The 57,671-nt window shown below is 63.7% G+C and carries 46 protein-coding genes (1 of these 46 cut by a window edge); 16 read left to right on the top strand and 30 right to left on the bottom strand.

Translation table 11 applies throughout. The annotated features are described in order from the left end of the window. Positions 1-1,908, bottom strand: the 5' portion of a protein-coding gene (gene ppsA / locus OH764_RS05960) for a phosphoenolpyruvate synthase (RefSeq protein WP_498848363.1). The gene continues 498 nt to the left of window position 1, outside the view; only the first 1,908 of its 2,406 coding nucleotides appear in the window; its start codon is at positions 1,906-1,908; the stop codon falls past the left edge of the window. Positions 1,909-2,501: 593 nt separating this feature from the next. Between ppsA and ppsR the strand changes: the two genes are divergently transcribed. Beyond that, positions 2,502-3,317: a posphoenolpyruvate synthetase regulatory kinase/phosphorylase PpsR gene (gene ppsR / locus OH764_RS05955; protein ID WP_013338896.1), complete on the top strand. Its 816-nt coding sequence runs from the start codon at positions 2,502-2,504 to the stop codon at positions 3,315-3,317. Here the strand turns inward: ppsR and OH764_RS05950 are convergent. From OH764_RS05950 to rpsB, 16 genes are all read right to left on the bottom strand, one after another. Continuing rightward, the gene (locus OH764_RS05950) at positions 3,311-4,138 is read right to left on the bottom strand and encodes a TrmH family RNA methyltransferase (RefSeq protein WP_498848362.1); all 828 of its coding nucleotides are present in this window, start codon (positions 4,136-4,138) and stop codon (positions 3,311-3,313) included. The two genes, ppsR and OH764_RS05950, sit on opposite strands and share 7 nt — an antisense overlap. Before the next feature lie 111 nt (positions 4,139-4,249). Beyond that, positions 4,250-5,059: a ribonuclease HII gene (gene rnhB, locus OH764_RS05945; RefSeq protein WP_498848361.1), complete on the bottom strand. Its 810-nt coding sequence runs from the start codon at positions 5,057-5,059 to the stop codon at positions 4,250-4,252. Continuing rightward, on the bottom strand, positions 5,056-6,225 hold the full coding sequence (gene lpxB, locus OH764_RS05940) for a lipid-A-disaccharide synthase (protein WP_027775319.1): 1,170 nt from the start codon (positions 6,223-6,225) through the stop codon (positions 5,056-5,058). The genes rnhB and lpxB overlap by 4 nt, the downstream gene beginning before the upstream one ends. Before the next feature lie 3 nt (positions 6,226-6,228). After that, a complete protein-coding gene (gene lpxA, locus OH764_RS05935; protein WP_498848360.1) occupies positions 6,229-7,017 on the bottom strand; it encodes an acyl-ACP--UDP-N-acetylglucosamine O-acyltransferase in 789 nt (262 codons plus the stop codon). Positions 7,018-7,105: 88 nt separating this feature from the next. Next, positions 7,106-7,570 (bottom strand): 3-hydroxyacyl-ACP dehydratase FabZ, encoded by a 465-nt coding sequence (gene fabZ, locus OH764_RS05930; protein WP_020065638.1) that lies wholly within the window; start codon positions 7,568-7,570, stop codon positions 7,106-7,108. A gap of 183 nt (positions 7,571-7,753) precedes the next feature. Beyond that, a complete protein-coding gene (gene lpxD / locus OH764_RS05925; RefSeq protein WP_498848359.1) occupies positions 7,754-8,890 on the bottom strand; it encodes a UDP-3-O-(3-hydroxymyristoyl)glucosamine N-acyltransferase in 1,137 nt (378 codons plus the stop codon). Positions 8,891-9,110: 220 nt separating this feature from the next. Beyond that, a complete protein-coding gene (locus tag OH764_RS05920) occupies positions 9,111-9,632 on the bottom strand; it encodes an OmpH/Skp family outer membrane protein (RefSeq protein ID WP_027799514.1) in 522 nt (173 codons plus the stop codon). 47 nt (positions 9,633-9,679) lie between these two features. After that, complete coding sequence (bamA, locus tag OH764_RS05915; RefSeq protein ID WP_498848358.1) at positions 9,680-11,992, bottom strand: outer membrane protein assembly factor BamA; 2,313 nt, start codon at positions 11,990-11,992, stop codon at positions 9,680-9,682. 67 nt (positions 11,993-12,059) lie between these two features. Continuing rightward, positions 12,060-13,487, bottom strand: coding sequence for an RIP metalloprotease RseP (gene rseP, locus OH764_RS05910; protein WP_498848357.1), 1,428 nt, complete (start codon positions 13,485-13,487; stop codon positions 12,060-12,062). Positions 13,488-13,494: 7 nt separating this feature from the next. Then, on the bottom strand, positions 13,495-14,700 hold the full coding sequence (locus OH764_RS05905) for a 1-deoxy-D-xylulose-5-phosphate reductoisomerase (RefSeq protein ID WP_498848356.1): 1,206 nt from the start codon (positions 14,698-14,700) through the stop codon (positions 13,495-13,497). Positions 14,701-14,710: 10 nt separating this feature from the next. Further along, positions 14,711-15,532 (bottom strand): phosphatidate cytidylyltransferase, encoded by an 822-nt coding sequence (locus tag OH764_RS05900; protein ID WP_498848355.1) that lies wholly within the window; start codon positions 15,530-15,532, stop codon positions 14,711-14,713. Further along, positions 15,526-16,308, bottom strand: a complete 783-nt coding sequence (uppS, locus tag OH764_RS05895) for an undecaprenyl diphosphate synthase family protein (RefSeq protein ID WP_498848354.1) — start codon at positions 16,306-16,308, stop codon at positions 15,526-15,528. The genes OH764_RS05900 and uppS overlap by 7 nt, the downstream gene beginning before the upstream one ends. A gap of 153 nt (positions 16,309-16,461) precedes the next feature. Further along, the gene (gene frr / locus OH764_RS05890) at positions 16,462-17,022 is read right to left on the bottom strand and encodes a ribosome recycling factor (protein WP_027775328.1); all 561 of its coding nucleotides are present in this window, start codon (positions 17,020-17,022) and stop codon (positions 16,462-16,464) included. A gap of 100 nt (positions 17,023-17,122) precedes the next feature. Then, positions 17,123-17,836: a UMP kinase gene (gene pyrH, locus OH764_RS05885; protein WP_006048674.1), complete on the bottom strand. Its 714-nt coding sequence runs from the start codon at positions 17,834-17,836 to the stop codon at positions 17,123-17,125. A 221-nt stretch (positions 17,837-18,057) separates the two neighbouring features. Continuing rightward, a complete protein-coding gene (gene tsf / locus OH764_RS05880; RefSeq protein WP_498848766.1) occupies positions 18,058-18,939 on the bottom strand; it encodes a translation elongation factor Ts in 882 nt (293 codons plus the stop codon). Between the two features lie 202 nt (positions 18,940-19,141). Next, positions 19,142-19,894 carry a 30S ribosomal protein S2 gene (gene rpsB, locus OH764_RS05875; protein WP_006048672.1) on the bottom strand — a complete coding sequence of 251 codons (753 nt, stop codon included), beginning with the start codon at positions 19,892-19,894 and terminating at the stop codon, positions 19,142-19,144. Positions 19,895-20,362: 468 nt separating this feature from the next. On the opposite strand from rpsB, the gene map reads away from it, so the two are divergent. The 3 genes from map (at position 20,363) to OH764_RS05860 (ending at position 25,972) form a co-directional block, all read left to right on the top strand. Further along, positions 20,363-21,172, top strand: coding sequence for a methionyl aminopeptidase (gene map, locus OH764_RS05870; protein ID WP_498848353.1), 810 nt, complete (start codon positions 20,363-20,365; stop codon positions 21,170-21,172). A 30-nt stretch (positions 21,173-21,202) separates the two neighbouring features. Continuing rightward, on the top strand, positions 21,203-23,782 hold the full coding sequence (locus OH764_RS05865; RefSeq protein ID WP_498848352.1) for a bifunctional uridylyltransferase/uridylyl-removing protein GlnD: 2,580 nt from the start codon (positions 21,203-21,205) through the stop codon (positions 23,780-23,782). A gap of 123 nt (positions 23,783-23,905) precedes the next feature. Continuing rightward, positions 23,906-25,972 (top strand): pseudouridine synthase, encoded by a 2,067-nt coding sequence (locus tag OH764_RS05860; RefSeq protein WP_498848351.1) that lies wholly within the window; start codon positions 23,906-23,908, stop codon positions 25,970-25,972. A 144-nt stretch (positions 25,973-26,116) separates the two neighbouring features. Here OH764_RS05860 and def read toward each other — a convergent pair whose 3' ends face one another. The 5 genes from def to OH764_RS05835 form a co-directional block, all read right to left on the bottom strand. Then, a complete protein-coding gene (gene def / locus OH764_RS05855; RefSeq protein ID WP_020065624.1) occupies positions 26,117-26,650 on the bottom strand; it encodes a peptide deformylase in 534 nt (177 codons plus the stop codon). Beyond that, positions 26,647-28,713 carry an NAD-dependent DNA ligase LigA gene (gene ligA, locus OH764_RS05850; RefSeq protein ID WP_498848350.1) on the bottom strand — a complete coding sequence of 689 codons (2,067 nt, stop codon included), beginning with the start codon at positions 28,711-28,713 and terminating at the stop codon, positions 26,647-26,649. The genes def and ligA overlap by 4 nt, the downstream gene beginning before the upstream one ends. Before the next feature lie 183 nt (positions 28,714-28,896). After that, a complete protein-coding gene (locus tag OH764_RS05845) occupies positions 28,897-30,249 on the bottom strand; it encodes a cell division protein ZipA C-terminal FtsZ-binding domain-containing protein (protein ID WP_498848349.1) in 1,353 nt (450 codons plus the stop codon). A 116-nt stretch (positions 30,250-30,365) separates the two neighbouring features. Next, entirely contained in the window at positions 30,366-33,884 is a 3,519-nt protein-coding gene (gene smc, locus OH764_RS05840) for a chromosome segregation protein SMC (RefSeq protein WP_498848765.1), read from the bottom strand. A gap of 158 nt (positions 33,885-34,042) precedes the next feature. Next, positions 34,043-35,080, bottom strand: a complete 1,038-nt coding sequence (locus tag OH764_RS05835; protein ID WP_498848348.1) for a DMT family transporter — start codon at positions 35,078-35,080, stop codon at positions 34,043-34,045. Positions 35,081-35,503: 423 nt separating this feature from the next. Here OH764_RS05835 and dapC point away from each other — a divergent pair, with 423 nt between their 5' ends. The 6 genes from dapC to cls all read left to right on the top strand — a co-directional run bounded on the left by dapC (position 35,504) and on the right by cls (position 42,099). Then, the gene (gene dapC, locus OH764_RS05830; protein WP_498848347.1) at positions 35,504-36,721 is read left to right on the top strand and encodes a pyridoxal phosphate-dependent aminotransferase; all 1,218 of its coding nucleotides are present in this window, start codon (positions 35,504-35,506) and stop codon (positions 36,719-36,721) included. A 137-nt stretch (positions 36,722-36,858) separates the two neighbouring features. Then, entirely contained in the window at positions 36,859-37,686 is an 828-nt protein-coding gene (dapD, locus tag OH764_RS05825; RefSeq protein ID WP_027775340.1) for a 2,3,4,5-tetrahydropyridine-2,6-dicarboxylate N-succinyltransferase, read from the top strand. Further along, complete coding sequence (locus tag OH764_RS05820; RefSeq protein ID WP_027775341.1) at positions 37,686-38,051, top strand: ArsC family reductase; 366 nt, start codon at positions 37,686-37,688, stop codon at positions 38,049-38,051. The genes dapD and OH764_RS05820 overlap by 1 nt, the downstream gene beginning before the upstream one ends. Positions 38,052-38,208: 157 nt before the next feature. Then, positions 38,209-39,348 carry a succinyl-diaminopimelate desuccinylase gene (dapE, locus tag OH764_RS05815; RefSeq protein WP_498848346.1) on the top strand — a complete coding sequence of 380 codons (1,140 nt, stop codon included), beginning with the start codon at positions 38,209-38,211 and terminating at the stop codon, positions 39,346-39,348. Positions 39,349-39,374: 26 nt separating this feature from the next. After that, positions 39,375-40,259, top strand: coding sequence for a 50S ribosomal protein L3 N(5)-glutamine methyltransferase (prmB, locus tag OH764_RS05810; protein ID WP_027775343.1), 885 nt, complete (start codon positions 39,375-39,377; stop codon positions 40,257-40,259). 352 nt (positions 40,260-40,611) lie between these two features. Next, a complete protein-coding gene (cls, locus tag OH764_RS05805) occupies positions 40,612-42,099 on the top strand; it encodes a cardiolipin synthase (RefSeq protein WP_498848345.1) in 1,488 nt (495 codons plus the stop codon). 24 nt (positions 42,100-42,123) lie between these two features. Here the strand turns inward: cls and OH764_RS05800 are convergent, their stop codons facing one another. Further along, positions 42,124-42,603, bottom strand: coding sequence for a glutathione peroxidase (locus OH764_RS05800; protein ID WP_020065613.1), 480 nt, complete (start codon positions 42,601-42,603; stop codon positions 42,124-42,126). Positions 42,604-42,738: 135 nt separating this feature from the next. Here OH764_RS05800 and OH764_RS05795 point away from each other — a divergent pair, with 135 nt between their 5' ends. Both OH764_RS05795 and OH764_RS05790 read left to right on the top strand, forming a co-directional pair. Then, a complete protein-coding gene (locus OH764_RS05795; protein WP_498848344.1) occupies positions 42,739-44,688 on the top strand; it encodes an ATP-binding cassette domain-containing protein in 1,950 nt (649 codons plus the stop codon). Positions 44,689-44,830: 142 nt separating this feature from the next. Further along, a complete protein-coding gene (locus tag OH764_RS05790; RefSeq protein WP_498848343.1) occupies positions 44,831-45,985 on the top strand; it encodes a CaiB/BaiF CoA transferase family protein in 1,155 nt (384 codons plus the stop codon). A 105-nt stretch (positions 45,986-46,090) separates the two neighbouring features. Here the strand turns inward: OH764_RS05790 and OH764_RS05785 are convergent, their stop codons facing one another. The 3 genes from OH764_RS05785 to alr form a co-directional block, all read right to left on the bottom strand. Then, positions 46,091-46,369, bottom strand: coding sequence for a DUF2866 domain-containing protein (locus OH764_RS05785; RefSeq protein ID WP_020065610.1), 279 nt, complete (start codon positions 46,367-46,369; stop codon positions 46,091-46,093). Between the two features lie 145 nt (positions 46,370-46,514). Continuing rightward, entirely contained in the window at positions 46,515-47,891 is a 1,377-nt protein-coding gene (gene radA / locus OH764_RS05780) for a DNA repair protein RadA (RefSeq protein WP_088174711.1), read from the bottom strand. 105 nt (positions 47,892-47,996) lie between these two features. Then, positions 47,997-49,067: an alanine racemase gene (gene alr / locus OH764_RS05775; protein ID WP_498848342.1), complete on the bottom strand. Its 1,071-nt coding sequence runs from the start codon at positions 49,065-49,067 to the stop codon at positions 47,997-47,999. A 218-nt stretch (positions 49,068-49,285) separates the two neighbouring features. Between alr and lplT the strand changes: the two genes are divergently transcribed. Next, positions 49,286-50,593: a lysophospholipid transporter LplT gene (gene lplT / locus OH764_RS05770; protein WP_027775349.1), complete on the top strand. Its 1,308-nt coding sequence runs from the start codon at positions 49,286-49,288 to the stop codon at positions 50,591-50,593. Positions 50,594-50,654: 61 nt separating this feature from the next. Beyond that, the gene (gene thiD, locus OH764_RS05765; protein WP_498848341.1) at positions 50,655-51,464 is read left to right on the top strand and encodes a hydroxymethylpyrimidine/phosphomethylpyrimidine kinase; all 810 of its coding nucleotides are present in this window, start codon (positions 50,655-50,657) and stop codon (positions 51,462-51,464) included. A gap of 10 nt (positions 51,465-51,474) precedes the next feature. Here the strand turns inward: thiD and OH764_RS05760 are convergent, their stop codons facing one another. The 4 genes from OH764_RS05760 to tsaB are packed head-to-tail and all read right to left on the bottom strand — an operon-like array spanning position 51,475 to position 55,082. Then, positions 51,475-52,614, bottom strand: coding sequence for a DUF1853 family protein (locus OH764_RS05760; RefSeq protein ID WP_498848764.1), 1,140 nt, complete (start codon positions 52,612-52,614; stop codon positions 51,475-51,477). After that, positions 52,569-53,801 (bottom strand): uracil-DNA glycosylase, encoded by a 1,233-nt coding sequence (locus OH764_RS05755; RefSeq protein WP_498848340.1) that lies wholly within the window; start codon positions 53,799-53,801, stop codon positions 52,569-52,571. Before OH764_RS05755 ends, OH764_RS05760 begins: the two co-directional genes overlap by 46 nt. Then, positions 53,788-54,282 (bottom strand): ribosomal protein S18-alanine N-acetyltransferase, encoded by a 495-nt coding sequence (rimI, locus tag OH764_RS05750; protein ID WP_020065603.1) that lies wholly within the window; start codon positions 54,280-54,282, stop codon positions 53,788-53,790. Before rimI ends, OH764_RS05755 begins: the two co-directional genes overlap by 14 nt. Then, positions 54,279-55,082 carry a tRNA threonylcarbamoyladenosine biosynthesis protein TsaB gene (tsaB, locus tag OH764_RS05745; protein ID WP_498848339.1) on the bottom strand — a complete coding sequence of 268 codons (804 nt, stop codon included), beginning with the start codon at positions 55,080-55,082 and terminating at the stop codon, positions 54,279-54,281. The genes rimI and tsaB overlap by 4 nt, the downstream gene beginning before the upstream one ends. 220 nt (positions 55,083-55,302) lie before the next feature. Here tsaB and OH764_RS05740 point away from each other — a divergent pair, with 220 nt between their 5' ends. Beyond that, a complete protein-coding gene (locus tag OH764_RS05740; protein ID WP_498848338.1) occupies positions 55,303-55,572 on the top strand; it encodes an acyl-CoA-binding protein in 270 nt (89 codons plus the stop codon). Between the two features lie 430 nt (positions 55,573-56,002). Further along, the gene (locus OH764_RS05735; protein ID WP_498848337.1) at positions 56,003-57,625 is read left to right on the top strand and encodes a DEAD/DEAH box helicase; all 1,623 of its coding nucleotides are present in this window, start codon (positions 56,003-56,005) and stop codon (positions 57,623-57,625) included. The last annotated feature ends 46 nt before the right edge of the window (positions 57,626-57,671 follow it).

Genomic DNA, 57,671 nt, shown 5'->3' with positions numbered 1-57,671 from the left:
CTTCAGCGCGATGCATTCCATCTGGAACGCTTCGGCGAAGTCTTCAGCGATGTAGCGCGACGCGCCGCGGAAGCCCAGCATCGGATTTTCTTCGTCCGGCTCGTAACGCGAACCGCCGATCAGCTTCTTGTACTCGTTCGACTTGAAGTCCGACAGACGCACGATCACGGGCTTCGGATAGAACGCTGCAGCGATCGTCGCGATACCCTCGGTCAGCTTGTCGACGTAGAACGCGCGCGGCGACGCATGACCGCGAGCAACGCTTTCCACGGCCTTCTTCAGGTCCTGATCGATGTTCGGGTACTCGAGAATCGCCTTCGGATGAACGCCGATGTTGTTGTTGATGATGAACTCGAGCCGCGCGAGACCGACACCGGCATTCGGCAGTTGCGAGAAGTCGAAAGCCAGTTGCGGGTTGCCGACGTTCATCATGATCTTCACCGGAATCGGCGGCAGGTCGCCGCGCTGCACTTCGGTGATTTCGGTTTCGAGCAGACCGTCGTAGATCTTGCCTTCGTCGCCTTCAGCACACGAGACGGTGACGAGCGAGCCCTCCTTCAGCACGTCGGTCGCGTCGCCGCAGCCCACCACGGCCGGCACGCCCAGTTCGCGCGCGATAATCGCCGCGTGGCAGGTGCGCCCGCCCCGGTTCGTAACGATCGCGGATGCGCGCTTCATCACCGGCTCCCAGTTCGGGTCGGTCATGTCGGCGACCAGCACGTCGCCCGGCTGCACACGGTCCATTTCCGACGGATCGTGAATCACGCGCACCGGACCCGCGCCGATCTTCTGGCCGATCGCCCGGCCGGTGGCCAGCACGTTCGATTGTCCCTTCAGCTTGAAGCGCTGCTCCGCCTTGCCGGTCGCCTGGCTCTTCACCGTTTCGGGACGTGCCTGCAGGATGAAGATCTTGCCGTCGCGGCCGTCTTTGCCCCACTCGATGTCCATTGGACGCTCGTAGTGCTTTTCGATGATGACCGCGTACTTGGCGAGCTCGATCACGTCTTCGTCAGTAATCGAGAAGCGGTTGCGCTGTTCGTGCGGCACGTCGACAGTCTTCACGCGGCCTTCTTCGCCGGCCTTCGTGAATTCCATCTTGATCAGCTTCGAGCCGATGGAACGGCGGATGATCGGATATTTGCCTTGCGCGAGCGTGGTCTTGTAGACGTAGAACTCGTCCGGATTCACCGCACCTTGCACGACGGTTTCGCCCAGACCATAGCTCGACGTGATGAAGACCGCGTCTTTGAAGCCGGACTCGGTATCGAGCGTGAACATCACGCCGGCCGCGCCGACGTCCGAGCGCACCATACGCTGGACACCAGCCGACAACGCGACTTCAGCGTGCGTGAAGCCCTTGTGTACGCGATAGGAAATAGCGCGGTCGTTGTACAGCGACGCGAACACGTGCTTCATGCGATCGAGCACTTCTTCGATGCCGACCACGTTGAGGTAGCTTTCCTGCTGACCCGCGAACGACGCGTCCGGCAAGTCTTCCGCCGTTGCCGACGAACGCACGGCAAAGGAAAGCTCTTCAGGCGAGCTGTTTTGCAAGGTCTCGAAACCTGCGCGGATGTCAGCCTCGAGTTGCGGCTGCAACGGCGCTTCGACGATCCATTGACGGATCTCCTTGCCCGCTTCGGCGAGCGCCTTCACGTCGTCGACGTCGAGCGTCTCGAGACGTTTGGCGATGCGTTCGGTCAGGTTGTTGTGATGCAGGAAGTCGCGGAAAGCCAGCGCCGTCGTGGCGAAACCGGTCGGCACGCGCACGCCTGCTTCAGCGAGCTGACTGATCATCTCGCCTAGCGACGCGTTCTTGCCGCCGACAATCTCCACATCGGTCATCCGCAACTGCTCGAACGGAACTACATATGCCCTATCCTTTGCGACGGTAACTGCGTTAGTCATACAAGCCCCTAAGTGTGAAAGAAATTCACGGCTGTGCAAGTGGGCTCGAACGCGAGACGCCCATTGGAAGCGTGACCTCGCGTCTTGCACAACCTGTTGGAGAAGCAATCGTTCACGGAGCTTGCGGCGCTTGCGCACGGCGCCGATGCAACGCGCTTGTGCACTGCATCGCGCCGGCAACGAAGCCAGCGAAGCCAACCAGGGCGACGAAGAGCGCGAATGCCCGGATTTAGCGATCGATGCGCCGCGTTCCGTGACGTTTGACGTCCGATAGCGGAGCGTTGAACGACCGTTCGCGGCGAGTTAGGCGCCAATCGCCTGCAATTGCTTATCCAACAGGTTGCCGCTATTCTACCGTGCCGACTCTCGAAATGTGACTGTCGGACGAGAATTGCGCCTCCAACCGCGCCCAGACCGCCTGCGCGGCTCTTTCAACCTTTTTCGAAGAGTCTGCAGGTGCGTCCCGGCGCAGTGGCGGCGCCCACGGCGCGTTGTTTGACGCCGCTGCTTTGCGGTCAGCCACCGCGCAGCGAAATCAACGCAGCGATGTTCCATTCGAGCGCTTTTTGCCGCTCACGTTCCCTGCCCCACTGATGCCGCCCACCGTATTCATCGTCTCCGACGGTACCGGGATCACTGCCGAAACCTTCGCGCATTCGATCCTCTCCCAGTTCGACCAGAAATTCCGCCTGGTTCGCGTGCCTTTCGTCGACTCGACTGAAAAAGCCTACGCCACGCTCGAAAAGATCAACGAAGCGATCCAGCAGGACGGCCGCCGTCCCATCGTGTTCACGACGCTTGTAGACAGCGCATCGAATCAGATCGTCAAGGGCTCCAATGCGCTCGTGCTTGACATGTTCCAGACGTTCGTCGAGCCGCTGGAGCAGGAACTGGAACTGAAGTCGAGCCACGCGATGGGGCGCGGCCACCAGAACGCGGACACTGAGGAATATAAGAACCGGATCGAGGCGATCAACTTCTCGCTTGCGCACGACGACGGCCAGTCAAACCGCAATCTCGCCGATGCGGACGTGATACTGGTTGGCGTGTCGCGCAGCGGCAAAACGCCGACGAGCCTGTATCTGGCCATGCAGTACGGCGTGAAAGCGGCCAACTATCCGCTGATTCCAGAAGATTTCGAGCGAGGCAAGCTGCCTACGCCGTTATTGGCGCATCGGCAGAAAATGTTTGGATTGTCGATCGATCCTCAGCGGTTATCGGAGATCCGTAACGAGCGCCGGCCGGGCAGCAAGTACGCCGCGCCGGAGAATTGCCGTTACGAGATCAACGAAGCCGAGGCGATGATGCGTCGCGAAGGGATCAAGTGGCTGTCGTCGACGCACAAGTCGATCGAAGAGATCGCGACCACGATCCTGCAGGAGATCAAGCTGGATCGTCCGTCTTATTGAGCGGGGAAACGTGCAGACGAACGCGCGTCGCCGAGCATGTTCGCGGCGCGCTGTTGTCTGCACTGCTCGAAGACGCATACAGCGGCCGCGGCCGCGACATTGAGCGACTCCATGCCGCCCGGCTGAGGAATCGTCACCCGCAATGAGACGGCCTCGCGCCACATCTGCGATACGCCGGCTCCTTCGTTGCCGAACACCCACGCAAGTTGTCCGCTCAGGTCACAATCGTAGATCGCCGCCGCGCCGTGCGAGTCGGTAATCACGACAGGCACCGCGAGGCGATCTATCAACGTCTGCGCTTCGACGTCTTCGTAGATCTGCAGCAGGAAGTGTGCGCCCATGCCGGAGCGCAACACCTTGGATGACCACGCGTAGGCGGTGCCCGGCGCGCAGAACACGTGCTGGATACCCGCCGCGGCTGCGCTGCGCAAGATCGAGCCGACGTTGCCTGCGTCCTGCACGCCGTCGAGCACGACGCATGTCTGCGCGACCTTCTCCGGCAGCGGCATGGCGAGCTTTTCCACGAGCAGCAGAATCCCGACGCCGTGCACGACATTCGACAACTGTCCGAAGAGCGAGTCCGGCAACGTGACGATGCGCTGTTCGTCGATGCGCGAAACGATCGCCTGAGCTTCGTCGTGACGCAGTGCGCCGTCGGTGACGACGCACATTTCCGGCTGCCCGGCTACATCGAGATAAGCGCTCGCGAGATGGAAACCTTCCAGCAGCGCATGGCCGCTGCGGCGCTGTTGATGCGTCGAACCGGCGAGCGCCTTCAGGCGTTTATAGAGCGGATTGTCCCGCGAGGTGATGGCTTTCACAGGCAGCGAAGACGGTGAGGGTAAGGAAAAAGTTAGCCGGGGTAAAGTGTTACGCTGGATGCCATCCCGCACCGGGTGTAGATCGAGCCGCCCGCCACGTCCGCGCGATATTCACGCGCCGCTGTGTTCGCCGAATGCGTCGCGGTCGAGCATTGCGTCGTCCAGCATGCCGTTCGCCAGCATATCCGGCACGACGATGACTTCGCCCGCGGGCAGCGGCACGCCAGTGCCGAATCGCAAATGGGCCTCGCGCACGGGCGCGAACGAGCGCCGGTGATGTTCGCAGGGACCATGTTCCCGCAACGCCGCAAGGTGTTGCGGCGTGCCGTAGCCCGCATGCGCATTGAAGCCGTAAAGGGGATACGTCTGGTGCAGTTCCAGCAGCATCCGGTCGCGGGTGACCTTGGCAAGAATCGACGCCGCCGAAATGCTTTTCACGAGCGCGTCGCCACCAATCACGGCTTCGCTACGCACGCTCAATGTGGGACAGCGATTACCGTCGATCTTCACCAGCGTGGGCGTGACGGACAGCCCTTCCACCGCGCGCTTCATCGCCAGCATGGTTGCGTGGAGGATGTTCAGCGAATCGATTTCTTCGACGGTTGCCGATGCAATGCAGTACGCAAGCGCGCGGTCGACGATTTTGTCGTACAGCTCGTCACGCTTCTTGGCACTCAGCGCTTTGGAATCGTCGAGGCCGCGAATCATCGGCTTCGACGGATCGAAAATCACCGCCGCAGCCACGACCGGACCGGCCAGCGGTCCGCGCCCTGCTTCGTCGACGCCGCAAATAATGTCGTCGGGCGTCTCGAAGTTCAAGCCGACCTGCCGGCCGGCCGATCCCGCCGCGCCTGCGACGGCCGCGGTCTTGCGGCGTGGCGCGGGTGCGTCGGTGCGTCCGCTGGTGCGTCCGTTCTTCACGGCCGCGCCTTGCGTTTTTCGACAACGCTCGCGACGACTTCCGCCGCACGCTGCGCAGTGTTCTGCTTCAGCACGTGGTGCATCTCCGTGAAGATTTCCGTCAGCGTGCGCCGGTTGGCTTCATCGCGCAACTGTTTCAGCGTGGCTTCGGCCAGCGCTTGCGGCGTCGCGAAATGCTGGAGAATTTCCGGTACCACGAAGCGCCCCGCCAGAATGTTCGGCAAACCGACATACGGCAGATAGCCCTGCCGGCGCATGATCTGGCCGGTCAGCCAGGGCACCTTGTACGAGATGACCATCGGTTTTTTCAGCAGCGCCGCCTCGAGCGTGACGGTGCCGCTTTTCACGAGGATCGCGTCGGCGGCCGTCATGGCGAGTTGCGACTGGCCGTCGGTAATGGTCAGCGCGAGGCCGGGGTGCGAGTCGACCAGCGGGCGCAGCATCTCTCGCAGCGCAGGCGTCGCCGCCGGCATCACGAAGCGAAGACCGGGCTCCTGATGCTGCATCATTTCCATCGCCGCGAAGAACGTCGGCCCGATCAGGTCGATCTCCGAGCGGCGGCTACCGGGCAACACCGCGATGACAGGACCGCTTTCCGCAATACCCAGCGTCCGGCGCGCGCCGAGCGTGTCGGGTTCGAGCGGAATTTCGTCGGCAAGCGGATGACCCACGTACGAAGCCGCGACGCCCGCTTTTTCAAGCAGCGCCGTTTCGAACGGGAACACGCACAACATATGGTCGACGGCCTTCGCGATCTTTTTGATGCGGCCACCGCGCCACGCCCAGATCGACGGGCAAACGAAGTGAATCGTCGGAATGCCCGCCTCGCGCAACGGATGCTCGAGCCCGAAGTTGAAGTCGGGCGCGTCGACGCCCACGAACACCGCGGGCGGCTCGGCCAGCAGTTGGCGCTTCAGGTCGTTGCGAACACGCAGGATTTCGGGAATGTGCCGCAGCGCTTCGACATAGCCGCGCACGGACAGCTTTTCCATTGGCCAGTGCGCGTCGAAACCCGTGGCGATCATGCGCGGGCCGCCGATTCCGTAATAGTGCGTGGCGGCGGGCAGGCGGCTCGCGAGGCCGTTCAGCAGCGACGACGCCAGCAGGTCGCCGGACGGCTCGCCGGCCACCATCGCGATGCGTAGCGGACTGGGTTGCAATGCCATCGCTTAGCGGATGATGCCGCGCTGCGACGCTTCGACAAATGCCAGCAGCGTTCGCACCGGCTCGTCGCCGTCGCCGCCAGCCGACGCCAGTTCACGCAACTGCACTTTCGCTTCTTCGAGCGACAGGCCGTTCTTGTACAGCAGGCGATACGCGGAGCGCAGCGCCGAAATTGCGTCCGGCGAAAAACCGCGGCGGCGCAGACCTTCGACGTTGATGCCGTGCGGCTCGGCCTTGTTGCCGGCCGCGATCACGAACGGCGGAATGTCCTGCACGAGCGCCGAAGCGCCGCCCAACATGGAATGAGCGCCGATGCGCACGAACTGATGCACGCCCGACATGCCCCCGACGATCGCATGGTCGCCGATCGTCACGTGGCCCGCCATTTGTGCGTTGCTCGACAGAATCACATTGTTGCCGACGTGGCAGTCGTGCCCGATGTGCACGTACGCCATGATCCAGTTGTCGTCGCCGAGCGTGGTCACGCCCGCGTCCTGCACCGTGCCGGTGTGGATCGTGGTGAACTCGCGGATCGTGTTCCGGTTGCCGATTTCGAGCCGGGTGGGCTCGTCTTTGTACTTCATGTCCTGCGGACGGCCGCCGACCGATGCATAGTGGCCGATCCGGTTGTCTTCGCCGATCGTGGTGTGGCCTTCGATCACGCTATGCGAACCGACGGTGGTCCGGGCGCCGATCGTCACGTGGGCGCCAATTACTGCATACGGTCCGACTTCGACGGATTCGTCGAGTTGCGCGCCCGGTTCGACGATCGCAGTGGGATGAATCCTGCTCATGCGTCCTCGCTTCTGATTCTGTTGCGTTGTCTGGATGGGCTGGGTCGAGCCGGCTGCGTCATGAGGCGCCGGCTGCCCGAACATTGACTCAGGCGTCCTTGTCCGTGTGACGCACCGCGCACATCAGGTCTGCTTCTGCCGCCACCGCGCCATCCACTTCGGCACGCGCCTTGAACTTCCAGATGCCGCGCATATGCCGCTCGAACGTGCAGTTCAGGATGAGCTGATCGCCGGGCTCCACGACGCGCTTGAAGCGCGCGTTGTCGATACCGACGAACAGGTACAACGTGTTCGACGGATCGCTCGGCTCTTCCGAGAACGTGAGGAGCGCTGCCGTTTGTGCGAGCGCTTCGAGGATCAGCACGCCGGGCATGACGGGACGCGTCGGGAAGTGCCCCTGGAAATACGGCTCATTGATCGACACGTTCTTCAACGCTTTGATGCTCTTGTGCGGCTCGAGTTCGAGCACCCGGTCGACCAGCAGGATCGGGTAACGATGTGGCAGCAGCGTGAGAATCTTATGAATGTCGAGATTGATTTTTTCGGTGCTCATGGTGTTTCTGCTCACGCATTGACTGCGCGATGATGACTGCGGATGCTGGTGCAGGTGGGTTGGTAACGCGTGCTGCCGGCGCTCGCCGTGACCTGATTGCCGTGCCACCGGGTCACGGCAACCGTCTTCGCTTCCTGATATTCGCCCGCCATTTTACGCGGTACTGGCGGGCCGCCCAGAAATCTAGCTTTTGTCGCTCTGTGAATTGCCCGTCGCGCCCGATGCCAAAGATGCTGGCGTGTTGGCCGGCTTCGCGTTCGGCCGGTCAGCCGAGGCAGTTTCCAGCGCCTTGATACGGTCGCGCAGCTTGTCGATATTGCGCAGCAAAGCCGCGCTTTTGTTCCAGTCAGCGTGGTTCACGGCCGGGAATGCGCTCGTGTACATGCCGGGCTTGAGCAGCGACTTCGACACGCCGGACTTCGCGGTGACGATGACATAATCGGCGAGCGTCACGTGCCCGGCAATCCCGACCGCACCGCCGATCATGCAATGACGGCCAATCGTGGTGCTGCCCGCGATACCCGCGCAACCGGCGATCACCGTGTAGGCGCCGACCTTGCAGTTGTGGCCGATCTGCACGAGGTTGTCGATCTTCACGCACTCTTCAATGATCGTATCGGCCATTGCGCCTCGATCGATCGTGGTGTTCGCGCCAATTTCGACATCCGCTGCAATCGATACACCGCCAACTTGCGGAATTTTCACCCAGCTACCGGTACGCGCTTCGCCTTCGCCGACGAAATCCGGCGCGAATCCGAAACCGTCGGAGCCGATTACCGCGCCCGCGTGCACGATCACGCGCTCGGCGAGCTTACAGCCGTGATACACGGCCACATTCGGATACAGATGCGAACCCGCGCCGATGCGAGTGCCGCGCCCAATGACGACGTTCGCATCGAGCCGCACGTTTTCGCCGATGACAGCGCCGGCTTCGACCGTAACGTGCGGTCCGATCACTGCGCTCGCAGCGATCTGCGCAGACGGGTCGATCGTCGCGCTCGGATGAATGCCGGGCGCGACTTTTGGCGTAGCAAGGTCGATGAAGGTTTGCGCGACGCGCGCGAAGTAAGCGTACGGATTCGGCGTGACGATGAAGTTACGGGCGCTGCGGGACGTGAGCTTCGCCAGGTCGTCGGCATTGATCAACACGGCGCCAGCCTGGGTCGTTTCCACTTGCGACAGGTACTTGGGGTTGGCGAGGAACGCCAGCTGGTCCGGACCTGCCTGGTCGAGCGGCGCGAGGCTGCCGACGCGCTGCGAACCGTCTCCTACTACTTCACCGCCGAACCGTTGGACGATGTCCTCGAGCGTAAATGCCATGCCTGTCCTGTCTCCTGCTGTTCAGTGCGTCTTGTCAGAGTCACCGGTGGGAGCCCCGCCCCGGCTCGCCTTCCGCAGTTCAAGCGCGGCGGCGTACTTCGGTTCGCGTAAAGCTGATCTGCAGCCCACCAGACGGCGAGCGTCGTGCGCGGCGTTTGCATTCAACGCCTGGGACTAGGCCGCCCTTCAACCGCCGCTTGCAACGCTCCTGCCTGTGCTCCTAGTTGCCCGAGGCCGCGAGGGCCTTGAGCACCTGATCCGTGATGTCGATGCGCGGGCTCACATACACCGCTTCCTGAACGATCAGGTCGTAATGCTGCGCCTCGGCGATCTGCTTGATCACCTTGTTCGCGCGGTCCAGCACCGCCGCCAGTTCTTCATTGCGGCGCTGATTCAGGTCCTCGCGAAACTCGCGTTGCTTGCGCTGAAAGTCCGTGTCGAGTTGTGACAGATCGCGCTGCTTTTGCGCGCGATCCGCCGACGACATCGACGCACCGCTCTTGTCGAGCGAATCGGACATCGACTTCAGCTTCTGGGCCATGTCCGCGAGGTCCTTGTCGCGCTTCGCGAACTCGGCCTCGAGCTTGACCTGGGCCGCCTTTGCCGCAGCGGATTCCCGCAGAATCCGGTCCGAATTCACCGCGGCAATCCTGGCTTCCTGCGCGTGCGCTACTCCGACGCCCAGCGTCATTGCCAGCGCCAGCGCGCAAGCCACACGTTTCGAAAACATACCGGTTAGCAAAGTGATCCTCTCGATACTGTTGTTTGGCGAGCTGTCCGCAACGCGGATCAGAACGCCGTTCCGATCTGGAACTGGAACTTCTGATACTGGTCGCCCGTATGCTTGGTAAGAGGGAAGCCCAGGCTCAGCTTGAGCGGTCCGATCGGCGAAATCCATGCGAGGCCGACACCGTAGCCGTAACGCAGACCGTTAGCGCCATTCGATGTGGCGGCAGTGCTCGCGTCCGCCCACACGTTACCCGCATCGAGGAACGTGAACACGCGCAGGGTTCGATCATAGCCGGTGCCCGGCAACGGGAACGTCAACTCGATATTGCCGACGAGCAGCTTCGAGCCGCCGATCGGGTCGCCCGTGGTGGCGTCGCGAGGACCAAGCGAACTCGGCTCGTAGCCGCGGACCGAACCGATACCGCCCGCGTAGTAGTTCTTGAAAATCGGGTACGGCTTGCCGCCCATGCCCTTGCCGTAGCCGCCCTGGAAGTTGAAACCCAGCACGAAGCCACGCGAGAACGAGTAATAGTACTGCGCGTTGATGTCGGCCTTGTAATACTGGGTGCCACCGATCGGCGTGCCGTATTCGGCGTTGGCCTGCGTGAAGTAACCACGGCTCGGTACCAGCGCGCTATCGCGCGCATCGCGCGACCAGCCGACAGTAAGCGGCACGTTGTTCGATACGCGGCCGAAGTCCTGAACGTATTGCTTATACGACGCAGGCGTGTTCGCGTCGACGTCCAGCTGGTTCTGCTCGAGACCCGCGCCGAAGTACACCGTATCCACTTCGGAGAACGGAATACCGAACTTCAGGTCGCCACCAATCGTAACGATCTTGAAGCTCGAGTCGGTCGAGTAATACAGCGGCTGATACGTACGGTAATAGACGTCGGTAATACGCTTGATGCCGTCGACCGTGAAGTACGGATCGACCTGCGTAACCGTCAACGTCCGGTAGGTTTTCGCGGTATTGACGTTCACCGCGAGGCTCGTACCCGAACCGAACACGTTGTCTTGCGAGACGCCGGCCGACAGCACCACCTTGTCGGTCGACGAAAAGCCCGCGCCCAGCGTGATCGCACCCGTCGGCTTTTCAGCAACCTTGACGTCCACATCGACCTGGTCAGGCGTGCCTTCCACAGGAATGGTGGTCACGTCGACGTCGGTGAAATAGCCAAGACGGTTGATACGGTCTTTCGACAGTGCGAGGCGGTTCGAGTCGAACCACGAGCTTTCGAGCTGACGCATTTCGCGGCGCACCACTTCGTCGCGCGTGCGTGTATTGCCGACCACATTGATACGGCGAACATAGACGCGGCGGCTCGGGTCCACCTGCAGCGTCAGGTCGACCTTGTGGTTCGACTGGTCGATCTGCGGCTGCGCGTTGACGGTCGCGAACGCGTAACCATATTCGCCCAGTTTGTCGACGATCGACTTCGTGGTGGCCTGCAGCTTTTCGGCCGAAAAGCGATCGCCCGGTTTGATCTTGATGAGCTTGGCCAGCTCCGGCTCGCGGTCGAGCAGATTACCGGCCAGTTTGATGCTCGAGATCGTGTACGGCTCGCCTTCATGCAGCGTGACCGTCAGATACATGTCCTTCTTGTCGGGCGTGATCGACACCTGCGTCGACTCGATATTGAACTCGAGGTAGCCGCGGTTCAGGTAATACGAGCGGACATTTTCGAGGTCGCCGGTGAGCTTGTCTTTCGCGTACAGGTCGTTCTTCGTGTACCACGAGAACCAGTTCGGCGTGGACAGCTGCATTTCGTCGCGCAGCGTCCCCGTGCTGAACGCCTTGTTGCCGATGAAGTTGATCTGGCGGATCTTGGCGCTCGGCCCTTCGGCGACCGCGAACAGCACCGAGACGCGATTGCGGTCGATCGGCGTGATCGTGGTCGTGACCTCGGCTGCATAGTAGCCGCGCGTCAGGTACTGACGCTTCAGTTCCTGTTCGGCCTTGTCGACGAGTGCCTTGTCGTAGTAACGGCCTTGCGACAACCCGACTGCGCGCAGCGCCTTGGTCAGGTTTTCCTTGTCGAACTCGTGAATGCCCGCGAAGTCGATCGTGCCAATGGCCGGACGCTCCAGCACCTGCACGACGACCACATTGCCTTCAGTCGCGATCTTGACGTCGTTGAAGAAGCCCGTTGCGTACAGTGCGCGAATGGCTTCTGATGCCTTGTCGTCGCTGAACGTGTCACCCTGCTTGATAGGCAGATAGGCGAACACGGTACCAGGTTCGACGCGTTGCAATCCCTCGATCCGGATGTCTTGCACCACGAAGGGCGTGGTTGCGTGGGCGACCAGCCCATGCGCGGCGAATGCCGCGGTTATAACCGTCTTCGGAACAAAGCGATGAGGTTTAAACAACGTGCTTCCCCAGTGTGTATAGCTGCATCAGGTCGGACGGTCGCCATTGTTAGCGCCGCCGGACACTTTAAAAGTGGATTAAACGAGCGAGATCGTTGAACAGTGCAATCGCCGACAAAGCGACGATGCAGGCGAGACCCGCCCTCTGAAAAACGAGTTGCCAGCGATCGGAGACAACTTTACCGGTCACAGCTTCAACCAAATAATATAACAGATGACCCCCGTCCAATACCGGAATTGGTAGCAGGTTCAGTACACCGAGGCTAATACTGACGAGGGCCAGGAACGACAGAAATGCAGAAGGACCGAGACGTGCGCTCTTTCCCGCGTAATCGGCGATCGTCACTGGACCCGACAGATTTTTCAGCGAAGCGTCGCCGACGATCATGCGGCCGAACATCCGCACCGAATAAACCGCCAGGTCCCACGTGCGGCGCGCGCCCAGTTGAAGGCTTTCGAAAGGTCCATAGCGCACGTTGATCGACGGCACCTGGGTCGCCAGTTCCGCGCCAATGCGGCCGACCTGCTGTCCCGTTGCCGCGTCGCGCTGTGCCTGCGGAACAATGGTGATGTCTTCGAGCTTGCCCTGCGCTTGATCCGGCGCCTGGCCCTGCGTTTGATCCTGCACTTTGCCGCCGGCCGCGCGCTGCACTTGCAGCGTCAAAGGCTTGCCGGCGTGCGATTTTACATACGCGATGAAGGCCGTGGCGTTGTCGGTTGCAATGCCGTTGATCGCGCGCAAGCGGTCACCCGGAACAAGCCCGGCTTTCTGCGCCGCGCTGCCCGGCTGCACACCCGCCACGGTCAGCTTGCCGCCGCCGGGCTCGAAGCCGAGGCGCGACATGAAGTCGTCGTCTACGTCCTTTTCACCGACACCGCGCAGATCGAGTTGGAAGTCCGACGTGCCGCCCGGGCCCTTCGCGCTCAGCACGACACGCTTGTGATCGAACGCTGCGCCGAGCAACTTCCAGCGCAAATCAGACCAGGACCGCACCGGCTCGGAGTCGGCAGCGTTCTCCGTGCGCACCGCCACCACCGTCTCGCCACCTTCGAACCCGGCGACGGCAGCCGCCGTGTTCGGCGCGGGCACGGCCAGAATGGCCGCAGGCTCTGTGACGCCGGTGGCGAACACGAGGCCGAACAGCACGATGGCGAGCAGGAAATTGGCGACCGGCCCAGCCGCCACGATGGCGATACGCCGCCAGACCGACTGCCGGTTGAACGCATGCGGCAACGCTTCAGCAGGAATCGGCGCGCCGCCGGTCTCACGCTCGTCGAGCATCTTCACATAGCCGCCGAGCGGCAGCGCCGCTACGGTCCATTCGGTGCCGCTCTTAGGACTGACCCACTGGAAGAGCGGCTTGCCGAAGCCGATCGAAAAGCGCAGCACCTTGACGCCGCACAGCCGCGCCACGCTGTAATGCCCATATTCGTGGACGACCACGAGCACGCCAATCGCAACCGCGAAGGCGAGCACTTCGATCAGCAGATTCATAAGCGCCTCACTGGACGGCGCGTTCCGTGCGGCGGGCGGCGTCAGGCAGACGCGCGATGGATTCGGCAGCGGCGCGACGCGCTGCGGCGTCTGCTTCGATCACGTCTTCGAGCGCATGCGCGCTGCCGTTCGGCAACCCGTTGAGCACCGAGTCGACCACTTGCGCGATCGCCATGAAACCGATCTGGCGCGACAGGAACGCTTCAACAGCAATTTCGTTAGCGGCGTTGAGCGCCGCACTGGCGAGGCCGCCTTCGGCAAGTGCCTTCATCGCCAGAGCCAGACAGGGAAAACGCGCGTAGTCCGGTTTTTCGAACGACAGCGACGCGATTTCCGCGAGGTCCAGTTGCGCGACGCCCGAATCGACACGATCCGGAAAAGCGAGCGCATGAGCGATGGGCGTGCGCATGTCCGGGTTGCCGAGTTGCGCGAGCACCGAGCCGTCGGCGTACGAAACCAGCGAATGGATCACGCTTTGCGGATGGATCAGCACGTCGATGCGCTCGCCCGGCAAGCCGAACAGCCAATGAGCCTCGATCACTTCGAGGCCTTTGTTCATCATCGTGGCGGAGTCGACCGAAATCTTGCGGCCCATGACCCAGTTAGGGTGCTTGCAGGCTTCTTCGGGCGTGACGCCCGCGAGCGTGGCCGGTTCGCGCGTACGGAACGGGCCGCCCGACGCGGTCAGAATGATCTTGGACACGCCGCCATGCAGCGCGGCTTCGCGCGGCAAGCACTGGAAAATAGCGTTGTGTTCGCTGTCGACCGGCAGAAGAACCGCGCCGTTGTCGTGGACCGCGTCCATGAAGATCGCGCCCGACATGACCAGCGCTTCCTTGTTGGCAAGCAAGATCCGTTTGCCGGCGCGCGCGGCGGCGAGGCTCGGCGCGAGGCCTGCCGCGCCGACGATGGCCGCCACGACCGTGTCGCAGCCACTCGCCTTCGACACGTCGACGAGCGCCTGAGCGCCATAAGTCACTTCGGTCTTGCAGCCCGCCTCGCGCAACTTGCCCGCGACGCGCGCTGCCGTGTCGGCGTCGCCGACCACCGCGACTTCCGGCCGAAAACGCAGGCATTGCTCGACGAGTTTGTCGCCGTTGCGGTGTGCGGTGAGCGCATAAACCGAAAAACGCTCCGGATGACGCGCGACGACGTCGAGCGTGCTGTCTCCAATCGAGCCCGTGGAACCGAGCAATGTCAGACGTTTTTGCATATCTCTTTCTCTAGCCGAGCAGCAGCATGGCAAGCGGCAGCACCGGCAACAATGCGTCGATGCGGTCGAGCACGCCACCGTGTCCCGGCAATAGGCCGCTCGAATCTTTCACGCCGGCCTGGCGCTTCATCATGGATTCAAAAAGGTCGCCTACCACGCTGAACACCACCAGCAGGGTCAGCGCAAGCAGCGCACGCGGGGCGCCCCAATGCGCCCACAAGCTGGAATACAGGGTGGGCTCGAACGCATGCAAAACGACCGCCGCCAGCGCGACAATCATGACGACGAGCCAGCCACCGATCGCGCCCTCCCATGTCTTGCCTGGGCTGATGGCGGGCGCGAGCTTGTGCTTGCCGAACGCCTTCCCCGAGAAGTATGCGCCGATATCGGCGAGCCATACCAATAGCAGCAGCGACAGCACGAACGGCACACCCTGCATGCGCGCGGCGACGAGAGCATGCCAGCACGCGACGAATATCACAATCCCGGCAAGAAACAGGAAGTTACGCCACGCGCCCTGCGCGAGCGTCGGTTTGCGCAGCAGCACGAACGGGCCGGCGATCACCCAGAAAATGGCGGCCGCTTTGTAAAACGGCCGTGCATCGTCGACGCCGATGCCAAGACGCGTGCTGGCCACTAGCGCCACTGCCGCCACCAGCGCGTAAATGACCGGGCCCGCGCCGCCCAGCTTGAGCAGGCGCGCCCATTCCCACGCTGCGAACACGACGACGAACGCAATCAGCGCGCCGAACGCGCCGACCGGCGCGAACAACGTGACGGGCAGGAACACCGCCAGGAGGACGACCGCCGTGATGACACGGGTTCTTAGCATGGAAGCGAATCGACGTTTTGCGATTGCGGCTCGAGTTGAGCACTGGTGCGGCCGAAACGGCGCTCGCGCTCAGCATATGACGCGATTGCGTGGCCGAGGGCGTCGGCGTCGAAATCCGGCCAGAAGATGTCGGTGAAGTAGAACTCAGTGTAGGCGAGCTGCCACAGTAGGAAATTGCTGACGCGCCGCTCCCCGCCCGTGCGGATGAAGAGATCGGGTTCGGGCGCATAGGCCATGGACAGATGTTCGGCGAACGATTCTTCGCTCACCTCGACCGCCTTGCCCGCCAGCGCCGACTGCTCGGCGAGCTTGCGGGCGGCCTGCATGATGTCCCAGCGACCGCCGTAATTGGCTGCGATGGTCAGCGTGAGGCGGGTATTGCGCGCGGTCTTGGTCTCGGCGCGCTTGATCAGATCGCGAATGCGCGTATCGAAACGTTCGAGATCGCCGACCACCCGCAAACGGATGCCGTTTGCGTGCAGCTTGCCGATTTCACGCTCGAGCGCAGTGACGAACAGGCGCATGAGGAACGACACTTCCTCGTTCGGCCGACGCCAGTTTTCGGAACTGAAGGCAAACAGCGTCAGGTATTCGACGCCCTGACGGGCGCACGCCTCGACGGCTGCACGCACAGCGTCGACGCCGCGCGTATGACCGGCCACGCGCGGCAAGCGGCGTTGGGTGGCCCAACGGCCATTGCCGTCCATGATGATCGCGATGTGTCGCGGCACCGCGGCGACATCAGGCACGCGCACGGTTGAACTGGTGTAGGTCATGGCCGTCGGGACAATAACTGCAAATGAAGAAGTGCAAACCTTGAATTGGTGAGTGCTCCCAGACCTGGCGCTGCATGACCAACATTTAGCGCCAGCCCCTGAAGGGGCAGGAAAACCCGTGCCGGCTCCGTGTCTGGACGGAGCCGAGCAACATTACACCGTCATGATCTCTGCTTCTTTGGTCACGACGAGCTTGTCGATTTCAGCAACGAATTTGTCTGTCAGCTTCTGAATGTCGTCGCCTGCGCGGCGCTCGTCGTCTTCCGAAATTTCTTTGTCTTTGACGAGCTTTTTCAGTTGCTCGTTAGCGTCGCGTCGCAAATTGCGGACAGCGATCTTGGCCGTTTCGGCTTCGCTCTTGACCACTTTCGTCAGCTCACGGCGGCGTTCTTCGGTCAGCGCGGGCATCGGTACGCGGATCACATCGCCCTGCGTGGCCGGGTTCAGACCGAGGTCCGACTCGCGGATCGCCTTTTCGACGACCTGGACCATCTTCTTTTCCCACGGCTGAACGCCGATCGTGCGTGCGTCGATCAGCGTCAGGTTCGCGACCTGAGAAATAGGCACTGGCGAGCCGTAGTAGTCGCACTGGATGTGATCGAGCAGGCCCGTGTGCGCACGGCCCGTACGGATTTTCGACAGATCGTTCTTGAACGCGTCGATGGAACGCTGCATCTTTTGCTCAGCGCCCTTCCTGATATCAGCCACAGACATTTTTAAACCTCCGAACCTTCAAAACTGTGCGAGCCGGCCAGCACGCGCGATATGCGGCGGCCCGGGCCCGCGTCGAAGCCCACGTTATGTGAACGAGAGTTTACACGTGGACGAGGGTGCCCTCGTCCTCGCCGAGCACGATACGCTTGAGCGCGCCCGGCTTGACGATCGAAAACACGCGGATCGGCAGCTTCTGGTCGCGGCACAGCGCGAACGCGGTGGCGTCCATGACCTGCAGATTGCGGCCGATTGCCTCGTCAAAGCTGATCGTCGTGTAACGCGTCGCGCTCGGATCTTTCTTCGGGTCGGCGGAGTAGACGCCGTCCACCTTGGTGGCTTTCAGCACGACTTCAGCGCCGATTTCCGAGCCGCGCAGCGCGGCCGCCGTGTCGGTCGTGAAGAACGGATTGCCGGTTCCGGCCGCGAAAATCACGACTTTACCTTCTTCGAGCTGGCGAATCGCTCGCGGACGAATATACGGCTCGACCACCTGGTCCATACGCAGCGCGGACTGCACACGCGCCTCGATGCCCGCATGCCGCATGGCGTCCTGCAGTGCCAGCGCATTCATCATGGTGGCCAGCATGCCCATGTAGTCGGCCGTGGCGCGGTCCATGCCGGCCGCGCCGCCCGCTACGCCGCGAAAAATGTTGCCGCCGCCGATCACCACGGCCAACTGCGTTCCGAGACGGACCACTTCGGCCACGTCCGCCACCATTCGTTCGATGGTCGCGCGATTAATGCCAAAGGCATCGTCGCCCATCAGAGCTTCACCGGAGAGTTTGAGCAGAACGCGTTTGTAGGCAGTGGGCATAGGGGTATCCAGATCGCGCAGAACAGGGCAACAACAAGGGACTAATGTAGGGGTGAAACGCTGATTCGGGCAAGCGCCGCCAAATTGATCAACACATGAGGCTCGTCAATGGCGGCTGCACAGCGGGGGTCGACCCGCGCGCAGCCTTGCGGCGCAGCCGACCGCGGCACAGTCTTGCTCTGCCGCGGTTACAACGGTACTAGCTGAAGCTTAGGTGAAGCTTATTGTTGCTTTGCAGCAGCCACTTGAGCGGCGACTTCAGCAGCGAAGTCGTCCTGCTTCTTCTCGATGCCTTCGCCGACCACGAACAGCGCGAACTTCTGGACGCTCGCGTTGCCAGCCTTCAGCATCTGCTCGATCGTCTGCTTGTCGTTCTTAACGAACGTCTGATTCAGCAGCGACACTTCCTTCAGGTACTTCTGCACGCTGCCGTCGACCATCTTCGCGACGATTTCAGCCGGCTTGCCCGATTCCGCGGCCTTCTGCTCAGCAATGCTGCGTTCCTTGGCGATCAGATCAGCCGGCACGTCCTCGGACGACAGCGAGACCGGCTTCATGGCGGCGATGTGCATAGCCACGTCTTTGCCGACCTGCTCGTCTGCGCCCGTGTACTCGACCAGCACGCCGATGCGCGTGCCGTGCAGATACGCAGCCAGCTTGTTCGACGTCTCGAAACGCACGAAACGGCGGATCGACAGGTTTTCACCGATCTTGCCGACCAGCGCGAGACGCACTGCGTCGACGGTCTGGCCGTCGAGCGGCAGAGCCGACAGCGCGGCGACGTCAGCCGGGTTTTGCGTTGCGACCAGCTCGGCGATCTTCTTCGAGAAAGCCAGGAAGTCGTCGTTCTTCGAGACGAAGTCGGTTTCGCAGTTCAGTTCGACGAGCGAACCCGCATTGCCGCCAATGAACGAGGCAACCACGCCTTCAGCCGTGACGCGCGATGCAGCCTTGCTCGCCTTGTTGCCCAGCTTCACGCGCAGCAGCTCTTCAGCGCGCGCCATGTCGCCGTCGGCTTCCGTCAGCGCCTTCTTGCATTCCATCATCGGCGCGTCGGTCTTTGCGCGCAGTTCTGCAACCATGCTTGCGGTAATTGCCGCCATCATTTGCTCCTTGAGTTCGATCTGTCACACGCCGCCCGGACTTCGATACCGGCGGCAAGAATTCGTTTCAGCGTTATGCGCATTTTTTATGGATAACGCGTCGGACACAGTCCCAGCCAGAGACAGCGCCCCATTACGGCGTCGTGGCTTAAAAAAAGGGGGCCTGTAGAAAGCCCCCTTTTTTGCCGGACACAGGGCAGCTTTACGCTTCCGCGTTGACCTCGACGAACTCGTCGCCGTCGTCGCCGCGTGCAGCCTGCACCACTTCGTTGACCGCATTGGCGCGGCCTTCGAGGATCGCGTCCGCCACGCCAGCCGCGTACAGAGCGACGGCCTTGCTGGCGTCGTCGTTACCCGGGATCACGTAGTCGATCCCTTCCGGCGAGTGGTTCGTATCGACCACTGCGATGACCGGCACGCCGAGCTTGTTAGCTTCGGTAACAGCAATCTTGTGGTAACCGACGTCGACCACGAAAATCGCGTCCGGAATGCCGCCCATGTCCTTCACGCCGCCAATCGACTTTTGCAGCTTGGCCATTTCGCGTTCGAACAGGAGCGCTTCCTTCTTGCTCATGCGTTCCGTTTCACCTGCTTCCAGCGCTGCTTCCATGTCCTTCAGGCGCTTGATCGAAACCTTCAACGTCTTGAAGTTGGTCAGCATGCCGCCGAGCCAGCGTGCGTTGACGTACGGCATACCCGCGCGCTGCGCTTCCTGAGCGATCGTGTCGCGCGATTGACGCTTCGTGCCGACGAACAGGATCGTGCCGCGGTTCGCTGCCAGTTGACGCGCGTACTTCAGCGCGTCGTTGTACATCGGCAGCGTCTTTTCGAGGTTGATGATGTGAATCTTGTTGCGATGACCGAAAATGAAGGGGGCCATCTTCGGGTTCCAGAAGCGCGTTTGGTGACCGAAGTGGACACCGGCTTCCAGCATTTGACGCATGGTAACTGCCATGAAAATCTCCGCGAGGGTTGGGTCTTAAGCCGGCTGCCGTATCCGCCGCGCTGCCAGGTCAAGTCTTGCCTGGCTTCGCGCCGCGGACACCCTGGGTGCGCCGGCTTGCGAGTCTGCTGCCCGGTACAGCTTTTCCCGTGGCTCGGGCAGCCAGCGCCACGGGAAGCATCGATCACATCGGTTGACACTGCTGACTGCCCTGACGGGTGACCAGCGGCGGCAAGAGAAGGACCGACTTAGCCAAAGATTATAGCATGCGACTATCGGCCGACTCAACCTGCCCGGTTGCCCGTCTTCGCTGCCGCCGGTTGCACCCGGACGCTTCCCGCCGCTTCGCGCCCCATCGCAAGGCCATGAATGACGGGGCACCGGTCCCGGCGCAAAAGCCGTCCGGCGACCGCCAAAACGCTGCGGCACCGGGAATATGGTGCGATAATCCCGGAATAAATCGCATTTCAGGCCCGACTCATGGCTATCACGCTAAAAAACGAACACGATATCGCGCAAATGCGCGTCGCCTGCAAACTGGCGAGCGAAGTGCTCGATTACATCACGCCGTTCGTCACCGCCGGCGTCACGACCGGCGAACTCGACCGCCTGTGCCACGAATACATGCTGAAGGAACAGGGCACGGTCCCCGCGCCGCTGAACTATCAGCCGCCCGGCTATCCGCCCTACCCCAAGGCCACCTGCATTTCTGTCAACGACGTGATTTGCCACGGCATTCCCGGCGATAAGACGCTCAAGAATGGCGACGCGCTGAACATCGACATCACGGTAATCAAGAACGGCTATTTTGGCGACACGAGCCGGATGTTCATCGTTGGCGAGGGTTCGATTCTTGCCAAACGGCTCGTTCAGACCACCTTCGAGTGCATGTGGCTCGGCATCGACCAGGTGCGCCCGGGTGCGCATCTGGGTGACATTGGCTACGCGATCCAGAAGCACGCCGAGGCGCAGGGCTACAGCGTGGTACGCGAGTATTGCGGCCACGGCATCGGCACGGTGTTCCATGAAGATCCGCAGATTCTGCACTATGGCCGTCCCGGCACAGGGCTCGAACTGCAAGCGGGCATGATTTTCACGATCGAGCCAATGATCAACGCCGGCCGCCGCGACATCCGCACCATGCCTGATCAGTGGACGGTCAAGACTAAAGACCGCAGCCTCTCGGCGCAATGGGAGCACACGGTGCTCGTGACGGAAACCGGCCACGACGTACTGACCGTTTCCGCTGGCACGCCCGCGCGCCCGCCGGTAGTCGCCGCCACGGCCTGACCGATTTCGCTCCCCGACCTTCAGCCGCCCATGAGTAGTGTTCCAGCCGTCGCCCCGTCCCATGCCAAGTCGCTCAAGGCGGACTACAAAGTGGCCAAAGCCCAGTTGCTGGAACGCTTCAAGACCGCCACCAACGTGGAAGCGTTGATGGCGGCGCTTTCGCGCACCACCGACGACTCGCTGCGCGCCGCCTGGAACACCTGCGAACTGCCCTCGGACCTTGCGTTGCTCGCAGTGGGCGGTTATGGCCGTGGCGAACTGGCGCCGCACTCCGACATCGACATTCTGGTGCTGCTACCCGATGCGCCGCTCGAGCATCTGGAAGCGCGTATCGAGCGTTTCATCAGCTTGGCATGGGATCTGGGACTGGAACTCGGCAGCAGCGTGCGCAGCGTTTCGCAGTGTCTCGAAGAAGCCGCCAACGACGTGACCGTGCGCACGTCGCTGCTGGAAGCGCGGCGCATTACGGGCAGCGCGGCGCTGTTCGACGACTTCGCGAAACGTTATCGCGAGGCGCTCGACCCGAAAGCGTTTTTCCAGGCCAAAGTACTGGAAATGCGCCAGCGCCACGCCAAGTTTCAGGACACGCCTTACGCGCTCGAGCCGAACATCAAGGAAAGCCCGGGCGGGCTGCGGGATCTGCAGCTGATTCTATGGATCACCCAGGCAGCCGGTTTTGGCAGCAGCTGGCGCGAACTCGAAGCGCGCGGTCTGATCACGGAGCGCGAAGGGCAGGAACTGCGGCGCAACGAAGGCTTCCTGAAGTCGCTGCGCGCCCGGTTGCACGTCACCGCCGGCCGTCGTCAGGACATTCTGGTGTTCGATCTGCAAACGCCGGTGGCGGAAAGTTTCGGCTACAAGCCCACCGCCACCAAGCGCGCAAGCGAACAGCTGATGCGCCGCTATTATTGGGCCGCCAAGGCGGTCACGCAGCTTGCCACCATCCTGATCCAGAACATCGAGGCGCAGCTTTTTCCGACCACGAGCGGCATTACGCGGGTGCTGTCGGACCGCTTCGTCGAAAAACAGGGCATGCTCGAAATTGCGAGCGACGATGTGTTTCAGCGCGAGCCGAACGCGATTCTCGAAGCGTTCCTGCTGTACGAACAGACGCCAGGTGTCAAAGGCCTGTCGGCGCGCACGCTGCGCGCCATCTACAACGCGCGCGAGGTGATGGACCAGCACTGGCGGCGTGATCCGGAAAACCGGCGCCTCTTCATGGACATCCTGAAGCAGCCGGCCGGCATCACGCACGCGTTGCGCCTGATGAATCAGACGAGCGTGCTCGGGCGCTATCTGCTCAACTTCCGGCGCATCGTCGGACAAATGCAGCACGATCTGTATCACGTCTACACGGTCGACCAGCACATTCTGATGGTGCTGCGCAATCTGCGGCGCTTCGCGGTCGCGGAACACGCGCATGAGTATCCGTTCTGCAGCCAGTTGATCGTGGGCTTCGACCGGCCATGGGTGCTGTACGTCGCGGCGCTGTTTCACGATATCGCCAAGGGCCGCGGCGGCGACCACTCCACGCTCGGCATGGCCGACGCGCGGCGCTTCTGCCGCAATCACGGCATCGAGGGCGAAGATGGCGACCTGGTGGTCTGGCTCGTGCAGCAGCACCTGACCATGAGCCAGGTCGCGCAGAAGCAGGACACGAGCGACCCGGAGGTCATCAAGCGTTTCGCCGAACTGGTCGGCAACGAACGCCGTTTGACCGCGCTGTATCTGCTGACCGTGGCCGACATCCGCGGGACCAGTCCAAAAGTCTGGAACACGTGGAAGGGCAAACTGCTGGAAGACCTGTACCGCGCGACGCTCGCAGTGCTCGGCGGCGCGCGTCCGGACGCGCATTCGGAACTGGAGTCGCGTCAGGAAGAGGCGCTCGCACTCCTGCGCCTCGAGACGGTGCCTGAAGGCGCGCAGAAAGCGCTGTGGGACAAGCTCGACGTCGGCTACTTTCTACGCCACGACGCGGCGGACATCGCATGGCAAACGCGCGTGCTCTACCGCTACGTCGAGACGCCCACACCAATCGTTCGCGCCCGCCCTTCGCCGATCGGCGAAGCGCTTCAGGTGCTCGTGTATGTGAAGGACCAGCCGGATCTGTTCGCCGGCATTTGTGCGTATTTCGACCGCAACGGCCTGTCGGTGCTCGATGCACGGGTCAGCACCACGCGTCACGGCTATGCGCTGGATAATTTCCTGGTCGCGCATACCGAAGAAGACGTGCATTATCGCGACATTGCCAATCTCGTCGAGCAGGAACTGACCGCGCGCTTAACCGGCGACGGCACCTGGCTCCCCGGGCCGTCGAAAGGCCGCTTGTCGCGGCTTTCGCGAACCTTCCCTGTTACACCGCGCGTCGATCTTCGGGCCGACGAGCGCGGCCAGTACTACATCCTGTCCGTGTCGGCGAACGACCGGCCAGGCCTTCTTTATTCGATCGCGCGCGTGCTGGCCGAACACCGGGTCGGCGTCGCGTCGGCGCGGATCAACACGCTCGGCGAACGCGTCGAGGACGTGTTTCTGCTGGACGGACACGGTCTGTCCGACAACCGCCTGCAAATTCAGGTCGAGACGGAACTGCTGCGCGCGATCGCAGTGTGAGATTTCATGCGAGACAAATTAACAGCCAAGCACCCGCGGCCGGCTTCGACCGAACGCGCCCCTGTCCGTAGCGGCAGCACGTCGGCACGTAAGCCGACACGGCCAGCAGGACCGAAATCGTCGATGGCGGACCCGAGCGGCCCGCGAGGCGAAGGCGCGGGCACGTCGTCCGGTGGCAAGCGTCCGGCTGGCGCAGGCGCGCGCGGACCGCGTGCTCCCCGCGCGGAAGGTTCGTTCTCGCGCGAACGCGAAGCGGGCGGAGCCGGCGGCGCACGGCGTGCGACGTCTGACCGGCCGCCACGTAGCGAGAGTGCGGGCGCACCGGCGCGGCGTTTCGAAGGGAGCGGCGAGCGTGGTCCGCGGCGTGAGGGTGCTGAGCGCGCGCCGCGCCGGTTTGAAAATAGCGCGGCTGGCGACGAGCGGGCGCCTCGTGGGGCTGGTGGTGAACGCGCACCGCGTCGGTTTGAGGATCGGACCGGCAGCACTGACCGTGCACCCCGCCGCTTTGAAGACCGTTCGGGTAGCAGCGAGCGGTCGCCGCGCGGACCTGGCGCCGAACGCGGCGAACGCGGCCCGCGCCGATTCGAAGATCGCTCGGGCAGCACTGACCGCGCGCCCCGCCGCTTCGAAGACCGTGCTGGTAACAGCGAACGGTCGCCGCGTGGCCCAAGTGCTGAACGCGGCGAACGCGCACCGCGCCGTTTCGAAGGTCGCTCAGGCAGCACCGACCGCGCGCCCCGCCGCTTCGAAGACCGTGCTGGTAACAGCGAGCGGTCACCCCGTGGCCCAAGTGCCGAACGCGGCGAACGCGCCCCACGCCGTTTCGAAGATCGCACGAGCAGCACCGACCGCGCGCCCCGCCGTTTCGAAGGAAATGCAGACCGCGGCGCCTCGCGCAGCTTCGGCGGCGAACGCCGTCCGACCAGCGGCGTGCGGACGGGAGCGGGCCGTCCGGCGGAAGGCGGCCAGCGTGGCGATCGCCCGACGCGCGGTGAACGCGATGCTTCCGACCGTCCCCGCTTCAGCGCAGACCGCGGCGCCTCGCAAGACCGCCGCGGCGGCGAGCGCGGACCGCGCAGCGACAGCGCGCCGCGACGCGCAGAGGGCGAGCGCGGCGAGCGAAGCTTTGCAAAGCCCGTCAAGAGCGGCTATGGCGACCGCGCCGATCGTCCGGCCCGCGCACCTGGCGACGCACGAGGCGAACGAGGCGAACGCGCACCGGCTCGCCGCGAATTTGGTGACCGCGGCGCGCCGCGCACCGACCGTGCGGAACGCCCGGCACGCAGCTTCGACAAGGCACCGGCGGCCGAACGCCGTTTCACCGACGACCGCCCCGCGCGAGCCAGCAAGTCGCGCGGCGCCGCCCCGGCCGAACATCGCCCGCACGCTGAGGCTGCCCCGCGCACGCCGCGTCGCGATATCGAGGACGCACCCGGCACCCTGCGCCTGTCCAAGCTCATGTCTGAACTGGGCCTGTGCTCGCGCCGCGAAGCCGACGAATGGATCGAGAAAGGCTGGGTGCTCGTCGACGGCGAGCGGATCGACACGTTAGGCACGAAAATTCGCCCCGATCAGCGGATCGAGATCGATCCCGCTGCCGAGGCCGCGCAAGCAAGCCAGGTCACCGTGCTGATCCATAAGACTGTCGGCTACGTGTCGGGCCAGGCGGAAGACGGCTACCAGCCGGCCATCACGCTCGTCACGCCGGAGAATCGCTGGGAAGGCGATCGCTCGGACATCCGCTTCTCCGTCGCGCATCTGCGGCAGCTCGCGCCCGCCGGGCGTCTGGACATCGATTCGACAGGCTTGCTGGTGTTGACGCAGGACGGCCGCATCGCCAAGCAGCTGATCGGCGGCCATTCCGACATCGACAAGGAATATCTGGTGCGCGTCGCCTACGGCGAGCACACGGTCGACGTCGAAAGTCACTTCCCGCCGGAAAGCCTCGCGCTGTTGTGCCACGGTCTCTCGCTCGACGACGTCCCGCTCAAGCCGGCGCAGGTCAACTGGCAAAACGGCGAGCAGTTGCGCTTCGTGCTGCGCGAAGGAAAGAAGCGCCAGATTCGCCGGATGTGCGAACTGGTCGGCCTCGAGGTGATTGGCCTGAAACGCGTGCGGATGGGCCGTGTGATGCTTGGCGCGCTACCGCCTGGCCAGTGGCGCTACCTTGCACCGGACGAATCGTTCTGACGCCATCCGGCAAGCTCTGAGGCTGCGAGATCGACCGCTTCATGTGCTCTCGAAGCATATCGAGCGCCGCAGCAGCCCAATAAAAAACCCACGCAATTGCGTGGGTTTTTTATTGTCACCGTGCGGCACCCGCCAACGGTCGCCTCAATCGTCGCTGTTCGGATCCATGTCCGGAAACAGCACTTCTGTAAAGCCAAACTTGGCGAAGTCGGTAATCCGCATTGGATACAGCTTGCCGATCAGGTGATCGCATTCGTGCTGTACGACGCGCGCATGAAAACCTTCGGCGACGCGGTCGATCGGCGTGCCGTACTGATCGAAGCCGTGATACTTGATCATCGAAAAGCGGCTGACCGCGCCGCGCAGGCCCGGAACAGACAGGCAACCCTCCCAGCCCTCTTCCATATCCAGCGAAACCGGCGTGATGGTCGGATTGATCAGCACCGTTTCCGGCACCGGCGGTGCATCCGGATACCGTTCGTTGCTGCCGAACCCGAAGATCACCACCTGCAGATTGACGCCGATTTGCGGTGCGGCGAGCCCCGCTCCGTTCGCATGGTGCATGGTCTCGAACATGTCTTTCACGAGCTCATGCAATTGCGGCGTGTCGAAGTGATCGACCGGATCGGCAATGCGCAGCAGGCGCGGATCGCCCATCTTGAGAATTTCGCGGATCATAACTGCCCCTCCAGGAGCTTACGCATACCATCTTCGTCGAGTACGGGAATGCCGAGTTCCTCGGCCTTCGCTAACTTGCTGCCTGCTTCGGCCCCCGCCACCACATAGTCTGTTTTCTTGGACACCGAGCCGGCCACTTTCGCGCCGGCCGCTTCGAGCATTTCTTTCGCCTCCTCGCGAGCGAGGCTCGGCAAGGTGCCCGTCAACACAACGGTCTTGCCGGCCAGCACGCCCTGCGGCGCCTTCGGCGCGGGCGGCCCTTCAGGCCACGTGACCTTGCCCGGCGCGCGCAGCTGTTCGATCACCGTGCGGTTATGCTCTTCGGCGAAAAACTGGTGAATGGATTCGGCGACGACGGGCCCGACGTCGTTGACCTCCAGCAATGCTTCCACCGAGGCCTCCATGATCGGATCAAGCGATCCGAAGTACTTCGCCAGATCTTTCGCCGTGGATTCGCCGACGTGGCGGATGCCAAGCGCGTAAATAAAACGGGCAAGCGTAGTGTGCTTGGCCTTCTCGAGCGAGTCGAGCAGGTTCTGCGCGGACTTGTCGGCGAAACGGTCGAGCTCGGCGAGCGTCGAGAAGCCGAGGTTGAACAGATCAGCGGGCGTTCGCACCAGGTTCTGTTCTACCAGTTGGTCGATGATCTTCTCGCCCAGCCCGTCGATGTCCAACGCGCGCCGCTGCGCGAAGTGCCATAGCGCCTGCTTGCGCTGGGCCGGACAGAACAGGCCGCCGGTGCAACGCGCAATCGCCTCGTCGGGCAGCCGCTCAATGTTCGAGCCGCACACCGGACAATGCGTAGGCATCACAAATTCGTGCGCGTCAGCCGGGCGGCGGTCGATGAGCGCGCTCACCACTTCCGGAATGACATCGCCCGCGCGCCGCACGATCACCGTGTCGCCGATACGAATGTCTTTGCGACGCACTTCGTCTTCGTTATGCAGCGTGGCGTTCGTGACCGTCGCACCGCCGACGAACACGGGCTCGAGACGCGCCACCGGCGTGATCGCGCCGGTGCGCCCCACTTGCACGTCGATCGCGACGAGTTTCGTCAACGCTTCCTGCGCCGGGAACTTGTGCGCGAGAGCGAAACGGGGCGCACGCGACACGAAGCCGAGCGCGTCCTGCTCGTCGCGCCGGTTGACCTTGTACACGACGCCGTCGATGTCGTACGGCAGCTTGTCGCGCTTCTCGCCGACCGCGTGGAAAAACGCAAGCAGACCTTCGGCGCCCTTCACGACCGCGCGCTCCGCATTGACGGGCAAGCCGAGTTCCTTGTACCAGTCGAGCAGTTCGCTATGCGTGGCCGGCATCTCGACGCCTTCGAGCACGCCGATGCCATACGCAAAGAACGACAACGGCCTTTGCGCGGTGATTTTCGAATCGAGCTGACGCAAGCTGCCCGCCGCAGCGTTGCGCGGATTGGCAAACTCCTTGTGACCCGCGGCGCGCTGACGTTCGTTCAGACGCTCGAAGTCGCGTTTGAACATCAGCACTTCGCCGCGCACGTCGAGTATGTGCGGCACGCGCTTCCCCTTCAGCTTGAGCGGAATCGAGCGGATCGTGCGGACGTTCTCCGTGACGTTCTCGCCAGTCGTGCCGTCGCCGCGCGTGGCGGCCTGCACGAACACGCCGTCGACATAGCGCAGCGAGATCGCGAGGCCGTCGAACTTCAACTCGGCCGCGTAGTCGACCGGCACCGGCGGTTCCTTCGCATTGTTGCCGAGGGCGTCGCCGACGCGCTTGTCGAACGCGAGGATGTCTTCGTCTGCGAAACCGTTGTTCAGTGACAGCATGGGCTGGTCGTGGACGACCGGCTCGAACCCGCTTGCCGCCTCGCCACCGACGCGCTGCGTGGGCGAATCAGGGACGATCAGATCGGGATGCTGCGCCTCGATGCTCTCCAGCTCCTTGAACAGCTTGTCGTATTCCGCGTCCGGCAAGTCGGGCTGGTCGAGCACGTAGTACGCGTAATTGGCGCGTTCGAGTTCCGCGCGCAGCCACGCGGCCCGCTCGGCCGGAGCGCTGGTTGCTGGATCTGAGGCGGGAGTTCGAGCCATGCTGTAGGCGCTTCTTCAGTGAAATTGGACACTGGATTATCGCAGGAAGCGTGCCCCTTTACATCGGCCGAATGGCCAGCTTGCAGACCTGAGCGCGAGTATGCGAAAGTCGGCGGCGTTACGCTTCAAAACGACAACGGCCGCGCATTGCGCGGCCGTTCGAGGCGTTTGAAACGCGGCGGGTTACTGGCTGAACAGACGCCGAGTAGCGGGCGATCCTGCCGGAATGCCAGCCTGTTCGAGCTTCGCGTAAAGCGTCATCAACTGCTTTTCGATCGCGAGCAGCGCGGTCTCCGGCAACGGGCGACGGCCGTCGTCCACCACCCGCCCGCCGATGCGCTCGGCCAGCGACTTCGCGTAGTCGCACATCAGACGGAACGGCAAGATGTCTTCGTCGGCCACCGGCACGTCGAGCACCAGCGTGATCATCTGACCGCCCTTGTACGTAAGGTCGTCGCGCAGAAAGTTCGTGTCGCCGAATTGCAGCATGAACACCGGGCTCTGGCGCGCGTCCAGCTTGACGAAGCGCGTGCCGTCGCGCGAAAGCAGCAAGCCGTCTTGCGAGGCCACGGCTTGCACGTAGTTGGCCGACCAGGGCGCGCCGTCGGAGAGCACGTTGATCGACAACTGCGCGTCGCACTGCGCGGCGAAACCGTCGAGTTCACGGGCCATCGCGACTGTTTCGAGCATGTCGGGAAATTCCGGCGAGGCGTCGATTGCGTCGGCAAACTGCTGTACGCCCGTCACGAACTCGGAGAACTCAAGTTCGTTCAACGCACCGCTGCGATTGGCCAGCTGCGCGGCCGCGCGCAACTCTTCATAACGCGCGCCGTTCTGCAGCAACTCCCACGCGCCGCCCTCGAGTTTGCCTTCGATATGTACCGGCTTGCTGCCGGCGCGGCGCAGACGCTGCGCGAGCGGAATGACCTTGTCGCCCGCAACCGGTCCGTTCAGACGAATCGGCACGATGCAGTCGATGCGGCGATCGACGATAGCCGGCGGCGCGGACGAAATCGTCGTGGCAGCCGGCAGAATCGGCTCGATCTGTTCGTCGGCTTCGCGCGACGTGTTGCTCGCGGGTTGTTGACCAGCCGCCGCCGCGTCCTTGCCGGCGTCGGCACCGAGGCTCCCCTTAGTGCCGCTACTAGTGCCGCTATTAGTGCCCCCCGCAGCCTCGGCATCATCGCCGTCTGACAGATAGCCGTTCGGTGTGGTCGTCTCTGCCTGAATGTCGGCTGGCGTATCAAGCGGCGCGGCGCCTACCGGCACGCCAAAAGTCGGTTCGACGCGGGCCGACGCCGTGTCGGCGGATGTCTCTGCGCCCACTACCGGCTCGCGGCGCGTGGTGGGCCGAGCCGGTTCAATGAACGGGCTCTGTTCCTGATGGTCGTCGCGCGCGAAATTCTCCGCGGCGTCCGCGGGCATGGGCCGCGGCATCTTGCGGCGCACCTTGGCGCCCTGCCACGCGTTGTACACCACCACGCCCCCGACCACCACGGCACCCGCGCCGATCAAACCGAGTGTCAACTCGTCCATGCATGCTCCATCAGCAATTCTTTATCTGCGCGTCCTGACGCCCGCCCCACGTATCGCGCGGCGAGTGCCGCAGCGCTGAACGCGGGCGCCCGCGCTTCCTTGATTCAAACGAAAACTTAAACGATATTCTGGGCGAAACCCGCAGCCGTTTCCATGTCGACGGCAACGATGCGCGACACGCCCTGCTCCTGCATCGTCACGCCGATCAGTTGCTGCGCCATTTCCATCGCGATCTTGTTGTGCGAGATGAAAAGGAACTGGGTTTTGTCCGACATCGCGCGTACCAGATTGGCGAAACGTTCGGTGTTCGCGTCGTCTAGCGGCGCGTCCACTTCGTCGAGCAGACAGAACGGCGCCGGATTCAACTGGAACATCGCGAACACGAGCGCGGTTGCGGTCAGCGCTTTTTCGCCGCCCGACAGCAGGTGGATCGTCGAATTTTTCTTGCCCGGAGGCTGCGCCATCACCTGTACGCCGGCGTCGAGAATCTCGTCGCCGGTCATGATCAGCTTCGCCTGGCCGCCGCCGAAGAGACGCGGGAACAGTTCGCCGAAATGACGGTTCACTTCGTCGAACGTGCCTTGCAATAGCGTGCGCGTTTCCGCGTCGATCTTGCGGATTGCGTCTTCGAGCGTCTCGATCGCGCTCGTCAAATCGGCCGATTGCGAGTCGAGGAACGACTTGCGCTCTGTGGCCGCCTTGAGTTCGTCGAGCGCGGCCATGTTGACTGGACCGAGCGCGGTGATCGCATTATTGATGCGCGTGACTTCGCCCTGCAGATACGACGGCTTCATGTCCGGCGTGAGCTTGGCCTGCAGCTCCGCCTCGTCGACGCCCGCTGCTGCCAGTTGCTCGATGAACTGCTTGCCGTTCAGCCGCGCGGCCTGTTCCTTCAGTTGCAATTCGTTGATGCGGTCGCGCAGCGGTTGCAGCGCGCGCTCGGCGGTGAGACGCGTTTCGTCCGCGGCGCGCAGCTTCGCAGTCAGGTCGTCCAGTTCGAGACGCGCAGCGTGCAACGCCTCTTCCTTGACCGCGCGAATGTCGAGCGCGTCCTGCAAGCCCGTGTGAGCGGTCTGCTCGTTGATGGTTTCGAGTTCGGCGCGTGCATCTTCGAGCGACGCCGCGACGCGCTCGCTCTGCTCGTGCGCGACCTGAATGCTGCGCTTCAATTCGTCGATGCGGTTCGCCATGTTGCGCGCGGCGAAGCGCGCGTCGGTCGCGGCGCGGTCGAGGTCGCGTGCCTCGCCGCGTGCAGCGGTAAGCGCTTCGTCGAGCGCCTCGAAAGCCAGTTGGTGATCTTCGAATCGCGCCTGCAATTCGGCGAGTTCGCCGTCGTAACGCTCGAAGTTCGCTTCGGATTCCGCACGCATCGCGCGCTGCTCTTCGATCTGTGCGTTGATCTCTTCGAGCTCTTCACGAATCTGCGTGCTGCGCTGCGTGTAACGCTCGTGCGCCTGCGTGAGCTTGAGCACGTCGAGTTGCAACGCGTGCACGCGCTGGGTTGCCCGCTCGGCCTGCTGACGCACGTCGGTCAGCGCCTGCGCCGCTTGCGTGTGCGCGGCTTCGGCGCGGATCGCGGCGGCCTTCGCTTCGTCGGCGAGCAGGGCTTGTGCGCGCACCTGACGCGCGAGATTTTCGATTTCCTGCTGACGGGCCAGCATGCCGGCCTGTTCCGAATCGGCCGCATACAGTTGCACGCCGACGCGCGTCACCACGTGCCCCGCCTTTACGACGAACGAACCGCCTTCGGGCAATTGCGAGCGCATGCTGAGCGCCTGCTGCAGATCGTCGGCGACGAACGCAAGGCCGAGCCAGTCGTTCAACACCGCGCGGATGCCCGCGTCGTCGATACGAACGAGCGACAGCAGCGGCCGAAGCGCGGGCGAAGCCGCGGCCGGCTGACCGGCGACGGGCGGTGCGTAGAACGCGAGCTTGGCGGGCGGCGCGTCGGTAGCGAACGCCTTGACCCAGTCGAGATTCGATACTTCGAGCGCGGCGAGCCGCTCGCGCAGCACGGCTTCGAGCGCGGCTTCCCAACCGGACTCGACGTGCAGCTTCTTCCAGAGTCGCGGCAGGCCACCAAGCTCGTGCTTTTCGAGCCACGGCTGAATCTTGCCTTCGGTCTGGACGTTTTCCTGCAACTGTTTGAGCGCGGCAAGGCGTGCGTCGAGCTGATGAATCTGCGCGCTTTCCGCCTGCACGCGCTCCTGCGCGGCACGGCGTTCGGCGTCCAGACGCGGCAAGGTTTCCTGCGCATCGGCAAGCCGCGTCTGCGCGTCGTGCAGAATCTCTTCGTGTTCCGCGAGTTGCATGCGCAACTCTTCGAGCTGTGCTTCGTCGGGTGCGTCGAGGCCGCCGGCTTCCGCCTTCAGGCGCTCGTGACGCTGCTGCAACTGCTGCAATTGCTGATCGGCATTGCGCTGATGCGCGGCTTCGAGCTTGAGCGCCTGTTCGGTCTGCGCAATGCCGCCGCGCTCCGCATTCAGCTCGGCTTGCGCATCGCGCCAGCGCGCTTCGAGCGCGGGCATGGCGTCGTGCTTCGCGGCGGCTTCTTCTTCAGCGAGCGCGGTCTTTTCTTCGGCGACGGCGAGTTGCTCCTCGGCGTCTTCGAGATCGCCCTGCGCTTTTTCGGCCTGCGATTGCCACTGTTCACGCTGCGCGGTCAGCGCAGCGATTTGCGCCTGCACGCGGTTGCGCGATTCGACGATGAACTTGATTTCGGCTTCGAGCCGGCTGACTTCGGCGTTCGCTTCGTACAGCGCGCCTTGTGCGCCCTGCATCGCGTCGCTCGCCGAGTAATGCGCGACGCGCAGCGTTTCGAGTTGCGCTTCAACTTCGCGCAGTCTGGCGGTTTGCGCTTCGAGGTCGATTTGCGCCTGTTCGATGGCGCGCTGCTGACGTTCCTGCTCGCTGCCCGCCTCGTTCTTGCGCAGCAGCCACAACAGGCGTTGCTTCTCTTCGCCGTCGGTTTGCAGTTCTTTGTAGCGCGTGGCGACCACCGCTTGCGCTTCGAGCTTCTCGAGGTTCGTGCCCAGCTCACGGACGATGTCCTCGACCCGCGTCAGATTCTCACGCGTGTCGTGCAGGCGGTTCTCCGTCTCGCGGCGGCGTTCCTTGTACTTGGAGACACCCGCGGCTTCTTCGAGAAAGACGCGCAGTTCTTCGGGCTTCGCTTCGATCAGGCGCGCAATCATGCCCTGCCCGATGATCGCGTAGGCGCGCGGGCCGAGACCGGTGCCGAGGAAGATGTCCTGAATGTCGCGGCGACGCGCCGGCAGGTTGTTGATGTAGTAGCTCGACGTGCCGTCGCGCGTCAGCACGCGCTTCACGGCGATCTCGGCATACTGGCCCCACTGCCCGGCGGCACGCCCGTCGGCGTTGTCGAACACGAGTTCGACGCTGGCGCGGCTGCCCGGTTTGCGCGCAGTCGAGCCGTTGAAGATCACGTCCTGCATCGACTCGCCGCGCAGCTCCGAGGCGCGCGATTCGCCGAGCACCCAGCGCACGGCGTCGATGATGTTGGACTTACCGCATCCATTGGGTCCGACCACGCCGACTAGCTGGCCCGGAACCTGGAAATGCGTGGGATCGACGAATGACTTGAATCCAGCGAGTTTGATCGAGGTCAGACGCACGGCGATTTCGCTGTTTGAAAGGGAGAAAAATAGGTGGCTCACGAAGGCCGCATGAGCCGTGTGCCGCTGCAGCGATGCGGCCCGCGCTCCTTGCCAGCCCTCGAGACATGGGCGCCGGCTGCACGCGCACCGCGCATGCGCCGGCTAATGAGGGGCAATCATACCATCGCGCGTGGGCGGTTCTTGCCGTCCTTATGGTCGTCGCGCTCGTGGATGTCGGCCGAGCGTGTGCTCGTGGCGCTCGCGGCGCCCGGGTCGTCGCTCGGGTCCTCGCCCACGTCCTGATTGGCGGGATCGGGCGGCATTGTCTTCGTGCGATGCATCCAGCTCGACAGCGCCGAAGCAAGCACGATGCACGCGCCGCCCGCCCATTCGCGCGGGCCGGGCGTCTCGCCGGCAAAGAGCCACGCCGACAGGGCCGTGACCACGAGCTCGAACAACATGATGATCGACGCCCGGTTGGCCGGCACGCGCGATAGCCCATATTGCACGAGCATGTTGTTCGATGCGAGCAGGAAACCGAGGCCGAGCACCAGCCAGGCGGCCGTAGCGAGATGTGCGCCGGTGGGCGGGGCGGGCATCGCTTCGAATAGCGACGCGCAAGCGCCGAAAATCGCCGCGCCGCCGAAGATGGTCGCGGTGCGCATTTCCGGTTTCATCTGCGGCAATACGCGGCTTGTCTTCAGGATCAGGACGTTGCTCATCGCGAAGCCCATGCCGCCCGCGAGGCCCGCCCATTCCGCGAGGTTGCCCGGCAGCGGAATGCCCAACTGCGGCGACCACAGCATCGTCATCGCGCCGGCCAGCGACAGCGCGGCGAGACCCGCGCCGGCCCACGTCAGGCGTTCATGCAGGATGAAGTGCGCGAAGAGCGCGGTCCATGCAGGCGTCAGATAGAAGAGCAGAAGCACGCGCATCACCTGCCCGTGGATCGATCCCCACACGAAGCCGAGATTCGTGATGCCTGCGGCGAGCGCGAGCGCCGGCAGCAGCCAGTGCCAGCGCACGGTTTTCAGCGCCCGATGGCGCACCAGAAGGACGAACAGGCAGCCGGCGCCGCTCGTGAGCGCGCTCGCGGCCGTGCCGGTCACGCCGAGCGCTGCGAGCATTCGCAGCGGATACCAGATCATTCCCCACACCGACGCGCCCATCATGATCGCGAGCGTCGGCCACCCTGTGCGAAGCCAGTTTGTCATGGCGACGCTCTCCGCGAGATGGTGCTGTTCGTGTCACGGACTGCGGCGTTTTCGCACGTTCCTCGTCCGGACGTCTCCTCGATTGCTGCGTACATTGCTGCTCCTGCCTTGTTTCTGCGCGGGCTGTTACGTTCCGCGTCGTTCCCGCTGCAGCGCATTAACTGCGCCGCCTGGCGGGTGGTGCTGCCCTGGTTGATGCCAGGCTTGTGCTGATTGATGACTCCGTGGCGCCAGGCAGGCCTTGCCGATGCCCGCTTGCAGCAGGCTCGACCGTGAGCCACGCCCCCCAGCGACCCAACGCGAGCCCCCACGCACGCTATAATCCCCTGCTCGCCGCCGCTGCTATTTTCGCGCGGCGCGGCCCAGCGCATGCGCCGTCGTGCATCTTTTCCGCGCCCTCTTCGATCAGGCTCGATCCGCCCAGTGAATCCGCTACTCGACTCCCTCCAGCCGTATCCATTCGAAAAGCTGCGCGCGCTTTTCAAAGACGTCGCGCCGGCCTCTGGCTTCCCGCATATCAGCTTCGGCATTGGCGAGCCGAAACATCCGACGCCCAGGTTGATAACCGACGCCGTGATCGCCTCGCTCGGCGGTCTGTCCGCGTATCCGGCCACCGTAGGGTCGCTGCCGTTGCGCGAGTCCATCGCGAAGTGGGTTACGCAGCGCTACGGCCTGCCGCCGGTGGATCCCGCGACTCAGGTGTTGCCGGTCTCGGGTTCGCGCGAGGCGCTGTTTGCGCTCGCACAAACGGTCATCGACCCGAAGCGCAACGCGAAAGGCGAGCCTGCGATCGTACTCTGTCCGAACCCGTTCTACCAAATCTACGAAGGCGCGGCGATTCTCGCGGGCGCAGAGCCCTATTTCGTCAATAGCGACCCGGCGCGCAACTTCGCGTGCGATTACTCGGCGGTGCCGGCCGACGTCTGGGCTCGCACGCAACTGCTGTATGTCTGCTCGCCGGGCAACCCGACCGGCGCGGTGCTGACGCTCGAAGACTGGCGCGAACTCTTCGCGCTGTCGGACCGCCACGGCTTCGTGATCGCCTCCGACGAGTGCTACTCCGAGATCTATTTCGACGAAGCCAACGCGCCGCTCGGCGGCCTCGAAGCCGCGCACAAGCTCGGCCGCGGCTATGACAGACTCATCATGCTGTCGAGCCTGTCGAAGCGCTCGAATGTGCCCGGCATGCGCTCGGGCTTTGTCGCGGGCGACGCGGCGATTCTCAAAGACTTCCTGTTGTACCGGACGTACCACGGCGCGGCGTTGTCGACGGTGTTTCAAAGCGCGAGCATCGCAGCCTGGAACGACGAAGCGCACGTGCGCGAGAACCGCGCGAAATATGTGCAGAAGTTTTCCACCGTCACGCCGATGCTTGCGGCGGTGCTCGACGTGCGCCTGCCCGACGCCGCGTTCTATCTGTGGGCCGACGTCTCGCGCACCGGCCTCACGGACACGGAGTTCGCCCAGCGTCTTTACGCCGACTATAATGTGACGGTTCTGCCGGGCTCGTTCCTCGCGCGCACCGCGCACGGCGTGAATCCCGGCCGCAATTTCGTGCGCCTCGCGCTTGTCGCCGACGTCGACGAATGCACGCAGGGCGCGCAACGCATCGTCGATTTTTGCCGCGGGCTGGCGGGCTGAGTTTGCCGGGTTCTAGGCCGGCACGTCGTCTGATTCGTCGCGCGGCCTGCCGCTGATTGTTCCTGTTCCGTTTTCCCGGCGAACGCCTTGCGCACCGCCTCCCTTCTTCAGACTTCAACTCTTCAGAAAGCACGCATATGTCGCAACAACTTCAGCAAATCATCGACACCGCCTGGGACAACCGCGCCGAGCTGTCGCCCAAAGCCGCGCCGGCCGACGTGCGTGAAGCCGTCGCCCACGCCATCGAGCAACTGGACAAGGGCGCGCTGCGCGTCGCCGAGAAGAAGGACGGCGACTGGGTCGTCAATCAATGGTTGAAGAAAGCCGTGCTGCTGTCGTTCCGCCTCGAAGACAACGCGCCGATGCCCGCGGGCGGCTACAGCCAGTTCTACGACAAGGTGCCGTCGAAGTTCGCCAACTACACCGCTGAAGACTTCGCCGCCGGCGGCTTTCGCGTCGTGCCGCCCGCCATCGCGCGCCGCGGCTCGTTCATTGCGAAGAACGTCGTGCTGATGCCGTCGTACACCAACATCGGCGCCTATGTCGACGAAGGCTCGATGGTCGACACGTGGGCCACCGTCGGTTCCTGCGCCCAGATCGGCAAGAACGTGCACCTGTCGGGCGGCGTAGGCATCGGCGGCGTGCTGGAGCCGCTGCAGGCAAACCCGGTCATCATCGAAGACAACTGCTTCATCGGCGCGCGTTCGGAAGTGGTGGAAGGCGTGATCGTCGAAGAGAATTCGGTGATTTCGATGGGCGTGTACCTGGGCCAGAGCACCAAGATTTACGACCGCGAAACCGGCGAGGTCACATACGGCCGCATTCCGGCGGGCTCGGTCGTGGTGGCGGGCAATCTGCCGTCGAAGGACGGCTCGCACAGCCTCTATTGCGCCGTGATCGTCAAGAAGGTCGACGCAAAGACACGTGCGAAGGTCGGCCTGAATGAGCTTCTGCGAGGCGACTGATGGCGCGCGGCACCAAGACTGTCGTCTACGGAATTCCGAACTGCGACACCGTGAAGAAAGCGCGTGTGTGGCTCGAAGAGCACGGCGTGGAGTTCGAGTTTCATGACTTCAAAAAAGCCGGCGTGACCGAACCGCTCGTGCAGGACTGGCTGAAAGACGTCAAGCTCGACGCATTGCTGAACCGCCGCGGCACGACGTGGCGCGGTCTGTCCGACGACATGAAGGCGGCGGCGGACACCCAGCCTGGCGCGATCGCGTTGATGATCCACAAACCGTCGGTCATCAAGCGGCCCGTGCTGGTGATCAATGGGCGCGTGAAGTCGCTTGGTTTTTCGCCCGAAGAATATGCAGCGCTGTTTGCGTGAGCATGGCGGCGTTCGCGTGAGCGCTGCGCCGCTTGCCCTGCCGCTGCATTGTGTTGCTTGAGCGCGGCTTCGCCGCGTTGCGTCAAAGCTGTTGCCGGCTGCGGTGCGTCACCGCCAGCCGGCATTTTTTCATCCCAAAGTGGCTTGTATCGAATCCATGTCCGGCACTCTCGCCCTTACCGAACAACTGATCGCGCGCGCCTCCGTCACGCCCGACGATCAGCATTGCCAGCGCCTCCTGATCGAACGCCTGTCCGCGCTCGGCTTCGAGCACGAAACCATTGAATCCAACGGCGTGACGAACCTGTGGGCCGTCAAACGCGGCATTGACGGCCGCGCGGGCAAGCTGCTCGCCTTTGCCGGTCACACCGACGTGGTGCCCACCGGCCCGCTGGACCAATGGCAGTCCGCGCCGTTCGAACCCACGCATCGTGACGGCAAGCTGTACGGTCGCGGCGCAGCCGACATGAAAACCTCGATCGCCGGCTTCGTGGTCGCGAGCGAGGAGTTCGTCGCGGCGCACTCGCAGCATCGCGGCTCGATTGCGTTCCTGATCACGAGCGACGAAGAAGGCCCCGCCACCGACGGCACCGTCAAAGTCGTCGAGGCGCTGCAAGCGCGCGGCGAGCGCATGGACTATTGCATCGTCGGCGAACCGACTTCGAGCACGCAGTTCGGCGACACGGTGAAAAACGGCCGGCGCGGTTCGATGTCGGGCAAGCTCGTCGTCAAGGGCGTGCAAGGCCATATCGCCTATCCACATCTGGCGAAAAATCCGGTGCATCTGCTCGCGCCCGCGCTGGCAGAACTCGTCGCCGAGCGCTGGGACAACGGCAACGAATACTTCCCGCCCACCACGTGGCAGGTGTCGAATATACATAGCGGCACGGGCGCCACCAACGTGATTCCCGGCCACGCGGACGTGATGTTCAACTTCCGCTTCTCGACAGCCAGCACGGTGGAAGGCTTGCAGCAACGCGTGCATGCGATCCTCGACCGGCATGGTCTCGAATACGACCTGCAGTGGACCGTGAGCGGCCTGCCGTTCCTCACGCCCCATGGCGATCTGTCGAACGCGCTGGCCAAAGCGATCAAGGACGAAACCGGCGTGAGCACCGAACTGTCGACCACCGGCGGCACCTCGGACGGCCGCTTCATCGCGCGGATCTGCCAACAGGTGGTCGAGTTCGGCCCGCTGAACGCCAGCATTCATAAGATCGACGAACATATCGACGTCGCCCACATCGAGCCGCTTAAAAACGTGTACCGCCGCGTGCTCGAACAACTGATCGCTTAACCGGGAAATTTCCAAGGACTATTGCGATGACGCTGCCCTTTTCCACTGTCCGCGACCTGCTGCGTTTCGCGGTGTCGCGCTTTAACCAGTCCGGGCTCTCGTTCGGCCACGGCTCGGCCAATGCGTACGACGAAGCCGCCTATCTGGTACTGCACACGCTGCATCTGCCGCTCGACCTGCTCGATCCGTTCATGGACGCACGCTTGAGCGCGGCTGAGATCGACGCGGTTCTCAACGTGATCGAGCGTCGCGCCACCGAGCGGGTGCCGGCTGCCTACATCACACAGGAAGCATGGATGCACGGTTTTCGCTTCTACGTCGACGAACGGGCGATCGTGCCGCGTTCGTTCATCGGCGAGTTGCTGCAGGACGGGCTGCAACCTTACGTTGAAGATCCCGAACAGGTCAGCGCCGTGCTCGAACTTTGCACGGGCTCAGGCTGCCTCGCGATTCTTGCGGCGCACGCGTTTCCGAATGCCGATATCGACGCGGTCGATCTATCCGCGCCGGCTCTCGAAGTCGCCGCGCGCAACGTGGACGACTACAAGCTCGAAGAGCGCATCGCTCTCTTCGAAGGTGACCTGTATGCGCCGCTCGCGGAGCGCCGCTACGACGTGATCATCAGCAACCCTCCGTACGTGAACGCCGCGTCGATGCAAGAGTTGCCCGCCGAATATAAGCACGAGCCGGAAATGGCACTCGCGGGCGGCAGCGACGGCATGGACATCGTGCGGCGGATCATCGCCGACGCGCGCAACTGGCTGACCGAAGACGGCGTGCTCGTGATCGAAATCGGCAACGAACGTCAGCATGTGGAAGCGGCATTCGGCGGGTTGAACCTCGTATGGCTGTCCACGAGCGCCGGAGACGATAACGTGTTCCTGATCCAGGCCGCCGACCTGCCCGTCTGAACCGGGCAGACACCGGGCCGAGTCGAAGCTTAGCCGTAGGTCGCAGTGAGTGGTTCCGCTGCTCATTGCGACTTTATGCAAAGCGCTTGCTCTGATCCGGTAAAAAACTCGATTACATCGGATGCCTGAGCCGTCGGTCAGGGTTAGCGTCCTGGCAGTGGTTGCGACGCCCAGCAAACGCTTGCCGTCGTTTCAGGCAATGCTCAACCCGCCCCCAACCCGCGCGCGTTCTGTAAGATGGGCGCCGTTAGCTCGTTGGCTCGTTAGCTCGTTAGTTCCTTAGCTTGTTGGCTTAGCTGCCCGTGTTCGTCCAGCGAGCCGTGCAGCGCTTCGCCCGTCCCTTCGCTCGCCTATGCAATTCGACCTGCTTCACGTCGGCACGCTGGTGGCCCTCGCCCACATACTCGGCGTGGTCGCGGCATGTCACGCGATTCTCAATACCCGCACGTCACAAGGCGCGATCGCGTGGGCCGTGTCGCTGGTCGCGATGCCGTATTTCACGCTCGTCCCATACCTCTTTCTCGGGCGCAGCAAGTTTGCGGGTTACGCCGACGCGCGCCGCGTCGAAAATGAATTGCTGCGCGCGCACGCGCATCCTCCAGAGTGGGACAGGCTTGCTTCCTCGGCGCAACTCCCCGCGCATGCACTTGGCGGCAGGCTCGTCCACTCGCTCACACGGCTCGGCGGCATGCCGTTTCTGCCGGGCAACTCCGTGCGCACGCTGGTGAACGGCACCGCGACATTCGAGGCAATATTCCAGGCCATCGAAAACGCACGCCATTACGTGATCGTGCAGTTCTTCATCGTGCGCGACGACGCGCTCGGCGAAATGTTCAAAGACGCACTGATAGCCAAGGCGCAACAAGGCGTGCGCGTGTATTTCCTCTACGACAGCATCGGCAGCTTCGACCTGCCGCACCGCTATGTCGCGTCGCTGCGCGCGGGCGGCGTGGACACGCATCCGTTCGCCACCACTCGCCGGTTCGTCAACCGGCTGCAACTGAACTTTCGCAACCATCGCAAGATCGTTTCTGTCGATGGCGAACGCGCGTTTGTCGGCGGCCACAATGTCGGCGTGGAATATCTGGGCGGCAAGCCGCCGCTCTCGCCGTGGCGCGACACTCATATCGAAGTGCGCGGACCGGCGGTCGCCAGCATCCAGTTCGTGTTCACGGAAGACTGGTACTGGGCAACGCAGCAGTTGCCTCAACTCCATCTGCCGACGGCGCCGCCGCCCGACCTCGCGGCGCCGTCGGACCCGGCCAACTCCACGCACCCGGCAACGGGCCACGACATGCACTGCCTCGTCGTGCCGAGCGGCCCGGCCGACAAGCAGGAAACCTGCTCGCTCTTTTTCGTCGAAGCGATCAATGCCGCGCGCGAGCGCATCTGGATTACGACGCCCTACCTGGTGCCGGACGAAGCCGTGTTCTCGGCGCTGCGGCTTGCAGCGCTGCGTGGTGTGGATGTCCGCATTCTGATCCCCAGCCGGCGCGATCACGTGGTGGTGTTCGAAGCGTCGAAACTGTATGCGTACGATTCGCTGCGCGCGGGCATCCGCATTTTTCGCTACCAGCCGGGTTTTCTGCACCAGAAGGTCGTGCTGATCGACAGCGTGGCGGCGGCGGTCGGCAGCGCCAATCTCGACAACCGTTCGTTTCGCCTGAACTTCGAGATCATGGTGATGACGGTCGACCGCGATTTTGCGAAAGAAGTCGAGGCAATGCTGCTCGCCGATTTCGCCGAATCTCGTGAGATAGATCGCAACGAGTACCGCAACGCGAGCGCGTTACGGCGCGTGCTGATGCATGTGGCCCGACTGTTTTCGCCAATTCTGTAAGCCGTCGCCGCGCGTGCCGCGTGGTTACAGCAGTTTTTCAATGTCCTCGACAATCGCCTCAGGCTTGGTCAAAGGCGCGTAGCGCTTGACCACGTTGCCGTCACGGCCGATAAGAAACTTCGTGAAGTTCCACTTGATCGCTTCAAGACCCAGCAGGCCGGGCGCTTCGCCCGTCAAATAACGGAACAGCGGATGTGCGTTGGCACCGTTCACATCTACCTTGTCGAACATCGGGAAAGTCACGCCGTAGTTCTTTTCGCAGAAGCTGCCGATTTGCGCCGCGTCGCCCGGCTCCTGCTTGCCGAACTGATTGCATGGGAAGCCCAGCACCGCAAGCCCGCGCGCCGCATAGCCCTCATACAGCTTCTGCAAGCCCGCATATTGCGGCGTAAATCCGCATTCGCTCGCCGTATTGACGATCAGCAAGACCTTGCCTTCGTACTGCCCGAGGCTCACTTCCTCGCCGCCTAGCGTGCGGGCCGAAAAAGAATAAATCGATGTCATGTGCTCTCCCCAGGAAAGCCGTCAGTCTATGCCAAAAGCGCGGCGGATAAAGTCGGCCGAATGGCTGATGCCGGCTGAGCGCCCGGTGTCATCCCCGGCAGTCTAAAATAGCGTTTTTCTCAAGCCGGCCTCTTCGTGATCCGCTTTAACCAGTTCAGCCTCGCGCGCGGCACCAAGCCGCTCTTCGACAACACCACGTTCACCCTGAATCCCGGCGAAAAGGCGGGCCTCGTGGGAGCAAACGGCGCTGGCAAGTCGACACTGTTTGCCGTGCTGCTCGGCGAACTGCATGCGGACGGCGGCGATTTTTCGATCCCGCCGACGTGGCAGATCGCGCACGTCGCGCAGGAAACACCCGCTGCGGACAAGACCGCCCTCGCCTATACGCTCGACGGCGACGCGGCATTGCGTGCAATCGAAGCGCAGATCGCGGCCGCTTCCGCCGCGCACGACGGCGCGGCCGAAGCCAACGCGCATGCAGCCTTTGCGGACGCCGACGGCTATACCGCGCCCGCGCGCGCCGAAGCGCTGCTGCTCGGCCTCGGTTTCACGCTCGACCAGACCCGTGAACCGGTCAGCAGCTTCTCGGGCGGCTGGCGCATGCGGCTCAATCTCGCGCAGGCGCTCATGTGCCGTTCCGATCTGCTGCTGCTCGACGAACCGACCAACCACCTGGATCTCGACGCAATCGTCTGGCTCGAAGACTGGCTGCACCGCTATCCGGGCACCTTGATCGTGATCTCGCACGACCGCGAATTTCTCGATTCGGTCTGCAACGTCACGCTGCATCTCGAACAGCAGCAGATCAAGCGTTACGGCGGCAACTACTCGCAGTTCGAAGTACTGCGCGCCCAGCAGATCGCGTTGCAACAGAGCGCATACGAAAAGCAGCAGCGCACGGTCGAGCACCTGCAGAGCTACATCAACCGCTTCAAGGCACAGGCGACCAAGGCGCGCCAGGCGCAAAGCCGCGTGAAGGCGCTTGAGAAGATGGAACTGATCGCGCCGGCGCACGCTGCGTCGCCGTTCACGTTCGAATTTCGCACGCCCGATTCCGCGCCGAACCCGATGATGGTGATGGAAGACGTGCGCTGCGGCTATCACAGCGAAGAAGGCGTCGAAATTCCGATCGTCGAGCGCGTGATGCTGTCTATCCAGAACGGCCAGCGCATCGGGCTGCTCGGCGCGAACGGCCAGGGCAAGTCCACGCTGATCAAGACGCTGGCCGGCACGCTCGCGCCGCTCGGCGGCCACGTGCGCGAAGGCAAAGGCCTGCGCGTCGGCTACTTCGCGCAGCATCAGCTCGAAACGCTGCGCGCGGACGACACGCCCTTGCAGCACCTCGCGCGCCTTGCGCCGGATACGCGTGAGCAGGAATTGCGCGACTTCCTCGGCAGCTTCAACTTTTCCGGCGAAATGGCGACGTCGAAGATCGCCCCCTTCTCCGGCGGCGAAAAGGCGCGGCTCGCACTCGCGCTGATCATCTGGCAGAAGCCGAACCTGCTCCTGCTCGACGAGCCGACCAACCACCTGGATCTGGAAACACGGCACGCGCTGACCATGGCGCTCGCTCAGTTCGAAGGCACGCTGATCCTCGTGTCGCACGACCGGCATTTGCTACGTGCCACGACAGATCAGTTCATGCTGGTCGCGAAGCACCGCTTGCAGGAATTCGACGGCGATCTCGACGATTACCGCGACTGGCTGCTGCAACATGCGGCCGAGCAGCGCGCGGCGTTGAAAGCGGGCAATGCGACGAACGGCGCGTTCAATGGCGACAATGGCGCGGACGGCGGCGTGAATCGCAAGGAACAGCGCCGGCTGGAAGCGGAAACCCGTCAGAAGCTTGCGCACCTGAAAAAGCCGCTGCAAAGCCGTATCACGAAGATCGAGAAGGAGATGGACGCGCTCAACGCGGAAAAGGCGACGCTCGATGCATTCGTCGCCGATCCTGCAAGCTACGAGCCGGCTCAAAAGAGCAAACTGACGGACGCAATTCGCCGTCAGGCAGACGTGAACGCGCGCCTTGAAGCACTCGAAGCCGAATGGCTCGAGACACACGAGGAACTCGAACAAATCGGCTAGCGGGACGCTGTCCGCGATCCGCGCCGGCATCGACGAGAGGTTGGCTTTGTCATCTGCGATGTCCTCCGCTGCATCTTCCGTTTCAGCCGCCGATTCGGCTTCAAACGCGGCGTCCGCCCCGCCTCCATTAAAAGGCCTGCGCGTGCTCGACCTCACGCGCCTGTTGCCCGGCCCCGTCGCCGCGCTGCGGCTTGCCGAACTCGGCGCCGAAGTGCTGAAAATCGAAGCGCCAGGCGCCGGTGACCCAACGCGAACAATGATGCAGTCGTCGAGCGACCGCGTGGCCGGACGGCCCGGCGCGTTTTACCGGCTGGTGAATCGCGGTAAGCGCGAGACACGGCTCGACCTCAAGTCGGAAGCAGGACGCAATGTGCTGCGAGCGCTCGCAGCGGAAGCGGACGTGTTGATCGAAAGCTTCCGGCCGGGGGTGATGGATCGGCTCGGCGTGGGCTACGCGACGCTGCGCGCGGCCAATCCGCGGCTTGTGTACTGCGCGATCAGCGGCTATGGCGCACGCGGCCCGTTCGCCAATCATGCCGGGCACGATCTGAATTACATCGGCTACGCGGGCGTTCTCGACCAACTCACCGACCGCGACGGCGCGCCAATCGTGCCGAACTTCCAGATAGCCGACCTGCTCGGCGGCGCGCTCAGCGCGGTCACGCAGATCCTCGCCGCGTTATGGCACGTATCGCGCGGCGGCGAAGGCCGTTTCGTCGACGTTTCGATGACACACGCCACTCATGCGCACAACGTGATCGCGCAGGTCGCGCTCGCTAATGGCGATTCCGCGGGAAATGCCACGAGAGATACTACGGCCGGCGCCGCCGGCAACACGGCGCGAAACGCAACGGAATACACAGCGCCAGGCGCGGGCCTGCTGAACGGCGGCGTGCCCTGCTACAACTTGTACCGTACGCTGGACGGCCGCTGGCTCGCGGTGGGGGCGCTGGAACTCAAGTTTTGGGAAAGCCTGTGCATGGCGCTCGACCGCCCCGAATGGGCCACGCGCCACTGGAGTCTCGGCCAGGCAATCGGCGGGCCGGACGCCGTTGCGCTGACGCGTGAACTCGCCGACGTCATCGGCTCGCGTGCGCTCGATGAATGGGTTGCGTTGCTGGAGCCGCTCGATTGCTGCGTCTCGCCAGTCTTGACGGCAGCCGAAGCGGCCCAGCATCCATTGTTCAATCCGCAAGCGCAGGACGAGCACGACGAGCATGTCGAGCCGGATGAACTCACAAACGGATTCGAAGACCGGAGCGACGGGCGCCCTAAAGCGCGACCGGAGCACGATTGAACCGCACTTCAACACCGACCGAAACGCGACTCGAGCGCCGGCAAGGCGCAATCGAAGCTTGGGCCAGGCGCAACGCGCTTTAACACCTCGCGCCGGCCCGCAGCCTCACCGGCGCGCCACCGTCTGCCGCGGCAACGTCTGACGCGGCGTCTTTTCGTCGTCGTAAAGCAGATGCTTGCGGCCTTCCACGTGGCGATTGATAGTGGCGCGCACCTCGGCGGCAGTCGCGTCGCCGGCTACCACGCGGCGCGAAATCTGCCCCGTTCTGTCGATCCACTCGACGATCCGGCAAGTGCCGCCCCACGGCTGGTGAATGGGGGCTGAGACCCGGCAGCCGCGCACCTGTATCGGCCCTTCGGCTATGGTTTCATGTGAGTGTTTCAAGGCGCGATCCTTTTTCGGGCATCGGAAGGGATGCAATAGCTTTGCAGCTTAAGGAAAAAGGAAGGGCTTGTTGGTTACAACCAACCTGGAGATATTTACGGCGCATTACGGCGCGCGCGTGGCGCACCACGCGCGCTATCGGCGTCTATTCGAGGGTGCGGACCCGGTCGATAGCCTGTTCGATGCGTTCGACCGCAACGACCTGTAAGCCTTCTATCGGCTGCTTGGGCGCGTTGGCCTTTGGAATGACGGCGACCGAGAAGCCGAGCTTGGCGGCTTCCTTCAAGCGCTCCTGGCCGCGCGGCGACGGCCGGATTTCGCCGGCAAGACCTACTTCGCCGAATACCACGAGTCCTTTCGGCAGCGGCTTGTTGCGCATCGACGAATGAATGGCGAGCAGCACCGCGAGGTCCGCGGCCGGCTCGGTGATCTTCACGCCGCCCACCGCGTTCAGGAACACATCCTGATCGAAACATGCGATCCCCGCGTGCCGATGCAGCACGGCGAGCAGCATCGCGAGCCGGTTCTGCTCCAGGCCGACGGCGAGGCGCCGCGGATTCGGTGCATTGGCGGAATCCACCAGCGCTTGAACCTCGACCAGCAGCGGCCGCGTGCCTTCCTGCGTGACCAGGACGCACGAGCCCGGCACCGACTGCTCGTGCTGCGACAGAAAGAGCGCCGACGGGTTCGCGACGCCGCGCAAACCGCGCTCCGTCATTGCGAACACGCCGAGTTCGTTGACCGCGCCAAAGCGGTTCTTGATCGCGCGCACGAGGCGAAACGACGAGTGCGTGTCGCCCTCGAAGTACAACACCGTGTCGACGATGTGCTCCAGCACCCGCGGTCCCGCGAGGGCGCCTTCCTTCGTCACGTGGCCGACCATGATGATCGTGGTGCCCGACTGCTTCGCGATGCGCGTTAATTGCGCCGCGCACTCGCGGACCTGCGCGACGGAGCCCGGCGCCGACGTGAGCGCATCGGAATAGACGGTCTGGATCGAGTCGATGACCGCGACGTCGGGCTGCTGCTCCGCAATCGTCGCCTGAATTTTCTCAAGCTGGATTTCGGCGAGCAATTGCAGTTCGCTCGCTTTCGAGCCTGGTTCCAGCAGCGACAAACGTTGCGCGCGCAACGCAATCTGCGCGGCCGACTCTTCACCGCTGATGTAAAGCGCGCGTTTGTCGGCGGCAATTTCAGCGAGCGACTGCAGCAACAGCGTCGATTTGCCGATACCCGGATCGCCGCCGATCAGCACCACGCCGCCGGGCACGAGGCCGCCGCCGAGCACCCGGTCGAACTCGCCCACGCCGGTGGAAAAGCGCGGCACGTCGGAGGCTTCGATATCGGCGAGACGCCGCACCGGCGCACTCTTTGCGAGCGACTGGAAACGATGGGTGGAAGGTGTTTCGGCGACCGATTCGACGAGTGTGTTCCAGGCCTGACAGGACGGGCACTGGCCCGCCCATTTTGGCGTTTGACCGCCGCATTCACTGCATACGTACAACGTTTTTGCTTTTGCCACGCGTTCTTGCCTGGTTACTATTGTTTGGTGTTCCTGTCTCGAGCGCGCCGTTCGATGAAGCAGCGCGCTCCGCTATTGCCCCGCGTCAATACGCGTTGCCGGACATTACTCGGCACGCACCGGCACGCGTGGCGCGACCGCGCACATCAGCTCGTAGCCAATCGTGCCGCAAGCGCGCGCGACGTCGTCGATCGGCAGCGACGCGCCCCACAATTCGACGCGCGAGCCCACGTTCGCAGTGGGAATCGGCGTGAGGTCGACGGTGAGCATGTCCATGGACACGCGTCCCACAACCCGCGTGCGCACGCCTTCAACGATCACCGGCGTGCCTTCCGGCGCGACTCGCGGATAACCGTCCGCGTAACCGCACGCCACCACGCCGATGCGCATCGGCCCGCGCGCCTTGAAGAGCGAACCGTAGCCGACCGTCTGGCCTTCCGCGATGTTCTGCACGCCGATCAGTTCGGACGTGAGCGTCATGGCGGGCTGCAAGCCGGTGCCCTGGATTGCCGCGGACACACCCGAAGGCGACGCGCCGTACAGAATGATGCCTGGGCGCACCCAGTCGAAGTGCGATTGCGGATGCCACAGCGTGGCCGCCGAATTGGCGAGGCTGCGCATGCCTGCGATGCCCTGCGCACCGCGCTCGAACGCTTCCATCTGATGAGCCACGCCACGCTCGCTGTCGGCGTCGGAAAAATGGGTCATTAGCGTGATCTGACCGACGCCCTGACAGGCGCGCGCCCGCTCCCACGCCGCGCGGAATTTCTCCGGCGCGTAGCCGAGCCGGTTCATGCCGCTATTCATCTTCAACTGGATGTTCACAGGCTTCGAGAGCCGCGCCATTTCCAGCATGCGCAATTGCTCGTCCGAGTGGAGCGCCGTGGTCAGGCTATAGCGGTCAATGACGTCGATATCCGTCGGACGAAAAAAGCCTTCGAGCAAAAGAATCGGGCCGGCCCAACCCAATTCACGCAACTTCACGGCTTCTTCGAGGTCCAGCAACCCAAAGCCGTCCGTTGCACGTAGGCCCGGAAAAGCGCGCGCGAGGCCATGGCCGTACGCATTGGCCTTCACGACCGCCCAGATCTTCGATTTAGGCGCATAGCGGCGCGCAACGGCGAGGTTATTGGCGAGGGCGGAGGTGTGAATCGTGGCTGAGAGGGGGCGCGGCATGGAATATTTTCGTAAAGACGCTTGCGAATCAGCGGCTTACAGAGCGTTTTCAACGCGCGGCAGCCCGCTGGGCGGTGCGATCAAGGATTCTGCTAGTCTGAATGCAGCTATTTTCATGATATAAAGCCGTGCGCACAACCCATTTCGAACGGCATAAGCCCGGACGCATAACAAACGGCCGGGGCGGACAGACCGCAGCGAGGACAGCATCGCATCAGATGAAAAAAGGTTTTTACACCATCATGGCCGCGCAGTTTTTTTCGTCGCTGGCCGACAATGCGCTTCTGATCGCTGCTATCGCACTGCTGAAAGATCTACACGCCCCCAACTGGATGACGCCGCTGCTCAAGTTGTTCTTTGTGCTGTCGTACGTCGTTCTCGCCGCATTCGTGGGCGCCTTCGCCGATTCGCGTCCCAAAGGACGCGTGATGTTCATCACGAACACTATCAAGGTGCTCGGCTGCATCACGATGCTGGTCGGCGCGCATCCGCTTCTGGCGTATGGAATCGTGGGGTTTGGCGCGGCTGCGTATTCGCCCGCCAAATACGGGATTCTCACCGAACTGCTGCCGCCTGACAGGCTCGTCGCCGCAAACGGCTGGATCGAAGGCACCACGGTCGGCTCGATCATTCTCGGTACGGTGCTCGGCGGAGCGCTGATCAGTCCGCATATTGCTGCGCCGATCCTGCGGCACCATATTCCCACGGTCAACACGCCTGCTGAAGCGGCGATGCTGGTCATCATGGTGATCTACGTCATCGCTGCGCTCTTCAATCTGCGTATTCCCGACACCGGCGCGCGCTACCCGAAGCAGGAACGCGGCCCGATCAAACTCGTCACCGATTTCGCGGACTGTTTCCTCGTGCTGTGGCGCGACAAGCTCGGGCAGATCTCGCTCGCGGTCACGACGCTGTTCTGGGGCGCGGGCGCCACGCTGCAATTCATCGTGCTGAAGTGGGCGGAAGTGTCGCTCAACATGTCGCTCTCCGAAGCGGCAATCCTGCAGGCGGTGGTGGCCGTCGGCGTCGCGGGCGGCGCGATCTTCGCCGCCTCGCGCGTGCCGCTGAAAAAGTCGCTGTCGGTGCTGCCGGTGGGCATCATGATGGGGCTTGCCGTGATGCTCATGGCCTTCTACACACGCAACCTCTTCCCTGCTCATTGGGGGGTGTACTTCGGCCGGATGCACGTGCCGGGCTATCTGATCGTCGCTTATGTCTTCCTGATGATCGTCGGCGGCCTGTCGGGCTTCTTCGTCGTACCGATGAATGCGCTGCTCCAGCATCGCGGCCACGTGTTGCTGTCGGCGGGTCACTCGATCGCCGTGCAGAACTTCAACGAGAACCTCTCCGTGCTCGTCATGCTGTGCCTGTACGCGGTGCTCGTCTGGCTCGACGTGCCGGTCACGGCGGTCATCGTGCTGTTCGGCACCTTCGTCTGCCTGATGATGTGGCTCGTGATGCGGCGTCACCAGGCGAACCAGCGCGCGTTCGACTCCGTCGCGCTGATCGGCGAAGTCAAGCACTAACGCGTCTGGGCGCGTCGGCTTCTGCTGCCGCCCTCGCGCCTTCACCCTTTCCCGCTTCGCGATGACCCAACCGATTCCCAATGTGCTGACTATCGCCGGTTCCGATTCGGGCGGCGGCGCCGGCATTCAGGCCGATCTAAAGGCTTTCTCGGCGCTCGGCGCTTACGGCGCGAGCGTGATTACCGCGCTCACCGCGCAGAACACGCGCGGAGTCACCGCGATCCACGCGCCGGACGCGGGCTTCATCACCGCGCAACTCGACGCCGTGTTCGACGACATCCGCATCGACGCGGTGAAGATCGGCATGCTCGCCAATGCGTCGATTGTCCGCGCAGTTGCCGAGGCGTTGCGCCGGCACAAGCCCACGAGCATCGTCCTCGATACGGTGATGATTTCGAAGAGCAACCATGCGCTGCTGCTGCCGGATGCGGTCGCCGCATTGCGCGAAGAACTACTGCCGCTCGCCGATCTGCTGACGCCCAATCTTCCCGAAGCCGCCGCACTGCTCGACCGCGTGCAACCGGCTGCCGACGAAGCCGGCATGGTCGAGCAAGGCGAAGCGCTGCGCGCGCTCGGCGCGCGCGCGGTGCTGATGAAGGGCGGTCATCTGAGCGCGACCGACAGTCCGGACTGGCTGATCCAGCAAAGCGGCACGCTGCGGCTGGGCGGCCCGCGTGTGCCGGTGAAGAACACGCATGGAACGGGCTGCACGTTGTCGTCGGCGATTGCAGCCCTGATGCCGCAACGCGACGATCTGGCGGGCGCGGTCGCAGAGGCCAAGGAATACCTGACCGGCGCATTGCAGGCGAGCGATCGGCTCGACGTCGGCAACGGCGTCGGACCCGTGCATCATTTCTATCGATGGTGGTAACGCGGCCGCGCTACCGCCTTGCATAGGCCTGAGCCTGCTCAGGCCACTCGTCGGGTACGACGAAGCCACGCGAGCGTTCAGCCAGGTTGCCCGCCACGTCTTCTGCCAATGCGGCGATCATGGTTGGGCCGGTTGGCTGGGCGCTTCGTGCGGTGAGTGCTAGCGGATCGATCAATGCCCTGCTGGCGGTCTGCTCCGCGTCTTGACCATAACGCCGGGGCGCCAGCCATTCGAGCCGCGGTAAGACGCGCCAATGCTGCGCATGCGCCGCCGCGAAGTCCGGCCACTCACTCCGTGTCACCCACCAGCCGCGGCCATGCGCGGGGTCGAGTTCGACCGCATCTGCCGGCGTCTCGTCGTGCCGATAGAACAACCATCCTTTGACGAACATTTGCGGTGTCCACGGTCCCGGATAACCCGTCGATGCAAAATCTTCGCGCGCGCTCAAGGACAATTGATGATTGAGCAGATGGGCGAGCTTCAGGTCGAAGCGGTCCTTGAGGTTCGGGCCGACATAGTTCGATAACCGCGATGACGTGAGCGATGATGCGGACGGTGAAAGCGGCGCGGTTCGGGCGTTGACATCGCCGGCATGCAGATAGCATTTCACCGCAAGCTCCCAGTGAAGCCGCGCACCCTCTCGCGTGTGTAGCAGGAAATCGCATTCACCGAGCGTGACCCCCGCGCGCCGCAGCGGCACGCCCGCCGCGATCAGCCGAGCCGTGGGGCCATGTTGCAGGAACCAGCCGAGCAAGCGTTCGGCGTAGCGGCCGAGGCGAGTAATGCGCGTTGCGGCGAGATCGTCGTGCAGCGGGGCGGGCGCTGCATCGAGCGCGCACAGCCAGTCGACGATGTCGTGTAGCTGCCGCGAGGTCGCGAATGGAGTGGCGAGTTCGCCCACCGGCGGTTGCGGACGCAACAAATCGGCGCTCAACAGCAGCCAGGCGAGATCGCGAACCGCGCAGTCGCGCAGCTTGCCGAGCAATGTGGAAAGAACGGCGTCCGCGCTGGCGGCATCAACCGGAGCGGAATCTCCGCTCCCAACAGCCGCTCCGACAGAGTAAGCGCCGGCGACGTGTTTGCGCGCCGTCGGCTCATCCCCGCTCACTGTTTTGCCGCGTTCGATGCTGCACCACCGGCCGCACGCCACGTATCGCGCGCGAGACACAAATCGGCCCATGCTTTGGCCTTGTCCGGCAGGCTACGCAGCAGATAGGCCGGGTGATAGGTGACGATCACCGGCACACCCTCGTACTCGTGGACGCGGCCGCGCAACGACGAAATGCTCGCGTCGGTCTTGAGCAGGCTTTGCGCGGCGAAGCGACCGAGCGCTACGATCAGCTTCGGTTTCACGAGCCCAACCTGGCGTTGCAGATAGGGTTCGCAACGCGCGACTTCATCGGGTTCCGGATTGCGGTTGCCGGGCGGCCGGCACTTGATGACGTTCGCGATATACACGTTCGCGTCGCGCGCCAGCGTGAGTGAGCGCAGCATGTTGTCGAGCAGCTTGCCGGCCTGGCCGACGAACGGCTCGCCCACGCGGTCTTCGTTCTCGCCGGGCGCTTCGCCGATCAGCATCCAGTCGGCGTTCCGATCGCCCACGCCGAAAACCGTCCTGGTGCGCTTCTCGCACAGCCGGCAACGCTCACAGGTTGAGACCCGCTCGCTCAGCGCGTCCCATTCGAGCGTGTGGATCGCGGGAAGTTGGGGCGTGTCGCCGAGCGCGTGCATCGGCGCGCCGGCGTCGCCCGGCGGATGAAGAGGGAGATCGTCGAACCAGGCGAAGTCGTCGGCGGGCGGCGCGTCGAATGACGACGACTCTGGCATGTGCGGCTCGGCGCTGGCGCTTGCTGGATTGCGGCTTTCGGCGGCACGTGGCGCGCGCTGCTGCGTCGCCTCCGGTGCGCGGCGCGGCGCGCCATTTGCCGATTGATCTGCGAGGCGCGCTGACCCTTGTGCACGCTCGACCGGCTCTGCCTGCTGCGAATCATTCAGTGACGCTCCCGACTGGGACCGCTGAGTTTCGCGACCTGGCGCATCGGTGCCCATCCGCGTCTGCGTCTGCGTCGGCGTTTGCATCTGCGCGACGTCGTCGGCTTGTCGCACCGGCTCTGCCGCGCGCATGGCCGGCGCGGGCGACGTCTGCGGCGTCAATCCGACCGAAGAAGGCTCGCGGGCCTCGAGCCGCGTGAGAACGCTCGCACCGTGCGGGCGCGACGCGTCGGCGCGCTGCTCCGCCCCGGGTTCGTCGGCCGCTTCCGGCGTCGCGGCCATCCCGCGACGTACCCAGCGCGGCGCGAGCCCGAACTCTTCCAGTACTGATTCATGCAGCGCCATCCGCGCCCTCCCTGACAAACGATAAACGCATCACGATGGCGTCCTCCCGGCTGCGATGCCGCGCCGGATAATAGTTTTTGCGCCGGCCGATCGACGCGAAGCCGAAACGCTCATAGAGCCGGATGGCGCGATGATTCGACGGCCTCACCTCCAGCAGCAGACCGTCGAGTTTCTCGGCGCGGGTAATGCGCACGGCTTCCCGCAGTAGCGCGAGTCCTGCGCCCGCCCCTTGAGCGGCGGGCGTTACGCACAGATTCAGCAGATGCATTTCGTCGACGACCGGCATCAGCACGCAATAGCCGATCAACGTACCCGTCACATGCCGCAGACAGACGCCGAAATAGCCGTTGCGCAAGGAGTCGCCGAAATTGACGCGGCTCCAGGGGAATTCATAGGCGAGCTTTTCAATGGCGGCCACTTCGTCGAGGTCGCCCTCGGTCATGGGCGACATGTAGCGGTCCGCCAGCAGCACGCCGCTCATTGCCGTCCCTCGCGCGGCTCGGCGTGACGAGCGGGCGCCGCGGCCTGTTCCGCCTTGGCGGCCTTTTCCGCGGTGCGCTCGGCCGTTGTTTGCGCGACCTTGTTGCGGATGTACTCGGGCGCGGCCTGATCGGCCGGGACCGTGCGGCCCGCGTGGAACGCGCGCAACGCGGCGTACGCGAGCGGCAGCGCATGCGGCAATGCTTCATGATCAACGGTCCGGGCGGCTGCGAGCGCCGGCAGCCGCGCGCCGAAGGCCGCGGCGGCGTTGCCCGCGAGCGTGAACGGTTCGTCGGGCAACACGAGCCGCTCGGGCGTATCGAGCGATGCGCCTCGAACGGTGCGCCATTCGCCGTCAACGTCATCCCACGCGTAGTCGGCCCAGTAGATTTCGTCCATGCGGGCGTCGAGCGCCGCCAGCACGCGCGTAGCGGCCGGATCGCGGCGCCGCGCACTCTCCGCGCAAACCAGCAGCGTGCTGACCGGCACCACCGGCAGATCGAGGCCGAACGAGAGGCCCTGCGCGGCGCCCGTCGCAGTGCGAAGACCGGTGAACGAGCCGGGACCTGAACCGAACGCAATGGCGTTGCAGTCGGCCAGTGTCAGGCCGGCTTCGTCGAAAAGTTCGCGGATTGCGGGCAGCAGGCGGGTACTGGACACGGCGCCCGTCTGCTCGTGACGGACCCACACACGCGACTCGGCGCGCGCGCGGCCCGCTGCACCGGCGTCGACGGCAGACAGAAGCGCTACCGAGCAGAATTCGGTGGAAGTATCGAGGGCAAGAAGCACTGTTTGAGTCATGGACCGTATTGTAATCGGCGCCGCGCGCGCGGATGCGGTTTGGTCTCGGCCGCAACGCGCGTTGTCGCCACGAGGCCCGCCCTTGCGTGCCACTGATACAAAACCGGCGCGCACTCCCTGCTTGCAGGCGCCTTGCGTTTGGAATAAGCCCTCGGCCACGCCGTGGCATGCAATTGCTATGATCGTCGGCCACCTAACCACCCCGCCGGAGAGCACGACGATGACGGACCTCGACACGCAATTCACCCAAGCCCAGGAAGACGTCAAACAACTGCCGGAGCGTCCGGGCAACCTCACACTGCTGCGGCTCTACGCCCTCTATAAGCAAGCCAGCGAAGGCGACGTTCAAGGCGACAAGCCGGGCTTCACGGACATCGTCGGCAAATACAAGTACGACGCGTGGGGGGCGCTCAAGGGCACCGCGCAGGACGCCGCCAAGCAGCAGTACGTGGAACTGGTCGAGTCGCTGAAGAGCGGCGCGTCCGCATGACGTGCAAGTGACGCCGAGCCGCTCGCAGCGGAGCGTCGCGCGATCTTAAGCGCGAGAGTCCTGCCAGGAAATGTCTTAACAGTGGCGCAGTGCAACAAATACCTATACAATGTTGCCTGCGCTTCACTGCTTTGCCCGGTTTTTCATTTATCGGCCTTTGCGGCGCAGCGCCTCGTAGCGTTTAGCTCCAATCCAGTTTAGAACCTGTCCCCTCCTGCCTAGCCCCCTACGGGCGATCATGTCCCAGGCTGGCGACAAGCCAATGTTGGCCTGTCGCATCCGATACAGCTTCTAACGAAAAACTCGCCTTTATTGTTGCGAGTTGCCCCCGTTTTTCGATTTGCTCGCTGCTTCTTTGCTCGCTGAATCCGACGACTTGGGTATGCCGATTGGCGCCGACGTTTTAATTCCCTGTGTTTCAAGGATTCTCATGACTTCGAGCAATACCCCCAGCAGCCCGTTGAACGCCATCGCCGACCAAGCCCTCGGTCTCGCCGACGCACCCGCGCAAGCCGCAGCCGTTGCTGCCGCGCCGGCCGTCGCCGCTGAAGCCGCCGCGCCCGCCGGTCCGACGTTCGCGTCGCTCGGCCTGTCCGCGGATGTCGTCTCCGCGCTGACCGCCGCTGGCTACCAGAACCCGACGCCGGTTCAGCAACGTGCGGTTCCGGCTGGCATCGCCGGCCGCGACCTGCTGGTGTCGAGCCCGACCGGTTCGGGCAAGACCGCTGCCTTCATGCTGCCGGCCATCGAACGTTTCTCGCAGTTGCAGAAGGCGCAAGCCAGCCAGCCGCGCGAACCGCGTCCGGCCGACGGCGCACGCACGCGCCGCCCGCAACCGGTTGCCCGTCCGACCATGCTGGTTCTGACGCCGACCCGCGAACTCGCGATGCAGGTCACCACCGCCGCCGCTACTTACGGCAAGCATCTGAAGCGCCTGCGCACCGTCAGCATTCTGGGCGGCGTCGCTTATGGCCAGCAATTGATGCTGCTTGCAAAGAACCCGGAAATCCTGGTTGCCACGCCGGGCCGTCTGATCGACCACCTGGAACGCGGCCGTATCGACCTGTCGCAATTGCAGATTCTTGTACTCGACGAAGCTGACCGCATGCTCGACATGGGCTTCATCGAAGACATCGAGACGATCGTCGCGGCCACACCGGCCACGCGTCAAACCATGCTCTTCTCGGCCACGCTCGACGGCAAGATCGGTTCGCTGACGGGCCGCCTGCTGAAGGACCCGGAGCGTATCGAGATCGTCCAGCGCCTCGAGCAGCGCACCAACATTGCGCAAACCGTTCATTACGTCGACGACCGCGATCACAAGGACCGTCTGCTCGACCATCTGCTGCGTGACGCGGGCCTCGACCAGGCTATCGTCTTCACGGCGACCAAGATGGACGCAGATCAACTGGCCGGCCGTCTTGCCGACGCTGGTTTCGAATCGGCGGCCCTGCACGGCGATCTGCCGCAAGGCGCGCGTAACCGCACCATCAAGGCACTGCGCGAGCGTCGCGTTCGCGTGCTGGTGGCAACGGACGTCGCCGCTCGTGGTATCGACATTCCGGGCATCACGCACGTGTTCAACTACGACCTGCCGAAGTTTGCCGAAGACTACGTGCACCGTATCGGCCGCACTGGCCGTGCCGGTCGCTCGGGTATCGCAGTGAGCCTCGTGCATCACGCCGAACAGGGCGCACTGAAGCGCATCGAGCGCTTCGTCCGCACTCCGCTGCCGGTCAACGTCGTCGCTGGCTTCGAGCCGCGCAAGTCGGCTCCGTCGGGTAACGGCCGTCCCGGCTTTGGCGGCCGTGGCCGTCCGGGCGGCGGCAATGGCGGCGGACGCCGCTTTGGCAGCGGCTCGGGCAAACCGGCCGGTAACGGCAGCAGCTCGCGCAGCGGCACCGGTGGCGGTTGGGCCGGCAAGTCGGCTGGCGGCGGTTCGCGTGACGGCGGCTTCGGCGGCGGTTCGCGTGAAGGCTACGGCGGCTCGCGTGACGGCGGCTACGGCGCACGCCGCAGCGACGGCCCGCGTACCGCGCGTCGCGGCAGCTAAAGCGCGCTAGCGCGCGCGGCCAGCGAGCGGTTTGGCTGCTTCAATG

The organism is Burkholderia sp. M6-3 (genome assembly GCF_050858985.1).
GTDB lineage: Bacteria > Pseudomonadota > Gammaproteobacteria > Burkholderiales > Burkholderiaceae > Paraburkholderia > Paraburkholderia caledonica.
This window is presented reverse-complemented; position numbering and strand designations above follow the sequence as displayed.

Coding starts and splice junctions, on each gene's coding strand:
- prmB (WP_027775343.1), top strand. CDS start 39,375: ATGACGCTGCCCTTTTCCACTGTCCGCGACCTGCTGCGTTTCGCGGTG.
- cls (WP_498848345.1), top strand. CDS start 40,612: ATGCAATTCGACCTGCTTCACGTCGGCACGCTGGTGGCCCTCGCCCAC.
- def (WP_020065624.1), bottom strand. CDS start 26,650: ATGATCCGCGAAATTCTCAAGATGGGCGATCCGCGCCTGCTGCGCATT.
- uppS (WP_498848354.1), bottom strand. CDS start 16,308: ATGACCTACACCAGTTCAACCGTGCGCGTGCCTGATGTCGCCGCGGTG.
- dapE (WP_498848346.1), top strand. CDS start 38,209: ATGTCCGGCACTCTCGCCCTTACCGAACAACTGATCGCGCGCGCCTCC.
- ppsR (WP_013338896.1), top strand. CDS start 2,502: ATGCCGCCCACCGTATTCATCGTCTCCGACGGTACCGGGATCACTGCC.
- OH764_RS05835 (WP_498848348.1), bottom strand. CDS start 35,080: ATGACAAACTGGCTTCGCACAGGGTGGCCGACGCTCGCGATCATGATG.
- OH764_RS05735 (WP_498848337.1), top strand. CDS start 56,003: ATGACTTCGAGCAATACCCCCAGCAGCCCGTTGAACGCCATCGCCGAC.
- rpsB (WP_006048672.1), bottom strand. CDS start 19,894: ATGGCAGTTACCATGCGTCAAATGCTGGAAGCCGGTGTCCACTTCGGT.
- tsaB (WP_498848339.1), bottom strand. CDS start 55,082: ATGACTCAAACAGTGCTTCTTGCCCTCGATACTTCCACCGAATTCTGC.
- dapD (WP_027775340.1), top strand. CDS start 36,859: ATGTCGCAACAACTTCAGCAAATCATCGACACCGCCTGGGACAACCGC.
- lplT (WP_027775349.1), top strand. CDS start 49,286: ATGAAAAAAGGTTTTTACACCATCATGGCCGCGCAGTTTTTTTCGTCG.
- lpxD (WP_498848359.1), bottom strand. CDS start 8,890: ATGGCATTTACGCTCGAGGACATCGTCCAACGGTTCGGCGGTGAAGTA.
- OH764_RS05905 (WP_498848356.1), bottom strand. CDS start 14,700: ATGCAAAAACGTCTGACATTGCTCGGTTCCACGGGCTCGATTGGAGAC.
- lpxB (WP_027775319.1), bottom strand. CDS start 6,225: ATGGCATTGCAACCCAGTCCGCTACGCATCGCGATGGTGGCCGGCGAG.
- rimI (WP_020065603.1), bottom strand. CDS start 54,282: ATGAGCGGCGTGCTGCTGGCGGACCGCTACATGTCGCCCATGACCGAG.
- tsf (WP_498848766.1), bottom strand. CDS start 18,939: ATGGCGGCAATTACCGCAAGCATGGTTGCAGAACTGCGCGCAAAGACC.
- ligA (WP_498848350.1), bottom strand. CDS start 28,713: ATGGCTCGAACTCCCGCCTCAGATCCAGCAACCAGCGCTCCGGCCGAG.
- OH764_RS05740 (WP_498848338.1), top strand. CDS start 55,303: ATGACGGACCTCGACACGCAATTCACCCAAGCCCAGGAAGACGTCAAA.
- rseP (WP_498848357.1), bottom strand. CDS start 13,487: ATGAATCTGCTGATCGAAGTGCTCGCCTTCGCGGTTGCGATTGGCGTG.
- alr (WP_498848342.1), bottom strand. CDS start 49,067: ATGCCGCGCCCCCTCTCAGCCACGATTCACACCTCCGCCCTCGCCAAT.
- OH764_RS05755 (WP_498848340.1), bottom strand. CDS start 53,801: ATGGCGCTGCATGAATCAGTACTGGAAGAGTTCGGGCTCGCGCCGCGC.
- OH764_RS05820 (WP_027775341.1), top strand. CDS start 37,686: ATGGCGCGCGGCACCAAGACTGTCGTCTACGGAATTCCGAACTGCGAC.
- OH764_RS05865 (WP_498848352.1), top strand. CDS start 21,203: ATGAGTAGTGTTCCAGCCGTCGCCCCGTCCCATGCCAAGTCGCTCAAG.
- OH764_RS05845 (WP_498848349.1), bottom strand. CDS start 30,249: ATGGACGAGTTGACACTCGGTTTGATCGGCGCGGGTGCCGTGGTGGTC.
- map (WP_498848353.1), top strand. CDS start 20,363: ATGGCTATCACGCTAAAAAACGAACACGATATCGCGCAAATGCGCGTC.
- lpxA (WP_498848360.1), bottom strand. CDS start 7,017: ATGAGCAGGATTCATCCCACTGCGATCGTCGAACCGGGCGCGCAACTC.
- thiD (WP_498848341.1), top strand. CDS start 50,655: ATGACCCAACCGATTCCCAATGTGCTGACTATCGCCGGTTCCGATTCG.
- OH764_RS05860 (WP_498848351.1), top strand. CDS start 23,906: ATGGCGGACCCGAGCGGCCCGCGAGGCGAAGGCGCGGGCACGTCGTCC.
- OH764_RS05900 (WP_498848355.1), bottom strand. CDS start 15,532: ATGCTAAGAACCCGTGTCATCACGGCGGTCGTCCTCCTGGCGGTGTTC.
- fabZ (WP_020065638.1), bottom strand. CDS start 7,570: ATGAGCACCGAAAAAATCAATCTCGACATTCATAAGATTCTCACGCTG.
- pyrH (WP_006048674.1), bottom strand. CDS start 17,836: ATGCCCACTGCCTACAAACGCGTTCTGCTCAAACTCTCCGGTGAAGCT.
- frr (WP_027775328.1), bottom strand. CDS start 17,022: ATGTCTGTGGCTGATATCAGGAAGGGCGCTGAGCAAAAGATGCAGCGT.
- OH764_RS05800 (WP_020065613.1), bottom strand. CDS start 42,603: ATGACATCGATTTATTCTTTTTCGGCCCGCACGCTAGGCGGCGAGGAA.